Here is a 54,068-nt window from a genome sequence, read left to right as displayed (position 1 = left end):
GGACCATGGTCCAGAGCGGAAGCGCCGCGGCAAAGACCGTCTCGTCGACCTCCTCGCGCCCCATCCGCGCCGCGACATGGCACAGCAGATGCATGTGGCAGGCCTCGCCCGCGGCGCAGGTCTCCTCGGATTTCTCCTGCAATTCCGCGAACATCAGCCGGAAGACCGCCGGTTCGCAGACGGCGAAGTCGATATAGGCGAGGCCGATCCGCAGCACCGCCTCGACCGAGCCCAGCTCCAGCCCCTCGGCCACCAGGCGGAACCGCTCCGCCATCCGCGCCAGCCCGTCCCCGGCCACCGCGTCGAGCATCTCCTCGCGGTCGCGGAAATGCCGGTAGGGCGCGGCCGAGGACACGCCTGCCTGCCGCGCTGCCTGGGCGACCGAGAAATGCGCCGCGCCCTTCTCCTCCACCAGCGCGCGGGCCGCGTCGACCAGCGCCCGGCGGAGATCGCCGTGGTGATAGGGTTTGCGTGCGCCCGTCTCTGCCGCCATGCTGCCTGCCTTTTTTTGCCCGGCCTCTAACTAAACTGTTCCGTTCAGCTTAAAGTTAGAGTATCTAACATCCATGTGAGAGGCTCTAACATGGAATCGCGGACCGGTAAAGCGCCGGGCGCGGCAGCCGGAGACCGAGACCATGACCCCGACCCCCGACCGTTCCGCCCCTCTGGGCGGCCGCATTCTGCGCCGGGCGCGCATCCTGGGCGGCACCGCCCTGGCCGCCGCTTTCTCGCTGGGCGCGGTGATCCTCGCCTCGAACGTGATCGCCGCGGGAACGGTGCGGATCGAGGCCGGGGCGGCGGAGGCGACGCTGCCGGTGCGCACGGTCGCGGTCGCGCTGCAGCAGAGCTATGAGGTGCCGCAGGATTTCATCGGCCGGGTGGAGCCGCGCCAGGACAGCGTTCTGGGCTTCGAGATCGGCGGCACGGTGGTGGAATTGCTGGCCGACGAGGGCGACGAGGTGGCCGAGGGCCAGGTGCTTGCCCAGCTCGACACCCGCGCCATTGCCGCCCAGATCGCCGAGGCGAAGGCCGCCCGCGACGCGCTGGCCGCGCAGCTGGAACTCGCGCGGCTGACCTACGAGCGCCAGAAGGCGCTGGCCGACCGCAGTTTCGCCAGCCAGCAGAATGCCGACGAGGCGCGGCTGGCCGTCACCGAGCTCGAGGCGCGGATCGCCCAGACGGAGGCCTCGGTGGAGCTGGCCGAGGTCCAGCGCGACAAGAGCACCCTGCGCGCGCCCTTCGCCGGGCGCGTCGCGCTGCGCCATGTCGACGAGGGCAGCCAGGTCGCCGCCACCGCGCCGGTGCTGGAATTGCAGGAGGACGGGCGGCCGCGGGTGCGGGTCGGGCTCCTGCCCGCGCTGGCCGCGGCGCTCTCCCCGGGCGACAGCTTCGACGTGACGATCGAAGGCCGACCGCTGCGCGCGGTCTTCGCCAGCCGCCGCGCCGGCATCGACCCGGTGACCCGCACCCTGCCCGTGCTCTTCGACCTCGAGGACGCGGCCGGGACCCTGCCCTATGGCGCCGTCGTGCGGCTGACCGTGATGCGCGACGTGGCCGAAACCGGCGCCTGGCTGCCGCTCAGCGCGCTGTCCGAAGGACCGCGCGGGCTCTGGACGCTGCTTGTCGTCGACGACACGGACGGGACCGCGCGGCTGTCGCGCGAGGCGGTGGAGGTGATCCATGCCGATGGCGCCCGCGCCTTCGTCCGCGGCGCGCTCGAGGACGGCATGCTGGTCGTCGCCGACGGCACCCACCGGGTCGCCCCCGGCCAGCCCGTCGCCCTGGCGGGGCGCTGAGCGATGGAGACGGCGACGTTCCGCAACCCCCGCCTCGTCGCGCTGATCCTGCTGGTGGTGATCTCCGCCGGGCTCTCGGCGCTGTTGTCGCTCGGGCGCCAGGAAGACCCGACGATCACCAATATCAACGCGGTGGTGACCACGCTCTATCCCGGTGCCGATCCGGCGCGGGTGGAATCGCTCGTCACCCAGAAGATCGAGGACGAGCTGCGCGAGATCGCCGAGATCGACACCGTCACCTCGACCTCCTCGACCGGCGTCTCGGTGATCCAGATCGAGCTGATCGAGACCGTCGACCCTGCGAAGATCGAGTCGGTCTGGACCGATGTGCGCGACGCGATCGACGATGCCGCCACCGGCTTCCCGGCCGGCGCGGGCCAGCCGGTCTTCGACGACACCTACGGCGCCTTCGCCGCGATTGCCGCGCTGGTGCCCGTCCGCGACGGCGTCACCCCGGCGATCCAGGGCCGCTATGCCGAGGAACTGGCCGACCTGATGCGCGCCGTGCCCGGCACCAAGAATGTCGAGACCTTCGGCCAGCCCGAGGAAGAGGTGCTGGTCCGGCTCGATCCGGCGATGACCGCCGCGCTGGGACTGACCGCGGAGGAGATCTCGGCCGCGGTCCGGGGCGCCGATGCCAAGGTGCAGTCCGGGCGGCTGCAATCGCCCGGCTCGGATCTGCTGCTGGAGATCGGCGGCGAGATCCGCGCGCTCGACCGGCTGCGCCAGGTGGTGGTGGCCGAGGACGGCGCGGGCCATGTCACCCGGCTGGGCGAGATCGCCGAGATCACCCGCGGCCCGAAGGCGCCCGCATCGGATTACGCGCTGTCCGACGGCAGGCCCGCCGTGCTGGCCGCCGCGCGGCTGGAGGACGGGCTGCAGGTCGATGTCTGGATGGGCCGGCTGAAGGAGGACCTCGCCGCCTTCAACGCCGCCCTGCCCCGCTCGCTTTCCGCGGAGCTGATCTTCGACCAGTCGGGCTATACTGCCGAGCGGCTGGCAGAGGTAGCGAAGAACATGGGGATCGGCGTGGCGCTGGTGGTGCTGGTGCTGCTGGTCACGCTGGGGCTGCGCGCGGCGCTGATCGTCGGGCTGGTGCTGCCGCTGGTCAGCCTGGCGACGCTGGCCTCGATGAACATGATCGGCCTGCCGCTGCACCAGATGTCCGTCACCGGGCTGATCGTGGCGCTGGGGCTGCTGGTCGACGCCGCCATCGTGATGACCGACGAGGTGCGCCAGCGGCTCGCCCATGGCATGGGGCGCGAGCGCGCGGTCGGCGACGCGGTGCGCCGCCTGGCCATGCCGCTCCTGGCCTCGACCGTGACCACCGCGCTGAGCTTCGCGCCGATGATCCTGCTGCCCGGACCGGCCGGGGATTTCGTCGGCGCCATCGCCATCTCGGTCGTCTTCATGCTGGGCTGGTCGCTGATCATCGCGCTGACCGTGACGCCTGCCATCGCCGGCTGGGTCCTGCCCGAGGGCGACAGCGGCCACGGCCTGCCCGGCGGCTGGGTCGGGCGGCGCTTCCGCGACACGATCCTGTGGAGCGTGCGGAACCCGGTGCGCTCGGTGATGCTGGCGCTGATCCTGCCCGTCACCGGCTTCGTCTCGCTCGGCGGGCTGACGGCGCAGTTCTTCCCCGGCACCGACCGCGACCAGTTCCATATCGAGGTCGAGCTGCCCAAGGGCACCGCCATCCCCAGGACCCGCGCGCTGGCCGCCGAGATGGACGCGCTTCTGCGCAGCCGCGACGGCATCCGCCATGTCGCCTGGACCATCGGCGAAAGCGCCCCGGCCTTCTACTACAACGTCGTCGGCTTCCGCGAGAACGCCCCGGCCTTCGCCCAGGCTCTGGTCACCACCGACTCGCCCGGGGCCACCGCCGCCATGCTGGTGCCCCTGCAGGAGGAGCTGAACCGCGCCTTCCCCGAGGCCCGCATCCTGGTGCGCGGCCTGGTCCAGGGCCCGCCCGTCTCCGCCCCGGTGGAGCTGCGCCTGACCGGCCCCGATCTCGCCACACTGCGCGCGCTCGGCGAGGAGGTGCGCGCCACGCTTCTGGGCATCGACGCGGTGACCATCGTGCGCAGCTCGCTCGAGGGCGGGGCGCCGAAGGTCGCCATCGACATCGACGAGGCCGCCGCCAACATGGCCGGGCTGACGCTGGGCAGCGTCGCCGCGCAGCTCCAGGCCGGGCTCGAGGGCGTCACCGGCGGCTCGCTGATCGAGGGCTCCGAAGAGCTGCCGGTCCGCGTCCGGCTGGGCGACGACATCCGCGGCGATCTCGACCGCATCGCCAACCTGCCGATCCTGCCGCCCTCCGCCCGGTCGCTCGCCGCCGCGGGCAGCTTCCCCGGCCTGCCGCTCTCGGCCATCGCCGATATCCGCCTCGAGCCCGCAAAGCCCGAGATCACCCGCCGCAACGGTGTCCGCGCCAACACCATCCAGGCCTTCGTCCAGCCGCAGGCCCTGCCCGAGGAAGTCCTGGCCGAGGCGCTGGCCCGGCTCGACCTGGCGCTGCCCGCGGGCTACCGGCTGGAGGTCGGCGGCGACTCGGATGCCAGGAACGACGTCGTGACCAACCTGATGGCGCCGCTGGGGCTGATCGTGACGCTGTCGATCGCCACCGTGGTGCTGACCTTCGGCTCCTTCCGGCTGACCGCGGTGACCTTCGTGGTGGCGATCCTCTCGGCCGGGCTCAGCTTCCTGTCGCTGGCGGTCTTCAACTACCCGTTCGGCATCACCGCGATCATCGGCGTGATCGGCTCGATCGGCGTGTCGATCAATGCCGCGCTGATCATCATGTCCGGGCTCCAGGCCCATCCGGTCGCCCGCACCGGCGACCCCGAGGCGATGGCCGGCGTGGTGATGGACAGCTCGCGCCATATCCTGTCGACCACCGTCACCACCTTCGGCGGCTTCCTGCCGCTGATCCTCGGCGGCGGCGGCTTCTGGCCCCCCTTCGCCATGTCGATCGCCGGCGGCGTGCTGCTCTCGACCGTGGTCAGCTTCTACTTCACCCCGCAGATGTTCGCCCTGGTCTACCCGCCCCGCGGACGGCGCGAGAGCCGCCGCGAGGCCGCCACCCGACCGCAGGCCCCCGCCCCCGGGATGCGCCTCGCCGCGGAATGAGGTTCTTCTCCGCTTCGCTTCGCGGTATGGCGGGGAGAAACGCGCGGGAGACGAGATGAAGACCTTTCCGATGTTCCTCCAGGTGGCGGGGCGGACCGTCCTGATCCTCGGCGGCGGCGAGCAGGCGGCGCAGAAATGCCGGCTGCTCCTGAAGACCGAGGCCCGGATCACCGTGCAGGCGGCCGAACTCGACCCCGAACTGTCCGAGCTCGCCGCCCGCGGCCGGATCCGCCACGACCCCTCGGCGCCGACCGCCGGGGCCTGCGCGGAGGCGGCCATCGTCTTCATCGCCACTGGCGAGGAGGCGCGCGACCGCGAGCTGCATGCGCTGGCGAAATCCGTCCGCGCGCTCGTCAATGTCGTCGACCAGCCCGCGCTCTGCGATGCCTACACCCCCTCGATCGTCGACCGCGACCCGCTGGTGGTGGCGATCGGCTCGGAGGGCAACGCGCCGATCCTGGCGCGGCAGGTCAAGACCCGGGTGGAGGAGATGCTGGAGCCGCGGCTGGGCGACCTGGTGGCGCTGGCCGGGCGGCTGCGCGGCGCCGTGGCCGAGGGCGTCCCGCCGGAGCGGCGCCGCGACTTCTGGCGCTGGGTCTTCACCGGCGCGCCGCGCCAGCGCCATGCCGCCGGGGCCGAGCGCGAGGCGGCCCGGCTCGTCAAGGAGGCGATCGCCGCGGGCGGCGCGCCCGGGACGCAGGGCGCCGGGCTCCTCAGCCTCGTGCCGACCACCGCCGACCGCAACCACCTGACGCTGCAGGCAGTGCAGCGGCTGCAGGAGGCCGACCTCATCCTCTATTCCGCCGAGATCGGCACCGCGCCCCTGGAACTCGCGCGCCGCGACGCCGCGCGGATGGCGCTCGACGGTCCCCTCGCCCCGGCCGACCCGGCGGCGCAGGTCGCCGGTGCGCTGGCCGAAGGCGCGCGGGTCGCGGTGCTCGTCACCCCGCGCAGCGACATCGCCCGGCTCCTCGCCGCCGCGGGCGAGGCCCAGATCGAGCACCTGGCCGGGGTCGCCGCCTGAGCCCGGCCCCTCCGCCCAGTCCCGCCGCCCTGTCCCGCCGCGGGCGAAGACCCGCGGCCTCCCGGCCGGTTCCCCTTGCCACTTCCGCGGCGATGCGCCAAACCCGCGGAGACCGACGACGGGAGACCAGCATGACACGGATCGACGACACCTTTGCGCGCCTCAAGACCGAAGGGAAGAAAGCCTTCGTCGGCTATGTCATGGCCGGAGACCCGGATTTCGACACCTCGCTGGAGCTGGTCAAGGGCCTGCCCGGCGCGGGCGTGGACATCATCGAGCTGGGCCTGCCCTTCACCGATCCGATGGCCGACGGCCCGACCATCCAGCTGGCCGGCCAGCGCGCGCTCGACGGCGGCATGACGCTCCTCAAGACGCTGGAGCTGGCGCGCCGCTTCCGCGAGACCGACGCCACCACGCCGATCGTGCTGATGGGCTACTACAACCCGATCTATTCCCGCGGCGTGCCGCGCTTCCTCGAAGATGCCAAGGCCGCCGGGATCGACGGGCTGATCGTCGTCGACCTGCCCCCCGAGGAAGATGCCGAGCTCTGCATTCCCGCCCAGGCGGCCGGGCTGAACTTCATCCGTCTCGCCACGCCGACGACCGATGACGCGCGCCTGCCGAAAGTCCTGCAGAACACCTCGGGCTTCGTCTACTACGTCTCCGTCACCGGCATCACCGGCGCCGCCGCCGCCGTTGCGGGCGAGGTCGCGCCGGAAGTCGCGCGGATCAAGGCCGGGACCGACCTGCCGGTGATCGTCGGCTTCGGCATCCGCACGCCCGAAACCGCCCGCGACATCGCCTCGGTCGCCGACGGCGCCGTGGTCGGCTCGGCCATCGTCAAGCAATGCGAGGAGAAGCGCCCCGTCGCCGAGATCCTCTCCTTCGTCAAATCCCTTTCCGACGGCGCCCACAGCGCCTGAGCCGCGGCGCGAGGCCGGACAACGCGCCTGACCCGGACGGCGGCGGCACCGCTGCCCCCGGGACAGGGCCCCTCCGGCCGCCGGGCGCGCCCGGCATCCCTCCCGCTCCGCCGCGCCGGCCATCCTGGCGCCGCCGCCGGACCGGCCCCCCGCCGCCAAGCGCAGCGCTGCCGACCGCTGCCGCGCGCCACAAGCTGCCGCTGAACCGCCGCGCACGACCTTCCGGTCCATCCGCCCCGCAAAAGCGCCGCCAGGCGGTGGCCACGCCGCATGACCCGCCGAAAACCGGGCCATGGCGCCTCCGGCAGCAGCCGGACGCCGGTCCGGGACAGCATCGCTCGTCGCATCGGGATCAGGGACGTCAGGCGGCGCACGGCCCGCAATGAGCCGGCTCCCCTCTGCCGAATATTCATGCCCCGTTGCGCAGAGACCGATCGGAGCACCGGCCTCCGCCCCGCCGGGCGCGACCGTCCCGTCATGCGCGCATCGCCGCCGCTGCCGCCAATCCCTCGCCACCGGCTCAGCTCCTGTCCGCGCTGCCACGACGGCCCGCGCGACCGTCCGGCAGAATGCACGGCACTGCCTCCTCGAGGAGCTTCAGACGCGGAAACGCCGCCATCCCGCGAGGTAACGGCGCCAGACACCGCCTCGGCCGGGGCAGCCGCCCACCGGCTCAGCCCCTGTCCGCGCTGCCACGACGGCCCGCGCGACCGTCCGGCAGAATACACGGCACTGCCTTCTCGGGGAGCTGCAGACGCGGAAACGCCGCCATCCCGCAGGGGATGGCGGCCCGCACAGGGAAGGGCGGACCCGGCCTCAGCCGAGGCAGCCGGCCATCCGTTCCGAGATCTCCTTCAGCAGCGCCGGATAGAAGCCCGGGCCGGTCGGCAGGTCGCTGCCCAGCGGGTCGAGCACCGCCGCCTTGGCGCCGCTGCCCTCGGTCACGGTCTCGAGCAGCCGCGGGTTGAACTGCGGCTCGGCGAATACGCAGGCCGTGTCCATGCTGCGGATCAGGTCGCGCACTTCGGCCACCCGCGCCGGCCCCGGCTCGACGGCGTCGCCCAGCGACAGCGCCCCGGCGGCCTCGACGCCGAAATGATGCTCGAAATAGTGGTAGGCGTCGTGGAAGACGATGAAGGGCCGGCCCGCCAGCGGGGTCACCAGCGCCGCGGCCTCGGCCTCGGCAGCGTCGATTTCCGCACGTCCCGCGGCGGCATTGGCGGCATAGGCCCCGGCATTCTCCGGATCGAGCTCGGACAGCTCGGCCGCGATCGCGTCGAGCCAGAGCGCCGCATTGCCCGGGTCGAGCCAGGCATGCGGGTCGGCGCCGTGATGGTCGTGGCCATGCGCGTCGCCATGCGCCCCGGCCTCTTCATGCTCCTCCTCATGCCCGTGCTCGTGGTCGTGATCCTCATCCCCGGCATGCTCGTGGTCGTGATCTTCGTCCCCGGCATGCCCGTCCCCGTCATGGGCCTCGCCGTCGCCGTGGCTATGCGGCGCGAAGGTTGCGCCTTCGCGGAACTGCAGCGTCTCGGTGCCCGGCACCGCCAGCAGCTCCAGCACGTCGGCCCCGCTTGCCAGGCTGCCGATCGGCCGCTCCAGCCAGGGGGTCAGCGCCTCGCCGACCCAGACCACCAGATCGGCCCGCTCCAGCGACGCCGCCTCGGAGGGGCGCAGCGCATAGCCATGCGGCGAGGCGCCCGGCGGCACCACCAGATCGGGCGTGCCCAGCCCCTGCATCACCCGTGCCACCAGCCCGTGGACCGGCGGAATGTCCGTCGCCACATGGGGCACCTCGGCTGCCGCCATGCCTGCCCCGCCCAGGAGAAAACCGGCCGCGATCGTCGCTTGTATCGTCCGCATGATGTTACCTTATAACAGATCGGAGCCCTTGCTAAAGCGTATCGTATAACATATCAACCCCCAAACGCGCCCGGGAGACCCCTATGCCCGAAACCAGCTTCACCCCCCATGATCACGGCGCCTGCATCTCGCAGGGCGTCGAGGCGGCCGTGCGCCAGTGCCGCGAGGCCGGGCTGAAGCTGACGCCGGTGCGCAAGCGGGTGCTGGAGATCCTGCTTTCCGAGCACCGGGCGATGGGCGCCTACGAGATCCTCGACCGGCTGCGCGACGAGGGGCTGGGCTCGCAGCCGCCGGTGGCCTACCGCGCGCTCGACTTCCTCACCGCCAACGGCTTCGCCCACCGGATCGAGCGGCTGAACGCCTTCATCGCCTGCACCCATGCCGGCGACAGCCACACGCCGGCCTTCCTGATCTGCCGCGCCTGCAGCCGCGTCGCCGAGACCGACAGCACCCTGCCGCGCCAGGCGCTGGCACGCGCGGCGGAACCGATGGGCTTCACCGTCGAGCGCGCCGCGATGGAGGCCGAGGGGCTCTGCCCCGACTGCCGCAAGGCCGGCGCATGAGCCTGGTCGAGATCACCGGGCTCGATGTCCGCCTCGACGGCCGCCCGGTGCTGGACAGCGTCGATTTCTCGATATCGCGCGGCGAGATCGTCACCCTGGTCGGGCCGAACGGCTCGGGCAAGACGACGCTGATGCGCGCGGTGATCGGTGCCGTGACCCCCGCCGCCGGACAGATCCGGCGCAAGCCGGGGCTGCGGCTGGGCTATGTCCCGCAGAAGCTGCATATCGACCCGACCCTGCCGCTGACCGTGGGCCGCTTCCTGTCCCTGCCGGTGCGCTTCAGCCGGTTCGAGACCCGCGCCGCGCTGGAGCAGGCAGGCGCCGAGGCGCTGACCGACCGGCAGATGTCCGAGCTGTCCGGCGGGCAGTTCCAGCGGGTGCTGCTCGCGCGCGCACTCCTGTCGAAGCCCGAGCTGCTGATCCTCGACGAGGCGACCCAGGGGCTCGACCAGCCCGGCTCCGCCGCCTTCTACCGCCAGATCGAGACGATCCGCGACGAGACCGGCTGCGCCGTGCTGATGGTCAGCCACGAGCTGCACGTGGTGATGGCCGCCTCCGACCGGGTGGTGTGCCTGAACGGCCATGTCTGCTGCCACGGCACGCCCGAGCATGTCTCTTCGGCGCCGGAATACCGCGCGCTCTTCGGCACCGGCACCGGGGGCGCGCTGGCGCTCTACCGCCATGACCACGACCACAGCCACGAGCACGGGCCCGACTGCGCCCATGACAGCCACGAGACCGCCGCCGAATGAGCTTCCTTGACAGTTTCCTGATCCGCGCCGCCCTTGCCGGGCTCGGCGTCGCGCTGGCGGCCGGGCCGCTCGGCTGCTTCGTCGTCTGGCGGCGGATGGCCTATTTCGGCGATGCCACCGCCCATGCCGCGATCCTCGGCGTGGCGCTGTCGCTGGCCTTCGAGGTGCCGATCCTGGGGGGAGTGCTGCTCTGCTGCCTGGCGATGGCGGCCGCGGTCACGGCGCTGACCGGGCGCGGCCATAGCAGCGACACGATCCTAGGGGTTGCGGCGCATTCGGCGCTGGCCTTCGGGCTGGTCGCGGTGTCGATGATCCCGGGCGCGCGGGTCGACCTCTCGGCCTATCTCTTCGGCGACATCCTGGCGGTCGGACGCGGCGACCTGGCGGTGATCTGGGGCGGCGGCGCGCTGGTGCTCGCGCTCCTCTGGTGGCGCTGGTCGGCGCTGCTGACGACGACGCTGAATGCCGACCTGGCGCGCGCCAGCGGCATGGATCCCGAGCGCGAGCAGCGCTACCTGACCTTCGCCCTGGCGCTGGTCGTGGCCGTGGCCATCAAGGTCGTGGGGGTCCTGCTGATCGCGGCGCTGCTCCTGATCCCGGCCGCTGCCGCCCGTCCCTTCGCCCGCACGCCGGAGCGCATGGCGCTCCTTGCCGCCGCGGTCGGCGGGCTGGCGAGCCTCGGCGGACTGCGCCTCTCCTTCCTGGCCGACACGCCCGCGGGCCCGACCATCGTCGCCACGGCGGCGGCGATCTTCGCCCTTGCGGCATCGCTGTCGGGTTTCCGCCGGAAGGTGGCCCGATAGGCCATTGCGGCCCCTGCTCTGGGGCATTGACGGTGCAGGCGGCCGCCCGATAGCCTGCACCGGGCGGAGCGCCGACGGCCTCCGCCAAAGCCATTCAGAATGCCCATTGACGCAAGGACACCTGGAACACCGTGGCAAAGATCCATTTTTTCAATGCTCTGCTCCTTCTCCCGCTCCTGGGCGCCTGCGAAGCTCCGGAGGCGCCGCTGGACCCCTACAGGGCGGTCAATGCCTGTGTCCGCGAAGGCGCCTATCCCGAAGCCGAAACCCCGCCTGCCGGCTACTATTATTCGCCGGAAATGACGGTGGACGACGCGATCGGCACCCTGTCCGCAGGCTACGTGTTCGACGATGCGGACCGGCAAGACATCCGCAAATGCGCCGACGCCAAGCTGGCGGCCGACGCGGCAAGCCGCCCGGCGCCCTAGGCCAGCTTCCGGGCACGCGCGAGGGGCACTCACCGGCCTGCCCGGCTGCGCTGCGCCGCCGGAGCCGGGCGTTCCGCCGGGCCGCCGCCCCCGGCGGACATGCCCTCCGGCCTCAGCGCACCGACTGGATCGAGTCGAAGATCTCCAGTTCCGGCGGCCCCATGTAGATATCCGCCGAGGAGCGCGCCCCGGCATGCGCCTTGCGGAAGGCCTCGGACTTGGTCCAGCCGAGGAAGGCCTCCTCGCTCTCCCACATCGTGTGCGAGGCATAGAGCCGGTAGCCCGCCTCCTCGTTCTGCGGCCCCTTCATCAGGTGGAACTCCATGAAGCCCGGCACCTCCTTGAGATGGCTGTCGCGGCTCTTCCACACGGTCTCGAACGCCTCCTCCGAGCCGAGCTTCACCTTGAAGCGGTTCATCGTCAGGTACATTGCCTGTCTCCTTCTGGTCTTCCGCCCCAGATCAGGGCATTAAGTCGCCGAAGGTCAAGCAGGAGCAATGCCATGCGTCTCTTCGTCGGTCTCGGCAATCCCGGCGCGAAATACGCGGGAAACCGCCACAATATCGGATTCATGGTGCTCGACCGGATCGCCGCCGATCATGGCGCGGCGCCCTGGCGGTCGAAATTCCAGGCCGAAGTGACCGAGGCCGTCCTGGGCGGCGAGAAGACCGTGCTGCTGAAGCCCCAGACCTTCATGAACCTCTCCGGCCAGTCGGTCGGCGAGGCGGCCCGCTTCTACAAGATCGCCCCCGAAGACGTCGTGGTCTTCCATGACGAGCTCGACCTGGCGCCCGGCAAGGCGCGGGTCAAGCAGGGCGGCGGCCATGCCGGGCATAACGGGCTGCGCTCGATCCACCAGCATATCGGCTCCGAATACGGCCGGGTGCGGCTCGGCATCGGCCATCCCGGGCACAAGGACCGGGTCTCGGGCTATGTCCTGTCGGATTTCGCCAAGGCCGAGGAGGCCTGGCTCGACGACCTGATCCGCGGCTGCTCGGACGGCGCGCCGGCGCTGGCGAAGGGCGACGGGGCGAAATTCATGAATGCCGTGGCGCTGCGCACTGCGCCGCCGCGCTCCTCGGGCGGGGAGAAGCCCGGGAAGAAGGCGCCGAAGACCGAAGCCCCCGCGAAGCCGGAGGCAGAAGCGGCGCCGGAAGACGCCCGCTCCCCGCTGCAGCGCCTGGCCGACAAGTTCCGCTAGCGGGGCGGAGGGCATCGGCACGGCGGAAGATCGCTGCGCGTCGTCCGGACCGCGCGCCCGCGCGCATCAGGGCGGCACGCTCCCCGGAGGCAGCGGGGGCCTCCGCCGCGCTGCCTGAAGACCGGGCCCGCGCCCCCTTCCGGCAATCCGCCCGGCGCTCAGGCGCCGTAGGGCAGCCAGACCGTCTTCACCTCGGTCGCGGCCTCGAGGAACTCCGCGGCATTGCTGCGGCCCCAGTCCATGCCCCGCGGGCACCAGCTGCGCTTCAGGTTGCCGGCCGCGCCCGCCTCGATCGCCTCTGACAGATCCTGCCCGGCAAAACTCCAGACCGCGTCCAGATCGGCATGCTGCGCCAGCACCGGCATCAGCTGGGCGGGATCGCCGGAGACCATGTTCACGGTGCCGCCCGGCACGTCGGACGTGTCGAGGATCTGGCAGAACTCCGCGGCGATCAGCGGATAGGCCGCCGAGGCCGCCGCGACGACGGCATTGCCCGTGGCCAGCGCGGGCGCGATGCAGGAGACTAGCCCCAGCAGCGCCGGCGCATCGGGCAGTGCCATGCCGATCACCCCCGCGGGCTGGCGCAGCGCCACAGCCAACGCCTTGCCCGGCACCGGCTTGACCGCGCCATCCTGCTTGTCGGCCCAGGCCGCCCAGGTGAAGAGCCGCTCGAGCGAGGCCTCGACCTCGGCCGCCGCCGCCGCGATCTCCGCGCCGGTCTGCTCCGCCAGCCTCACGGCGAATTCCGGACCGCGCGCCGAAAGGTTCTCGGCCAGGAAATACAGCACCTGTGCCCGCAGCGCCCCGCCGGCCGCCGCCCAGCCGGGCTGCGCCGCCCGCGCCGCCTCGACCGCGTTGCGCAGATCCTTGCGCCCGGCGATCCCGGCATGGCCGAGCAGCCGGCCATCCGTCGCCCAGACCGCGCGGCTCTGCCCGCCATCGGGCCGCGCCTGCTTGCCGCCAATGTAGAATTTCGCCGTGCGGTCCAGCTCCGGCGGGCGCGGCGCTCCGGGCCGGGCGACCGGCGCCCCGGCCGTCAGAGCCGGGGCCTCTTCCGTCGCCCTGGTATAGGCGCGGAGCCCCTCCCAGCCGCCTTCCCGGCCGAAGCCGCTCTCCTTCATCCCGCCGAAGCCCGCGGCCGCGTCGAACATGTTGGCGCCATTGACCCAGACCACCCCGGCCGCGAGCTTCGCCGCCATGTCGAGCGCGACATTGACATTCTCCGTCCAGACCGAGGCCGCCAGCCCGTAGCGCGTGGCATTGGCGATCTGCACCGCCTCGCCGGGCGTGCGGTAGGTGGTGGAGACAAGCACCGGCCCGAAGATCTCCTCCTGCATCAGCGGATCGGCCGGTTCCAGCCCGCTGACCAGCACCGGCGCCATGAAGGCATCCCCTTCGGGCAGCGCGCAGGGCGCGGTGAAGACCTCGCCGCCGGTCCCGGCCACCATCGCCGCCACCCGCGCGCGATGCGCCGGATCGGCCATGGCGCCCAGATCGACGCATTTGTCGAGCGGATCGCCGACGCGCAGCGTCTTCATCCGCGTCCGCAGCCGGGCGTGGACATCTTCGGCGATGCCCTCCTGCACGATCAGGCGGGAGCCCGCGCAGCAGACCTGCCCGCCATTGAACCAGATGGAGTCCACCAGCCCCTCGACCGCGCTGTCGAGATCGGCATCCTCGGCGACGATGAAGGGCGACTTGCCGCCGAGCTCCAGCGTCAGCGCCTTGCCCTGCCCGGCCGTCGCCTTGCGGATCGCGCGCCCGACCTCGGTGGAGCCGGTGAAGGCGATCTTGTCGACCCCCGGATGCGCCGCCAGCGCCGCCCCCGTGCTGCCGTCGCCGGTGACGATCGAGAGCACGCCCTCGGGCAGCCCGGCCTCGGCGGCGATCTCGGCGAAGTAGAGCGCGGTCAGCGGCGTCCATTCGGCGGGCTTCAGCACGACCGCATTGCCCATGGCCAGGGCCGGCGCCACCTTCCAGGCCAGCATCAGGAGCGGGAAGTTCCACGGGATGATCTGCCCGCAGACGCCCAGCGGCGCGCGGCCGGGCAGCTCCTCGGCCATCAGCTGCGCCATCCCGGCATGGTAGTAGAAATGCCGCGCCGCCAGCGGGATGTCGGCATCGCGGGACTCGCGGACGGGCTTGCCGGTGTCTAGCGTCTCCAGCACCGCCAGCGTGCGGGCATGCTTCTGGATCAGCCGCGCCATGGCGTAGAGGATCCGCGCCCGGCGGTGGCCCGGCATTGCCGCCCAGCCCGGAAAGGCCGCGCGCGCCGCCGCGACGGCGGCATCGACATCCGCCGCGCTGCCCTGCGCCACTTCGGCCAGACGCGCCCCGGTGGCCGGGTTGCGCGTCTCGAAGGTCTCCGCCCCGGCGGCGGCGAAGCGGCGGCCATGGCCGTCGAGCCAGGCCAGGGCCTCGGCGGCGCTCTCTGGGGCGGGGCCGTAGTCCATGGTCTCGAAAATCTCCCTGACGGTCATGTTCCTACCCCATCGCATGGCGCCAGGACGCCGAATAGGCGCCGGTGACGTGGTGTTCCAGTTGCCGCTCGATATCGCCCAGAAGCGAGGAGGCGCCGAAGCGGAAGAGCTCCGGGCGCAGCCACTCGTCGCCCAGCTCCTCCTTCATCAGCGCCATGTAGCTCAGCGCGTCCTTCGCCTTCGAGATGCCGCCGGCGGGCTTGTAGCCGACCTTGTGGCCGGTCGCCCCGCGATAGGCGCGGATCGCGCGGGTCATCACCAGGCTGACCGGCAGCGTGGCATTGACCCCCTCCTTGCCGGTCGAGGTCTTGATGAAATCCGCCCCCGCCATCATCGCCACCAGCGAGGCGCGGGCGACATTCTGCAGCGTGCCCAGCTCGCCCGTCGCCAGGATCGCCTTCATATGGGCGGGCCCGCAGGCCTCGCGCATCGCGCGGGTCTCGTCATAGAGCGCCTGCCAGTTGCCAGTCAGCACATGGCGGCGCGAGATGACGATGTCGATCTCCGCCGCGCCTGCCGCGACCGAGGCCTCGATCTCCTTGAGCCGCAGCGCGAAGGGCGAGAGCCCGGCGGGAAAGCCGGTCGAGACCGCGGCGACCGGGATGCCCGAGCCCGCCAGCGCCTCGACCGCGGGGGCGATCATCTCGTGATAGACGCAGACCGCGCCGGTGGTGATCGCGGGCAGGCCCAGCGCCTCCAGCAGATCGGCGCGCACCGGCTGGCGCGCCTTGGCGCAGAGGCGGCGGACCCGGCCGGGCGTGTCGTCCCCGGACAGCGTCGTCAGGTCGATCAGCGTCGCCGCGCGGGCCAGCCAGGCCGCCTGCCAGTCGCCCTTGAGCGAGCGGCGCGCGGGGATCTGCGCGGCGCGGCGCGCGATGGCGGAGCTGTTGGCGCGGGCCGAGGCGACCCAGTCGAGATCGAGCGCCATGCCGGGATTGCGGGCATGGGCCAGTTGCGGCAGCGCGGCCGTCCCGGCGGGGTCGGCCGCGGCCGGGACGGTCCCGGCGGGCTTGGCATGGCTGGTCATCTTCGGTCTCCGGATCTCTGGGTCCCGCGGCGAACCTCGCATGCGGCAGAGGCCACGGCAAGATGGCCGCGGCGTCCGGCGGGGCTTCCCGATGGCGGCGGAGCGGCTATCATTCCGCCAGCAAGGAGCGACGAAGATGAACATGTACCCGTCCGAGAACGTGCTGGGCGGCAGGCTGGAACCCTGCTCCGCCGATCCGGTCACCGGCTTCTACCGCAACGGCTGCTGCGATACCGGCCCGCAGGATCACGGCTCGCACACGGTCTGCGCCGTGATGACCGAGGAATTCCTCGCCTATTCCAAGTATTTCGGCAACGATCTCTCGACCCCGCGGCCGGAGTTCGGCTTTGCCGGTCTCAAGCCCGGCGACCGCTGGTGCCTCTGCGCGGCGCGCTTCGTGCAGGCCCATGAGGAAGGCGTCGCCCCGAAGATCCGGCTCGAGGCCACCCATCGCCGCGCGCTGGAGGTGGTGCCGCTGGAGATCCTGGAGCAATACGCAATTCCCGGATGATCCCGCCGGGATGGAGTCGTCTACCCAGGATTGATCGACCTATCCGATATACCCCCTTGACCCGTCGCGAAAATCGCCAATTCTAGAGGCACGGGCCCCGCCGCGGCAGCATGCCGCGACGGGAGAACACCGCAAAATACGCTGACGACGACATGCGAAAGAGGGGCTGCCCTGAGGCGGCCAAGGGAGGAAAAATTGTCGGACAAAATGAACCGCAGGAAATTCCTGCGCACCACTGCGCTTGCCGGTGGTGCGGGAACGCTGGCCGCGCCGGCCGTTCTGGCCCAGGCGCCGCTGGTGATGAAGATGCAGACCTCGTGGTCGGCCTCGAACATCTGGCAGGAATTCGCCCAGGACTATGCCGACCGGGTCGAGGCCATGTCGGGGGGACGGATCAAGATCGACCTCCTGCCCGCGGGCGCGGTGGTCGCCGCCTTCCAGGTGCTCGACGCGGTCAATGACGGGCTGCTCGACGCCGCGCATTCGGTGCCGGTGTACTGGTACGGCAAGAACAAGGCGGCCTCGCTCTTCGGCACCGGCCCGGTCTTCGGCGGCTCGGCCACGACGATGCTCAGCTGGTTCTACGAGGGCGGCGGCAAGGCCTATTACGACGAGCTGACCCAGGACATCATGGGGCTCGATGTCGACGGCTATCTCGGCTTCCCGATGTTCGCCCAGCCCTTCGGCTGGTTCAAGGGCGAGGTGAACACCGCCGCCGACCTGGAGGGCTTCAAGTACCGCACCGTCGGCCTGGCCGCCGACCTGATGCAGGAAATGGGCATGTCGGTGGCGCAGCTGCCGGGCGGCGAGATCGTCCCGGCGATGGAGCGCGGCGTGATCGACGCCTTCGAGTTCAACAACCCCAGCTCGGACAAGGATTTCGGCGCGCAGGACGTCGCCAAGAACTACTATCTCAGCTCCTACCACCAGGCCTCGGAAAGCTTCGAGTTCCTGTTCTCGCGGATGTTCATGGAGGATCTGGACGACGATCTGCGCGCCATCGTGCGCCATGCGGTCGAGGCCGCCTCCACTGCCAATACCGCCAAGGCGATGCGGCGCTACTCTGCCGATCTGAGATGGCTGCAGGATCAGGCCGGGGTCACGGTGCACCGCACCTCGAAGGAGATCCTCGACGCCCAGCTTGCCGCCTGGGACAAGCTGATCCCGCAGCTGGAGGAGGATCCCTTCATGAAGAAGGTCCTCGACAGCCAGCGCGAATGGGTCGAGCAGGTCGCCTATTACGAGCTGATGAACGCGCCCGACTACGCGCTGGCCTACGAGCACTACTTCCCGGGCAAGCTCAAGCTCGGCTGAGCCCAGGACGGCGTCCGCACCGGCCCTCCCGGGCGGGCGCCCTTTCTCTGCGGGAAACACAATGATCGGCTATATCCGTTTCGCCGACGCGCTCTCCGCGTGGTTCGGCAAGGCCTTCGCCTGGCTCATCCTGATGATGGCGCTCGGCACCGGCTACGAGGTCTTCGTGCGCTACGTGCTCAACAGCCCCACCGCCTGGGCGCTGGATGTCTCCTTCATCATGTACGGCGCGCTCTTCATGATGGCGGGCGCCTATACCCTGTCGCGCGGCGGCCATGTCCGCGGCGACTTCCTCTACCGGCTCTGGAGCCCGCGCTGGCAGGCGCGCATCGACCTGACGCTCTACATCGTCTTCTTCTTCCCCGGCGTGCTGGCGCTGATCTTCGCGGGCTGGAAATACGCCGCGCGCAGCTGGCAGTACGGCGAGGTCTCGGTGAACTCCCCCGCGGGCGTGCCGATCTACCAGTTCAAGACGGTGATCGTCGCCGCCGGGCTGCTGCTCTTCATCCAGGGCATCGCCCAGGTCTTCCGCTGCATCATCGCCATCCGCACCAATGAATGGCCGGTGGCCGAGGAAGACGTCCAGGAAACCGAGGACATCCTCATGGCACGGGCCGCCGAGTCCGAGAAGGACGCCCATCCATGACCGATCCCATGGTCGCGCTCAGCATGCTGGGCCTCTTCATCCTGATGGTCTTCCTCGGCTTCCCGATCGCCTTCACGCTGATGGCGATGGGGCTGGGCTTCGGCTACTACGCCTATTTCGACGAGCGCCGGATGTGGCGCGAGCATCTGCGCCTGCCCGAGGACGCCTCCTGGTGGGACCAGGCCTCGACCTGGATCGACGGCTGGCTGAACAACCGCGTCTTCGACCTCTTCATCAACCAGAGCTTCACGGTGATGTCGAACGAGGTGCTGACCGCGGTGCCGCTGTTCCTGTTCATGGGCTACATCGTCGAGCGGGCCAATATCGTCGACCGGCTGTTCTCGACCCTCAATATCGCGTCGCGGCGGGTGCCCGGTTCGATGGGCGTGGCCGCGCTGATCACCTGCGCGCTCTTCGCCACGGCGACCGGCATCGTCGGCGCGGTGGTGACGCTGATGGGGCTGCTGGCGCTGCCCGCGATGCTGAAGGCGCGCTATGACAGCTCGTTTGCGGCCGGCATCATCTGCGCAGGCGGCACGCTGGGCATCCTGATCCCGCCCTCGATCATGCTGATCGTCTATGCGGCGGCCTCCAATGTCTCGATCGTGCGGCTCTATTCGGGCGCGCTCCTGCCGGGGCTGGTGCTGGTCGGGCTCTACCTCGCCTATGTCACCGGCCGGGCGATCCTGCAGCCCTCGGTGGCGCCCCGCCCGCGCGACGAGGACATTCCCGACGTGCCGGGGCTGGAACTGCTGCGGATGATCGCCACCAGCTTCCTGCCGCTCGCGCTGCTGATCCTGGCGGTGCTGGGCTCGATCCTCTTCGGCCTGGCGACGCCCACCGAGGCCGCCTCGATCGGCGCGCTCGGCGGCATCCTGCTGGCCTTCCTCTACCGCTCGATGAGCTGGGGCCGCCTGCGCGAGAGCGTCTACCTGACGGCGCGGACCACGGCGATGGTGTGCTGGCTCTTCATCGGCAGCTACATCTTCTCCTCGGTCTTCTCCTATCTCGGCGGCGAACAGGTGATCTCGGAATTCGTCAAGGGGCTCGACCTGTCGCCGGTGATGTTCCTGATCATGGCGCAGCTGATCATCTTTCTTCTCGGCTGGCCGCTGGAATGGTCGGAGATCATCATCATCTTCGTGCCGATCTTCCTGCCGCTGCTGCCGCATTTCGGCATCGACCCGCTGTTCTTCGGCGTGCTGGTGGCGCTGAACCTGCAGACCTCGTTCCTGACGCCGCCGATGGCGATGTCGGCCTACTATCTCAAGGGGATCGCGCCGCCCGAGGTGCGGCTCACGCAGATCTTCGCGGGCTGCATGCCCTTCCTGTTCTGCGTGATCCTGGCGATGGTGCTGATGTACCTGGCGCCGGGCATCGTCTTCTACCTGCCGGAGATGATCTATGGCAGCTGACCAGGGAGAGACCGCATGAACAGGATCATGGCGCTGATCGCCTTCGCCACGCTGGCCGGGTTCCTCGGCATCCTGGTGTGGCACGTGCCGCACTGGGACCTGATCGCCGTCACCGCCATCGTCATCCTGCTGGCGGCACGGGACTTCATCGCTAGCGCCCGGGACGGGTCCTGACCGGCGGCGGCGCGGGCGCGACCGGCCGGGCCAGCAGCCGCGCCGCCTTGTCGTCGGGCGTCTCGCCCGAGGGCTCCATCCCCGGGGCATAGACCGCCACCTGCGAGCGCCCGGCCCGCTTGGCGGCATAGAGCGCGGCATCGGCATCGACCAGGATCTGGCGCGGCTCCCAGCGGTCGAACTGGGTGCTGGCGCAGAGGCCGATGCTGGCCGAGACCTGGCAGGCGCCGTCGGGCAGCGCGATCGGCGCCTCCAGCGCGGCGATCATCTCCTCGGCCCGGGGCAGAAGCGCCGCGGCATCGGTCTCGTCCTTGAGGATCACCATGAACTCGTCGCCGCCGGTGCGCACCAGCGTGTCGCCCTCGCCGGTGCGCGCCAGCATCAGCCGGGCGACATGCTGCAGCACCTGGTCGCCGGCTGCATGGCCCATCGTGTCATTCACCCGCTTGAAGTAGTCGAGATCGATCCCCATCAGCGTGAAGCCCGTTCCCTGCCGCCGGTAGCGGCCGAGCACCAGGTCGAGCGCGCGGCGGTTCTTCAGCCCGGTCAGCGTGTCGGTGAAGGCCTGCTCCTCTGCCGCGATCCGCGCCGCCTGCAGCCGCAGCGTCAGGTCGTTGGAGGCATCCATTGCCGCCGATTTCGCCTCCACCAGGTAGAGCATCTCCATCGTCGGGTCGGTGGTGGCGAAATCGCAGGCATTCAGCGCGTAATGGCCGATCGCCTCGAAGACGTAGAGGCCGAAGGACAGGTTCAGCAGCAGCCCGCCATCGAGGCAGGCCGTGGCCTCGCCGCGCAGCTGGGTCTGCGGATCGTCGCGGAACCAGAGCCGCAGCGGCGTGCCCGCCGCGGCGCGCAGCGCCTCTGGTCCGGCCACCTCGCGGGGGCGCTTGAAGCGGAACAGGCGGAACAGGTCCTCGCCGAGGAAATAGCCCTCCGGCCGGGTCTTCGCCAGGGTCGGGCCGACATGCAGGATGCGCCCCTCGGGACCCGCCAGCAGGTTCATCGGCATGAGCGCGTCGAGCGCGGACGGGTCCAGCCGCAGCGCCATCCCGCGCTAGCTTCCCGCGGCCAGCTCGAAGCTGCGCCCGCTGGCGAAGCCGTTGTCGATCAGCCGGATGGAGACATGGGCGAGCGCCTCGTCGGGCGGCAGGCACTCCATGATGACGAGCGCGCCGTAATCGTCGGCCATGGTGCGCATCAGCCCGACCAGCACATGCTCGAATCCCGGCAGCCGCCTTTCGCAGTCGAGCCGGAAGGTCGCCTCGTCGATCTGCACCAGCTCCAGCCGCGGCAGGTCAAGCTCTGGCACCGCCAGCCGCGCACGGTCCGGCAGTTCGTCGAGCGAATGCAGGAAATCGGCGAATCTCGCCCCGCCGAAGCGCAGCAGCCGCCGCACCGGTTCCAGATTGGGATGCGAGACCAGGTAGGTCCCCAGATCCTCCAGCAGGCAGTCGCGCGGCTTCGCCAGAAGCTCGGCCGCCACCTCCAGCACCTGCCCGGCCAGGGCGTCGTCATAGAGGAGCATCGCCTCGAACCCCGCCGGGTCGAGATCGGCCCGCTGCGCCACGCGTGCCCACAGCCCTGCGCCGTATGTGTCGCGCAGGAAGCATTGGATCGACTTGTTGATGAGCCCGTGCACCCCGGCTGTCCTGTCCCGCTTCTCTCGCGGGAATCCTAGGATCGCTCAGTTAACACGCCGCTAAATGCCGGGGGGCCGGACGCGCCGCGTTCCGGCCAGGCCCCGAAATTTTTAGGGAAATCTTCCCTGTCCCGGCCCGTCAGGCCGCGTTGTGGCGGGCATCTTCCATGCGGTCGAGCCACCCCGGCAGCGCCGAGATGTCAGGCAGCACGGCGCTGGCCAGGGGGGCCAGCTGCTGCCGCGTCGAAGGGCCGGTCAGCACCCCCACCCGGTGGCAGCCCGCCGCCCGCGCGGCCATCATGTCATGCGGGGCGTCGCCGACCATGACGGTCTCCGACGGATCCGCCCCGGTCTTCTCCAGATAGGCCAGGATCTGCCCCGGCCCCGGCTTCTGGCCGAAGCCGCAGTCGCTGCCGATCACCCCGTCGAAGAGGCCCGCGATCCCGGCCGCGCGCAGATGCGCCATCGCCGGAGCCCGGGCATCATTCGTGATCACCCCCAGGGACAGGCCGCGATCGCGCAGCCCGGCCAGCAGCGGCAAGAGCGGCGCTGCTTCGCATTGCGGCGCCGAGGCCGCCATCATGTTCATCCGCGACACCAGTCCGGCAGCCGATACCCCCGGCACATACGGCAGAAGCTGCCGGACGATGTCGCCCGGCGTCCCGCCGATGAGAACGCTGTCTTCCTCGAAGCTGCGGTCCCGAAGATCGAAGCCCACGGACTCGGCCATCTGCGCGGCCTTTGCCTGGTCGTCCGAACTCAGTTCCAGAAGAAACGAAGCGGCCCAGCCGCCCCAAGTAGCCCGAAAGTCAAACAGCGTCCCGTCCTTGTCGAAAAGGACTGTCTTGATCATTAGCGCTCCTCCCAGTGACGCCAGTATGCCATGGAACCGGGCCGCCGTACAAGAAAGCCGGTCCCGCCCGGCGCTGCGGCGGATCTCACGTCCAATGCGGCAGGTTCCCGCCCGGCAGCGCCTGCCGCGCGCGGGCGAAATCATGCGGGTCCCGCCCGGCCTGCGCGGCCGCCGCCAGCACCCAGGCATCGTCCATCAGCAGGAAGTCGAGCACCGCCGCCAGCACATGCGGGTCCTCGAGCCCGGTGCGCAGCCCCTCGGCGGGCATGCCCGACGCGTTAAGGAAGACCGGCAGCATGTCCTCCTCGGACGCGATCCAGGCAACCGCCGCCAGCGCGACGGCAGAAGCGTTATCAAGGTCCATGGCAGCAGCCTCCGGTCTGGACGTTGGTATTTCGGCTAAAATGGTCAAGGCTTCCTTAACTTCTTCCGTGGGAATGTGAAGCTCGAGAGCATTCAATTCTGGAGATTGCCGGAATGCCGGGCCAGATCCTCGTCATCGACCCCGTGGCCGCGAACCGCATCGTGCTGCGCAGCCGGGTGACGGCCTCCTGCCACTCCGCAGTCCAGGCCGACGGCCCCGGCGAGGCGCTCGCCCGCGCGGCCGAGAACCGGCCCGACCTGATCCTGCTCGGCCCCGGACTCGCCGGGGAGGATGCCTGCGACATGGCGCGCCGCCTCGCCGCCGCCCCTGCCAGCCGCGGCATTCCGGTGCTGATTCTCACCCGCTCCTTCTCGCCGGACACCGTCCGCGACGCGCTCCTCGCCGGGGCGGAGGACGCGCTCGACCCCGGCGCGCAGGAGGGATTCCTGCAGGCGCGCATCCGCTGCCTGCTGCGCCATCGCGGGGCGCTCGACGAATTCGCCGCGCGCAGCCTGACCGAGCAGCAGCTCGGCCTCGGCGAGGACCGCGCGGCCTTCCACCGGCCCGCCACCATCGCGCTGGTCACCCAGCAGGCGGTCAAGGGACGGGCCTGGCGCGCGGCGCTGACGCCGCTGCTGCCCCACCGGCTCGACTGGCACGCGCCGCAGGCCGTCCTGACCGGCAGCGCAGAGGACGGGCCCGGGCCCGAGCTCTACGTCGTCGAGGACAGCCCGGAGGCGCCCGATGACAGCCTGCGCTTCCTGGCGGAGCTGCGCAGCCGCGGCGCCACCCGCACCGCCGCCGCGATCCTGGTCGGCGGTCCCGGCCCGGGCGGCAGCGAGAGCGTCGCGCGGCGGATGGCCATGGCGCTCGATATCGGCGCCAGCGACGTGATGCGCCACGGCTTCGCGGTCGAGGAGCTGGCGCTGCGCTGCACGCTCCAGCTGGCGCGCAAGCGCGACGGCGACCGGCTGCGCAACCGCGTGCAGGACGGCCTGCGCGAGGCGATGCGCGATCCGCTGACCGGGCTCTACAACCGGCGCTACGCCATGCCCCATCTCGACCGGATCGCCGCGCGCGCGGTGCAGACGGGACGGCGCTTCGCGCTGATGATGGTCGATCTCGACCGGTTCAAGCTGGTCAACGACACCTATGGCCACGCGACGGGCGACCAGGTGCTGGTCGAGACCGCGGCGCGGCTGGCGGAGAATGTCCGCGAGCAGGACCTGCTGGCGCGGATCGGCGGCGAGGAGTTCCTGATCGCGATGCCCGAGACCGATCTCGACAATGTCCGCCGGGCGGCGGCGCGGCTGCGGCGGGTGATGGCCGACCGGCCGGTGGCCGCCGGGCCCGAGCGCCTGGCGGTGACGGTCAGCATCGGCATTGCCATGGCCGACATCCCCGCCTTCCGCGCCCCCGGCGCCCTGCAGGCGCCCGGCCTGGCGATGCGGGCGCTGATGGAACAAGCCGACCGCGCGCTCTACCGCGCCAAGGCGCAGGGCCGGAACACCGTGAAAATCGGCCGCTCCGCAGCGTAGCGCGGCCGAGCCCCGCGGCGCGCCAGCTGGCAACCGCCTCTGGAACAGCCATGCGGCCTGACCCGGGCAGCCCGCCGCGATGCCCATGCCGCTTCCGGGCCAAGGCCAAGGACTGATGGCGGCTGGCCCGTCTGCCCGGGAAAGGTCGCGCCGCCCTACCGTGCGGTGCCGCGGACCCGGCCGGGCCACGCCGGTCAGCCACGGGATGGGCACATTGCCGTCGAACCGCTCTCCTTCCTAGATGGACGGCCTCCGACGAACCGGCGATGCCCCCTCGGTCCGTGCGCTGCGGCGGCGGCGCCTGGATTTTCGCCGAGCGCGATGGGTTTGAGCCATGCCTGCCGCGCGCCGCCGCCACGCGATGCCGGCTGGCTGTGCTACGCTCATGCAGCCATGGCCGCGCCCGGTCACTTGCCGGATGCGCCTCCGGCGCCAGCGCCCCGGCCCCGACAAGCCCGTTGCGGCAAGGAGGATGGCCGACGTGCAGACAGGCGGGCACCGGTCTCGGCGGACCGCGCGCCGTCCGTCCGGGAGACCGCGCGAACACAGTCGATCCGGAACCGGTGCCTCCCCCCCTCTCTTGCCATGCGGGACCGCCAGCTTGCGGCAACGCCCGGACGGAATGCAGGCGCCCGTGTCCTGCGCCTTCAACGGGCGCAGCCGCACTATCCCGAGCCCGGCCTGAATGGCCCTTTCCCGTTGACCTCAGGCGATGGTTTCGCTCCTGCGCATACAGACGGCCAAGCTGCGGTTCGTGACGACGCGGCGGGCGCCACGGCCCCCGAGCGCCCCTGCGAACAATGCGGATGCCGACAAGCTGTCTTTCGGGATCACGCCATGGATTCTTCTCGCCGAAGGCGTCGAGGCGGTTCCTCCGGGTTGCGATGCGACTTCGGGTGTGCCGGCCCGGTCGAACCAGCCAGAGGGACCTGCCCGGACGCGTGGCCGCGCGCCGCGTCTCGTTGCGGCTGATGGCTGCCGGGCTTCCTGGCGCGGCCCCTCCGGCGAGTGGCCGTGATCGGGAATGGCCGCATCAGAGCGACACGTGTCATGCGCTCCGTCGATTTTCAACGTGGCGATCGTTCCGCGCGGCGGGATCCGCGGGAGGATCTGGTCGGCTCCGTCCCGCCTGGCCGGGAACTCCGCCAGCCCCGCGCGCGGGGCGACATGCACCCTTCCCCAATGTCGGCCGCCACCATGCAGTCGCGGCCCGCCTCGCGGAGCTGGCGGCGGACTCCGTCGCCGCATGGCTCGGCCTCCTGGCGGAAATGCTGCCTGCCCGGGCCAGCGCCGGGCGTTTCGACCAGGTCCCGCAGACCCGAGGCCGGCCCCAGAACCGTGCCCCGGCGCATCGCCCTGTCCCTCTCTGCCGCTGCCATCCGGAGTTCCAGCCGGTTGGCCATGCGCGCCCGCTTCCGCTCGCGCCCCCATTTCCGGGGCTCGGCACCGGCCCAGCCGGTCCCCCGTCGAAGGGCAATGGCGAGGGAGAAGCCGTCGGCCCAGCCTGCTTGCTCCGCGGCGGGTCCGCGCAAGCGGAATGGAGGGGCCTCATGAGCAGCTTGGCCCTTCGGGCGCCTCTTCCGTCCTGGTAGCCGTCATCTGCGCCACCGGCCGGCCGGAAATCGCGCACGCGCTGCCTTCAAAGCCGGGTCCGACGGTTCCCGCCCCGATGGAACAGGCACGGCCGGGCGCGACATGGACGGCCTGCTGAAGTTGGATGACACGCGCGCCCGGAACGGACTGCATTCCGGGGGCCGGGAACCTCGCCCCTGGAGCGAGGAAATCCGGGCGACGCGCGGACAGGCGTCCTGTCGGCTCTTGAAAGTCCCGTGTCGCGCAGAGCGGCCCGCTGGACCTGACCGGCGGCATGTCCGATGCCGCGCCGGACATCTCGCGTGGCGCCTCCCGGAGCGCCGCGCCGAGTGCCGGGCGCCATCCGCCAGCGCTCAGTCGCGCTCCGGCGGGTGCCCCCGGCCGCCGTGCCAGTCGCGGTCGCCGTCATGCGGCTTGCCGTCCCGGTAGGTGCCGAAGCGCTTCAGCCGGTCGACATAGCCGGCCCGCTCCTGCGGCGACATCTGCGCCAGCCGCGCGGCGATCACCCGGTGCGACGCCTCGGTGAAGCCGGTGAAGCGGTCATTGGCGCTGTCGAGCAGCGCCTCCAGCGCCGCGGGGTCGAAGGGCTCCGCCTCCAGAAGCGCGATCACGTCCGCGCGGATCTCGGACTGGGCGGCCCGGGTCACCCCCGCCTCGCGGCCGATCCCGTGCAGCTCGGAGATCACCGCGCGCCGGTCCGCAGGCGGCAGCACGCCGATCATCGGTGCGACGAAGCCCGGGCGCATCGGCGGCGGCCGGTCGCCGTCGAAGGAATGCCGCGACAGGACCAGGCCCGCCACCGCGGCGATCACCAGCACGTTGAGCGCCAGCGACAGCCCGGTGAGGATGCGCCAGGCCAGCCTCCGGCGCGGCGATGCGGTTGCGCTCATGCTCATCCCTCCGGCAAGAGCCCGGCCAGGGCCGGAAATTCGTAGATCATCTGCAGCCCGAAGGCGCTGTCATAGACCGAGGCGCCGGTGAACCCGGCCCCGGTCCCGGCCGAGAGCCCGATCCAGAGCCCGGCCAGCCCGGCCGCCACCAGCCCGGTGGGCAGCGCCAGGCGCGCCGCCAGCGCGCCGATCCCGTCCAGCCAGCCGCGGCCGCGCGGAGCGGCAGCCGCCCGGCGCTCGTCCTGGATCCGCGCCGCATCCGCCTCGATCCGCGCCAGCAGGGCCGCCGAGGGCAGCTCGGGCGCGTGCCGCATCTCCGCCAGGAGACGGTCGAGAGCGGCATCGTCCAGTCCGGTATCATGCTCATGTGCCATCGATCAGTCCCAATGCCTCCCTTTGCTCCGCGAGCGCCTTCGCCAGCGCCCGCTTGCCCCGTGCCGTCAGGCTCTCCACCGCTTCCACCGAGATGCCGAGGATCCCGGCGATCTCGGGATTGGCCCGGCCCTCGAGATGGCGCAGCACCACCGCCAGGCGCTGCCGCTCGGGCAGCGTCCCGAGCGCGGCCTGGAGCGCGCGGCGCCGGGTCTCGGCCTGCATCCGCTCCTCGGTGCCCGGGCGCTCGTCCTCGGGCTCCATCTCGGGCTCCAGCGGCGTCTGGCGGCGGCGCCGCCTCAGCCTGTCGGTACACAAGTTCGCCGCCACCCGGTAGGTCCAGGTGGCCGGCGCCGCGCCCATGTCGCGCCACTCCGGCGCGATCTTCCACAGCCGCAGCATCGCTTCCTGGGCGACATCCTCGGCCTCGGCCCGGTCGCCCAGCATCCGCATCGCCAGCGCATGCAGCCGCGGGACGAGCCGCAGCATCAGCATGCGGGCCGCCTGCGGATCGCCCGCGGCATAGGCCGCGAGCAGGGCCGCATCCTCCGAAGAGGCGCTGGTTGCGGAATCAGCCGTCATCGCCGTCCGGGCTATGGGGCCGTGATGCACCGGTCAAGCGTCAGTCGCGCGCCGGACCCTGGCCGTCGCCATGATGCCCGTCCGGGCCCATGCCTTTGCCGTGGCCCATGCCCTTGCCGTGGCCCTCCATGCCCGGTCCCGGCCGGCCGTGCTTCATCATCGGGCGCTGCGCCATTTCCTCTTCGCTCAGCGCGCCGTTGCCGTCGCGGTCCATGGCCTGGAACATGTGCTCCATGCCCGCCGCCATGCCGGGGCCGGACAGCTCGGACATCGACAGCGTGCCGTTGCCGTCCTGGTCGCGGAAGGCCACCATCGTCGCGGTCCGCGCGGCAATGCGTGCCTCGATCCGCGCCAGCGCGGCGGCGGTCAGCTCGTCGGCGCTCAGCTCGCCGTCGCCATCGGTGTCGGCATTGGCGAAGCGCGCCTCGCCCTGGGCCTTGAACTCCTCGGGGGTGACGCTGCCGTCGCCATCGGCATCGAGCTCGGCAAAGGAGGGGCGCATCGGGCCGAGCCCGGCCGGGCCCATGCCGTGCGCGCCGTCATGGCCACGCTCGGCCAGGGCCGGCAGGGCCAGTCCGGCAGCGATGGCAGCACTCAGGGCGATCATCTTGTAGGTCATCGGTCATGCCTTTCATGTTGGCTTCGAACGGGCGATGCTCCTTGCCGCGTTCATCCCTTCAACGGCAGGGCCGCGGGCTTCCGTCGCCGGAGTCCATTTTTTTCCCCGGGCTTGCTATAACCGCCGCCAGGCATGACTCGTCCCGCCGCGGGACGGGTGCCGCGACGGAGGAGAGGAGCCGCCATGACAGAGCCGGAGATTCCGCAGGAGCGGCCGCTGCAGCAGGCGCTGTGGCGCGGCTGGAGGCAGCGCTGCCCGGCCTGCGGCGAGGGGCGGATCCTGCACAGCTACCTGAAGGTGCGGGACGCCTGCCCCGCCTGCGGCGAGGAGATGCGCCACCACCGCGCCGATGACGGTCCCGCCTATCTGGCGATCCTGGTGGTCGGCCATGTGCTCGCCCCGGTGATGCTGCTGGTCTGGGAGTTGTGGCGCCCCGCGCCGCTGGTGATGGCCAGCACGCTCTCGGTGCTGACCGTGGGGCTGGCGCTGTGGCTGCTGCCACGGCTGAAGGGCGCGCTGGTCGGCATCCAGTGGTCGCGGCGGATGCACGGCTTCGGCGAGGCGCCCGAGCCGGAGACGGCCGATGCCTGAGCCCGCGATCCGCGACGCCGCCACCGTCATCCTGCTGCGCGACCGCGGCGGCCCCGAGGTGCTGATGGGCCAGCGCGGCGCCAGGGCGGTCTTCATGCCGTCGAAATTCGTCTTCCCCGGCGGCGCGGTCGATCCCGGCGATGCCGCGGTGCCGCTGGCCGGGCTGCCCGATCCGGTCTGCATGGAGCGGCTGGGCGAAGGCGTCGATCCGGCCCTGCCCGCGAGCCTGGTCGCCGCCGCCGTCCGCGAGACCTGGGAGGAGACCGGGCTGGTGCTCGGCCGTCCGGGGCTCTGGCCCGATCCGCCCGCCGACTGGCAGGGCTTCGCCGCCACCGGCCATGTGCCTTCGGGGGCGGGGCTGCGCTTCTTCTTCCGGGCGATCACCCCGCCGGGGCGGCCGCGCCGCTTCGACGCGCGGTTCTTCCTGGCCGATGCCGACGCGCTCCTGCACGAGGCCGATGATTTCTCGCGCGCCTCCGACGAGCTTTCGGCGCTGCAGTGGATCCCGCTTTCCGAGGCGCGCCGCTTCGACCTGCCCTTCATCACCGAGGTGGTGCTGGCCGAGCTGGCGGCGATGCTGCGCCGGGGCGTGCAGCCCGGACCGGTGCCGTTCTTCTACAACGATGCCGAGGCATCGCTCTTCCGCCGTCTGGGCGGCCGCGCGCTGCTCTGAGCGGCCGGGCCGCTCAGTCCTCCTTCCAGCGCCAGGGCGTGGTGAAGCAGCCCATCAGCTGCTCGAGCGCGGGCATGTCGACATCGCCATGCGCCTCGAGCACCGCGGTCAGCCCGTTGCGGCGGTCGTCCTCGACCCCGGCGACGGAGACCGCGAAGCCCGCCTCGGCCAGCGCGGCATCGAAGACCCGGGTGATCGCCATCTTGCGCAGCGCGGGCTTGAACACCTTGCCGACGGCGGTCTTGGGCAGCTCGGGCAGGATCTCGACATGCTTCGGCACTGCCGCGCGCTCGTGGATGCGCGAGCGGCCGTAGTCCAGCAGGTCGGCCGGCAGGACGCGGGCGCCCGCGACCAGCTCGACATAGGCGCAGGGCAGCTCGCCGGAATGGCGGTCCGGCTGGCCGATCGCGCCGACTGTCGCCACTGCCGGATGGCCCGACAGCGCCTCCTCGATCTCGGCGGGGTCGATATTGTGGCCACCGCGGATGATCATGTCCTTCTTGCGGCCGGTGATCCACAGGTAGCCGTCGGCATCGATCCGCCCCAGATCGCCGGTGCGCAGGTAGCGGCGGTCGGCGAAAAGCCCGAGATTCTTGCCCGGCTCGGTATAGGTCGAGCCCTCGAAGACGCCGGGATTGGCGACGCAGATCTCGCCGATCTCGTCGGTGGCGCATTCGCGGATGACGGTGCCGTCCTCGCCGCAATGCAGGATGCGCACATCGGTATAGGGCATCGGCACGCCGACGGAGCCGACCTTCTTGGTGCCGTCGATCGGGTTCACCGAGACAAGGCAGGTCGCCTCGGTCAGCCCGTAGCCCTCGGCCACCTGCACCCCGGTCGCCTCCTCGAAGCGGCGGTAGAGCTCCAGCGGCAGGGGCGCCGAGCCCGAGATCGCGATCTTCAGGCTGGAGACATCGGCATCGACCTTGCGCTGCATCAGCGCGGCCAGCGCGGTCGGAACGGTGATCAGGAAGGTGACGCGGTAGCGCTCGATCAGCTTCCAGAAATTGTCGAAGACGCCCTCGCCGCGATAGCCCGCCGGGGTCGGGAAGACGACATGTGCGCCGGACTGGATCGCCGACATCAGCACCGGATAGCAGGCGAAGCAGTGGAAGAGCGGCAGCGGGCAGATCAGCACGTCGGTCTCGTCGAACAGCAGCTCCTGCCCGAGCCAGCCATTGTAGATCATGCCCGAGAACTTGTGCTGCGCCACTTTCGGCGTGCCGGTGGTGCCGCCGGTATGGAAATAGGCCGCGACCCGGTCGCCGCCGCTCTCCGCGAAGGCGAGCGCATCGCCCGGCTCGGCCTCCATCGCGGCGCGGAAATCCATCACCCTTGCATGGTGGCGCTGCGGCACCTTCGGCCGCAGGAGCGGCACCAGCCAGGATTTCGGCGGGCTCAGATAGCGCTTCAGGTCGACTTCCAGCACCGTGCGGACCGTCGGCGCGAAGGCGACCGCGGCGGCGGCCTTCTGCGCGACATCGGTCTTCGGCATGGATTTCAGCGTGACCAGCGCCTTGGCGCCGGCGTCGTTGAGGATGCCGGCGATCTGCTCGGTATCGAGAAGCGGGTTGATCGGCAGCACCCGCCCGGCGGTCATGCCGCCCAGAAGCGCGAAGATCGTCTCGTTGCAGTTCGGCAGCAGGTAGGCGACGACATCCTCCTCGCCGATGCCGAGGCCGCGGAACAGGTTCGCCGTCTGCGTCGTGCGCATCAGCAGTTCGGACCAGTCCAGCGTCTCGGCGGATGCCTGCGGGTCCGAGAACATCTGGAAGGTCACGGCCGGGCGCCCGCCATGCCGCGCCGCCACGTCCCGCAGCGCCTGGTAGACGCTTGCCGGCACCCCGCGCGCGGACCACGGGCTTTCGGCCTCGATCAGCCGCGCGGATGACAGATCGGTGAACATGTGCATTCCAGTCTCCTCCCCAGGATGGCCGCCGGTCTGCCTTCTCATATGGGGGGTCGGACGGCCTGGCGCGAGGATGGACCTGCGGCCGGGCCGAGCGCAAGCGTAACGCTGCGACCCGGCCCCGCGCCGCGGCCCGGCGTCACTCGGCGGCGACGGCCTCGGTGAACTGCAGCCGCGCGAGCCGGGCATAGAGCCCGCCCTCGGCCACCAGGCTGTCATGCGTGCCCTGGGCGACGATCCGGCCCTTCTCGAAGACCAGGATGCGGTCGGCCTTCTTCACCGTGGCCAGGCGGTGCGCGACGACCAGCGTGGTGCGGTCGCGGGACATCTCGTCCACCGCCGCCTGCACCGCCGCCTCGCTTTCCGCATCGAGCGCCGAGGTCGCCTCGTCCAGGAGCAGCACCGGCGCCGCGCGCAGGATCGCGCGGGCGATGGCGATGCGCTGCTTCTGCCCGCCCGAGAGCATCACGCCGCGCTCGCCCAGATAGGTGTCGTAGCCCTGCGGCAGCTCGGAGACGAAGCCATGCGCGGCCGCGGCCTGCGCGGCGGCCTCGACCTCGGCATCGGTGGCGCCGGGGCGGCCGAAGCGGATATTCGCGCGGGCGGTGTCGGCGAAGATCACCGGCTCCTGCGGGACCAGCGCCATGTGCTGGCGGAAGGCCTCGCGCGCCATCGCCGGCAGCGGCACGCCGTCGAGCAGCACCTCGCCCGATTGTGGATCGTAGAAGCGCAGGAGCAGCTGCAGCACCGTCGACTTGCCCGCCCCCGAGGGACCGACCAGCGCCACGGTCTCGCCCGGGGTCACGCGGAAGGACAGGCCCTCCAGCGCGGCATCCTCGGGCCGGGTCGGATAGTGGAAGCGCACGTCGCGGAACTCGATCTCGCCCTTGGCGGGCTCGGCCGGGGCGCGCGGCATCTCGGGATCGGCGACCGTGTCCTCGGCATGGAGCAGCTCGACCAGCCGCTCGGTGGCGCCGGCCGCGCGCTGCAGCTCGCCCCAGATCTCGGACAGCGCGGCGACGGAGCCCGCCATGATCGCGGCATAGATGACGAACTGCACCAGCTCGCCGATGGTCATGGTGCTGCCGCGCACGTCGGTGACGCCGACCCAGAGCACGCCGATGATGCCGCCGAAGACGATGAAGATGACGATCGCGGTCAGCGCGGCGCGCACGACCATGCGGCGCTTGGCCGAGTCGAAGGACTTCTCGGTGACCTCCGCGAACATCGCCCGGCTCTGCGCCTCATGGGTGAAGGCCTGCACCGCCTGGGCCGACAGCAGCGCCTCGGAGGCCTTGCCGGAGCCCTGGGCGATCCAGTCCTGGTTGTCGCGCGCCAGCCCGCGCAGGCGGCGGCCGAGCCCCAGGATCGGGATCAGCACGACCGGCACCAGCAGCAGCACCAGCCCGGTCAGCTTGGCCGAGGTCAGCAGCATCATCACGAGGCCGCCGCCGAAGAGCAGCAGGTTGCGCAGGAACCACGACACCGAGGAGCCGACCACCGACAGGATCAGCGTCGTGTCGGTGGTGATCCGCGACAGCACCTCGCCGGTCATGATCTTCTCGTAGAAGGCCGGGCTCATCGCGATCATGCGGTCGAAGACGGATGTGCGGATATCCGCGACCACCCGCTCGCCCAGCCGGGTCACGAGGTAGTAGCGCAGCGCCGTGCCGAGCGCGAGCAGCCCGGCAATGCCGAGCGCGGCGATGAAGTACTTGTCGAGGAGCGCGGTCTCGCCGGTCAGGAACCCGTCGACCACCCGCCGCACGGCGACCGGCAGCACGAGCGAGACGGTCGCGGTGAAGACCAGGGCCGCGAAGGACGCGGCCAGAAGCGGGCGGTACGGCCTGAGGAAGGGATAGAGGCCGCGCAGGGCGCCTATCTTCTTCGACTTCTCGCGTTCCTCGCTGGGGCTGTTCGGACGGCGGGCCATGGCTGCTCCTCGCTGGAAATGCCAGTGTCCTTAGGCCATGGCGCCGGTCGCAACAAGGCCTGCCCCCTCATCACATGGTCTCAATTCCGCTCTACCGGGACCAGATCCCGTCAGTCCCGGGTCACGTCATGGCGGTAGAGCCAGTCGAATTGCGACAGCGCCAGCCCCGGCTTCAGCCGCTCGCCGAGGCCCAGGCCCAGATGCGCCAGCCGCCGGACGCCCGGCACCGAGAGGTGGTAGGCCAGCGCGTTGCGGTCGGCGGCGGCGACGGTGCGGCGGCAGCGCGCCTTGCGCCGCGCCTCGTAGAGCGCGAGCCCCGCCTCCACCCCGTCCGAGCCCGCCAGGCTCTCGCCCAGCACCCAGGCATCCTCCAGCGCCATCACCGCGCCCTGCGCCATGAAGGGAAGCGTGGCATGGGCCGCGTCGCCCAGAAGCGCGGCGCGGCCGCGGGTCCAGCGCTGCGCCACGGGGCGGCGGAAGAGCCCCCAGAGATGCGCGGTCTCGGCGCGCTCCAGCTCGGCCGTGATCTCCGGCGGGAAGCCCGAGAAGGCGGCGCGCAGCTCGGCCGGATCGTCCTCGTGGCTCCAGCCGTCCTCGGCCCAAGCGTCGCGCTCTTCGACGGCGACGATATTGACGAGCATCCCGCCGCGCAGCGGATAGCGCACCAGATGGCGCCCCGGTCCCAGCACCAGCTGCACCTCGGCGGCGGCGCCGGGCGAGCCCGGCACCAGCACGCGCCAGGCGACCTGGCGGCGGAAGCCGGGCTCGGGCGCCGGGTCGATCACCGGGCGGATGCGCGAACGCACCCCGTCGGCGGCGATCACCACGCCCGCGCGCAGCACGCGCCCGTCCTCCAGCTCCACCCCGGCGCGGCCATCCTCGATCAGCCCCGCGACGCGGGCGCCGGTCTCGATCCGCACGCCGGACGATTCGGCCGCCTCCTGCAGCACGGCGATCAGGTCGGCGCGATGCGCCAGCAGCCAGGGATGGCGGTACTTCGCCCCGGCCACGTCCATGCGCAGCACGTCGCCCGCGCGGGCGAAGTCGCGCATCCGCAGGAGCGACAGCGGCATCCCGATTTTCGGAAGTAGGGGGCCGAGCCCCAGCGCCTCGAGCACCGCCGTGCCGTTGGGGCTGATCTGCAGCCCCGCCCCGACCTCGGCGATCTCTCCGGCCTGTTCGAGAACGGTGACAGAGGCGCCGCGCTGCGCCAGGGCGAGCGCGGCCGCAAGACCGCCGATCCCGGCGCCGACGACAATCGCCTGGCGTCCGATCAGCATGTGGTCACGGCCGTTGCCGGCCCTCTGCCAGTTCCCATTTCCAGTGCGTCAGTCGTCCCGATGCACCTTCTCGCGGCGCTCGTGCCGCTCCTGCGCCTCGAGGCTGAGCGTCGCGATCGGACGCGCATCGAGCCGCTTCAGCGAGATCGGTTCCCCGGTGGCCTCGCAATAGCCGTATTCGCCGTTCTCGATCCGGCGCAGCGCCGCATCGATTTTCGAGACCAGTTTGCGCTGGCGGTCGCGGGTGCGCAGTTCCAGAGCCCGGTCGGTCTCTTCCGACGCGCGGTCGGCGATATCCGGGATGTTGCGCGTGCTTTCCTGGAGCCCCTCGATCGTGTCGCGGCTGTCGGCCAGAAGCTCGTGCTTCCAGGCGTTGAGCTTGCGACGGAAATATTCCAGCTGGCGCTCATTCATGAACGGCTCGTCCTCGGCCGGACGGTAGTCGTCAGGAAGAAATGTTTCGGCCTTCATCACTGCTCCCAATTCATGGCCGGCTGCCGTTGGGTTTTTTTGATCCGACATCCGATGCCCTCCCGCGCGCGGCTGTACCTTAATAACCTGCGATTGTCACGTTGAAAGAGCCGGTGCTTGAACCTGTCGCAGGGGATGCTAGGCTCTCGCCGCAGGGCAGCATGGTCCGCTTTACCGGGAGTTAGACGACATGAAGTTCGAGGGTACCGACAGCTACGTGGCCACCGAGGACCTGATGGTCGCGGTCAATGCCGCCGTCGCCCTGGAGCGGCCGCTCCTGGTCAAGGGGGAGCCCGGGACCGGCAAGACGGAGCTCGCGCGGCAGGTCGCCGAAGGGCTCGGACTGCCGATGATCGAATGGAACATCAAGTCGACCACCCGCGCCCAGCAGGGCTTGTACGAATACGACGCCGTCAGCCGCCTGCGCGACAGCCAGCTGGGCGATCCGCGGGTCGAGGAGGTCGGCAACTACATCCGCCGCGGCAAGCTCTGGGACGCCTTCACCGCCCCGGGAAAGGTCGTTCTGCTGATCGACGAGATCGACAAGGCCGACATCGAATTCCCCAACGACCTCCTGCAGGAGCTCGACCGGATGGAGTTCCATGTCTACGAGACCGGCGAGACCGTGCGCGCGGTCAACCGCCCCGTCGTCATCATCACCTCGAACAACGAGAAGGAGCTGCCCGACGCCTTCCTGCGCCGCTGCTTCTTCCACTATATCCGCTTCCCCGATCCCGACACGCTGAAGAAGATCGTCGAGGTCCACCATCCCGGCATCAAGGGCGCGCTGCTGACCGCGGCGCTGACCCAGTTCTACGAGATCCGCGAGACACCGGGGCTGAAGAAGAAGCCCTCGACCTCCGAGGTGCTCGACTGGCTGAAGCTGCTCCTGGCCGAGGATCTGGACCCGGCCGACTTGAAGCGCGACGGCGCCTCCGCCCTGCCGAAGCTGCATGGCGCGCTCCTGAAGAACGAGCAGGACGTGCATCTCTTCGAGCGGCTGGCCTTCATGGCGCGGCGCGGCGGGCGCTGAGCCCCGCCCGAGGGGGCTATGCCGGCGGGATTTCCTGACCTAGGGTAAGACGGCTTTGCCCTTCGCCGCAGGAGACCGCCATGAGCTTCCGTCCGGACGAGACCATCACCAGCCATGCGCGGCTGCGCGAGATCATCCCCGACCAGACATCGGTCCGCGTCACTGGCAAGGACCGCGACCGGCTGACCGGGCTGGCGCGGGAGTTCATCGCGCTGTCGCCATTCCTGATTCTCGCCACGTCCGGGCGCACCGGACAGGTCGCCGTCTCGCCGCGCGGCGACCGGCCCGGCTTCGCCGAGGTCTTCGACGACAGGACGCTCCTGATCCCCGACCGGCTGGGAAACCAGCGGCTCGACAGTTTCGAGAACGTGCTGAGCGATCCCCGCGTCGGGCTGATCTTCCTGGTGCCGGGCCATCCCGAGACGCTGCGCATCGCCGGCACCGCGGTGATCGCCCGCGACCGCGCCGCGCAGGAGCGGCTGGCGCATAACGGCCGCCGGCCCGACCTGATCCTCGCCGTGCGGGTGGAGCAGGTCTTCATGCACTGCGCCAAGGCCTTCACCCGCGCGCGCCTCTGGCAGTCCGGGACCTGGCCCGCCCGCCGCAGCGCGCCGAGCCTGGCGCAATGGGTGGCCGAGGCGGTGCCCTCGGAGCTGACCGTCGCCGAGATCCAGGAGATCCATGACGAGGATGCCGAGACCCGGCTCTACTGACCGCCCGCGCCCCGAAGCGCTGTCATCATAATGTCATCCCCGCGGGCGGAACCGGCGGCGGGTCCCTGCCGTTCCGGCTGCATGGCACAGGATGGAGAACAGACCGGCCCCGGCGCCCTGCCCGACCTCGTCGCGCGGATCGGCGATCTGGCCGAGGGACGCGAGGAGATCCCGCTGGCGCGGCTGGTCGAGGAAATCGGCGCGCGCGGGCATGCGCCGCTCCTGATGATCGTGGCGGTGCTGATGGTGCTGCCCCTCGGCATGATCCCCGGCATCGGCGGCGCGCTCGGGGCGCTGGCGGCGCTGATCGGACTGCAGATGCTGCGCGGACGGCGCGGGCTCTGGCTGCCGGATTTCCTCGGCCGCCGCACCCTGCCCGCGGCGCAGCTGGCGCGCATGGCCGAACGGATGCAGCCGGCCGCCGCCTGGCTCGGGCGGCACCTGCATGTCCGGCTGCAGGTGCTCTCGGCCGGGCGGCTGTCGCTGTCGCTGATCGCGCTGGTGCTGATCCTGGCGGGCAGCTCGCTCCTGGTGCTCGGCGCGATTCCGGTGGCGACGCCGCTTCTCGGGGTGCCGGTCGCGATCTTCGCCATCGGCATCCTGTCGCGCGACGGCGCGGTGGTGGCCGCGGGCTGGGCGGTGCTGGCGCTGGCGGTCTCGACGCTGGGCACGGTGCCCGGCGAGCTCGCCGGATGAGCAGCCGCTGTGCATCCGCGCCACCCGGGGCCGCGAAAAGCCCGCGATCCGGCAAAGCCTGTTTCTTTCGCGCCCCGGCTCGCCTATGGGTTGGGTGAGCAGCAAGATACAAGAATGTTCATGACCCTGACCGTTCGCCCTCTCGCCGCCGGAGACCGCCCTCACTGGGACCGGCTCTGGAGCGCCTATCTCGAGTTCTACGGCACGTCGCGACCGCCGGAGCTGCTTGACGCGACCTTCGCGCGGCTCCTCGGCGATGCGCCGCAGCACTGCCTGATCGCCGAGGCCGAGGGCCGGCCGGCCGGGCTGGCACACTATATATTCCACGCCCATAACTGGCATCTCGCGCCGGTCTGCTACCTGCAGGACCTCTATGCCGATCCCGAGGCCCGCGGCCGCGGGCTGGGCCGCGCGCTGATCGAGGCGGTCTATGCCGCCGCCGATGCCGCGGGCGCCGCCGACACCTACTGGCTGACGCAGGAGGACAACGCCACCGCCCGGCAGCTCTACGACCGGGTCGGCCAGGTCACGCCCTTCGTCAAGTACAGCCGCGGACCGAAGACGTGAGGGTCCTGCCGCTTCTCGCGCTGCTCGCGCTGCTGGCCGGCTGCGCCGCCAATCCGCCCTCCCGTCCCGAAGCCGCGGACACGCCCCTGCCCCTGCCCAAGGTGATGAGCTTCGGCGCCACCGACGTGCAGCCGCCGCAGCGCGCCAATGCCGACATGGCGAAGGACTTCCTCGACCTCTCCTTCAATCTCGAAAGCGGCCAGGCCCTGCCGGTCTTCACCCGCTTCGAGGGACCGATCACCGTCGCCGTCACCGGCATCCCCAGCCCGGCGCTGGAAAAGGAGCTGCGGCGGCTGATGCACCGGCTGAAGAGCGAGGCCGGACTCGACATCCGCCGCACCGCCGATCCGGCCACCGCCTCGGTCACGATCCAGGGCATCACCAGCCGCGACATGCAGCGCACCGTGCCCGAGGCCGCCTGCTTCGTGCTGCCGACCCGGGTCACCTGGGACGGGTTCCGCCAGACGCCGCGCAGCCCCGACTATTCCTGGACCCGGCTGAAGACCCGCAAGGCGGTCTCGGCCTTCGTGCCGGTCGACACCTCCCAGCAGGAGATCCGCGACTGCCTGCACGAGGAGATCGCGCAGGGGCTCGGCCCGCTCAACGACCTGTTCCGGCTGGGCGACTCGGTCTTCAACGACGACAACCTCAACCCGATCCTGACCGGGTTCGACATGCTGATGCTGCGCGCCACCTACCATCCCTCGCTGCATTCGGGGATGACGAAGGAGCAGGTCGCGGCGCAGATCCCCGTCGTGCTGGCGGCGCTCAATCCCCGCGGCCAGTCGGTCCCGGCCCGCGGCGTCATCCCCTCGAGCGACACCTGGATGCGCGACATCACCCGCGCGCTGAGCCCGGGCAGCACCTCGGCGCGGCGCGCCGCCGCCAAGCGGGCGGTGGTGGAATCGGCCCCCTGGGAGGATGTGCGCACCGGCTTCAGCCTGTTCACGCTCGGACGGCTCAGCCTGCCGCGCGACGGCGAGGCGGCGCTGCAGGCCTTCCTCGCCTCGAAGGACATCTTCGAGAGCATGCCCGAGACCCGCATCCATGCCGCCCAGTCCGGCTTCCACCTGGCCGCCTTCGCGCTGAGCGCGGGGCAGTGGGACATGGCGATCGGCCTCTGCGACCTCTACATGCCCGCCGCCAGGCGGCACGAGGATGCCGCGCTCCTGTCGGATCTGCAGATCGCCAAGGCGGCCGCGCTCTCGGCGACCGGCCATCCCGACCCGGCGCTCCGGCAGGAGGCGCTGGCCTGGGGCGTCTATGCCTATGGCAGCCCGGACCGCGCCGAGGATCGCGCGGTCGAGATCGAGGCCCTGGCGATGCGCCACGGCGTGTGAGGAGACCCCCATGATCGTCATCGTCACGACCCTCCTGGGGGGCGGCTACGGCGCCTTCCTGGCCCGCCGCCGCGGCGGCAACCGCTATGACATCGCCCAGTATGCCGCCGTCTTCGCCATCATCGGCGGGCTGATCGGGCTGATTGCCGCAATCTGGCTGCAGCGGGCGGGCTGAGCGCGGGCGGGAGTGGCAAAGCCCCGGCGGCGGCGCTATTCTCCCCCCATGTTCCTGCCGTTCTTCGAAAACCTGCGGAAGGCCGGGGTTCCGGTCAGCCTGCGCGAATATCTCAGCTTCCTCGAAGCGATGAGAACCGGCCTCGTCACCTATGACGTGGACGGGTTCTACTATCTCGCCCGCACCGTCATGGTGAAGGACGAGCGCAATCTCGACCGCTTCGACCGCGCCTTCGCAGGCACGTTCGAGGGGCTCGAATCGATCAGCTTCGAGGAGATGATCGAGGCCGTCGACATCCCCGAGGAATGGCTGCGCAAGATGGCCGAGAAGCATCTCTCGGAGCAGGAGAAGGCCGAGATCGAGGCGCTTGGCGGCTTCGACAAGCTGATGGAGACGCTCAAGCAGCGGCTCGAGGAGCAGAAGGAGCGCCACCAGGGCGGCAGCAAGTGGATCGGCACCGGCGGCACCTCGCCCTTCGGCGCCTACGGCTACAATCCCGAGGGCATCCGCATCGGCCAGAAGGAGAGCCGCCACCGCAAGGCGGTGAAGGTCTGGGACAAGCGCGAGTTCCGCAATCTCGACGACAGCGTCGAGCTTGGCACCCGCAACATCAAGGTGGCGCTGAAGCGGCTGCGCCAATGGGCCCGCGACGGCGCGGCGGACGAGCTGGACCTCGACGGCACGATCCGCGCCACGGCCGAGCATGGATACCTGGACGTCAAGACCCGGCCCGAGCGGCGCAACGCGGTCAAGGTGCTGCTGTTCTTCGATATCGGCGGCTCGATGGACGACCATGTCAAGGTGGTCGAAGAGCTGTTCTCGGCCGCCCGGGCCGAGTTCAAGCACCTGGAGCACTACTACTTCCACAACTGCCTGTACGAAGGCGTCTGGCGCGACAATTCCCGGCGCTGGAGCGAGCAGGTGCCGACCTGGGACGTGCTGCATACCTACGGGCCCGACTACAAGTGCATCTTCGTCGGCGACGCCTCGATGTCGCCCTACGAGGTGCTCTATCCGGGCGGCGCCAACGAGCACTGGAACGAGGAGGCCGGCGAGGTCTGGCTGCGCCGCGCGATGGACCAGTGGCGCGACTGCCTCTGGCTGAACCCGGTCCCCGAACGCCACTGGCCCTATACCCAGTCGATCGGCCTGATCCGCGAGATCTTCGGCGAGCGCATGGTGCCGATGACGCTGGAAGGCATCGACCGCGGCATGCGGCTGCTGGGGCGCTGAGCGCAGAACGTAGCGGAAAGCCGCGCATGCCTCCATTGGGCCGCGAAAATCCTTGACAGAATCACTCTGCCGACTGGCCGGCCATGCGGACAGGTGTCCGGACCAGTTTCCATTTCCCGCCGATGACTTGGTAGACCTGCCTAAAAGCGCGGCAGACAGGCGGGCCGATGACGCCAAGTTATTGCGGGTACGGGAAAACCTGACCGATTCCCCCGGGAATTTGTTTAAACAAAAGTGGACCAATTCATTTCGTTGATAATGATGGCCTTTTCAGGAGCCGTGCCCTTCGTACGGCGAACCCGCGGTTCCGCAACCCCCGTCCGGCCCGTTCCGCGCCGCTGATCGGGACCTCCGGGCGGGTTGACGAGCCCCGTGATCACCGTACCGTGATAACCATGCACCGACAGACCTTGAACAGTTTGGCAGAAATGATCGAAGCGGCCGCACGCAGCCTCCGGGCAGATTGCATCGCCCTCGCGCTGCCCTCCCCGCTTCCCGGCTGCCTGCTGGTTCTCGCCCGCGGACAGGATCTTCCCGAACCGCCGGAGCTGGTCCCGGTCCCGGCCGGCAACTGCTTCTGCGATGCCGTGCTGCAGACCGGACAGGAGCTGCAGGCCCATCACGGCGCGGGCAGCGTCTGGCGGGACGGGCGCTGCGGCCTGATGGTCGCGGAAGAACTGACATCCTTCCTCGGCGTGCCGGTGCATTCGGCCGGCGGCGACCGGGTGATGGCCAGCCTCAGCGCCAACAGCCGCATGTCGCGGATCTGGTCGCGCGGCGACCGGGAGCTCCTGCGCGGTATCGCGCGCGAGATCGGCAGCCGCGACCTGCTGGAGCATGTCGTCGCCAACCGGCAGCGCACGGGCAGCACCGTCGGCTGAACCGGCGCCATGCGGCCTTGCCGGGCGCGGCGCGGATCGCCATATCTTGATCCATGCTGAAACTCGCGCCCATCCTCGCCGCCCTGCTCTACGGCATCGCCTACTACCTGTTCTCTGCCTGGCGCACGCGCCAGCAGCTGGACCAGCGCTCCAGCGAGCTCGCCGATGGCCGGCTGGCGCAGGTGCTGAAGCCGATGGCGGAGGCGCTCGATGTGCCGCGCATCCCGGTCTATCTCTACGAAATCGAGCCGGTGAACGGCCTGGCCGCGCCCGACGGGCGGATCTTCCTGACCCGCGGCTTCTACAACCGATTCCGCCAGGGCGATGTCTCGGCCGAGGAGCTGGCCTCGGTCATCGCGCACGAGCTGGGCCATGTCGCGCTCGGCCATTCGCGGCGGCGGATGATCGATTTCTCGGGGCAGAACGCGATCCGCGTCGCCTCGGCGATGATCCTGTCGCGGATCATCCCCGGGGTCGGCCCGGCGATCGCCAGCCTGCTGACCGGCATGCTCGCCGCGCGGCTCTCGCGCCAGGACGAGTACGAGGCCGACGCCTATGCCGCGGCACTGCTGACGCAGGCGGGGATCGGCACCGGCCCGCAGAAGGACCTGTTCCGCAAGCTCGAGGCACTGACCCAGGGCGGCAGCCCCGCCCCGGCCTGGTTCCTCAGCCACCCGAAGACGGCCGAGCGGATCGCGGCGATCGAAACGCTCGAGCGCCGCTGGCAGCCTCAGGCCAGGTAGGGCCGGAACTCGTCCACCACCTGCTCGTAGACCGCGCGCTTGAAGGGCACGATCCGCTCCACCACCTCGTCGAGCGGCACCCAGTGCCATTCACTGAATTCGGGATGCTCGGTGGCGATGTCGATCTGGTCGTCGCTGCCGTGGAAGCGCAGAAGGAACCATTTCTGCTCCTGCCCGCGGAACTTGCCGCCCCAGAGCCTCGGCAGCAGGTCGACCGGCAAGTCATAGGCGATCCAGCCCGCGGTCTCGGCCTCGACGGTGACGAGCGCAGGCGACACGCCGGTCTCCTCCTCCAGCTCGCGCAGCGCGGCCGTGCGCGGATCCTCGCCCTTGTCGATCCCGCCCTGCGGCATCTGCAGCGCGGGGCCCGGATTGTCGATCCGCTGGGCGACGAAGACGCGGTTCTGGGCATTGACCAGCATCACCCCGACATTCTGCCGGTAGGGCAGCCGGGCGATCTCCTCGGCGGTCATCGTCCTGCTCATGCCGCGCCCTCCTCGGAGAGCCAGGCCAGCCGGGCCTTCATCTCGTCGAAAAGCGCCGGGCTCTGCGCGGTCAGCAGCACGCCCGCGGGAACGGCGCCCGGGCGGTAGGGCGTGCCGTCGAGCATCCCGGCCCGTCCGCCGGCCTCGGTCACGGCCAGCACCCCGGCGGCATGGTCCCAGGGCTTCGGCTTGACGCCGAGCGCGTAGCGGGCGTTGCCCTGCGCCAGCATGCGGTATTCGTGGCAGGCGCAGCCCAGCGAATAGGTGCGGCTGCCGGCCATCAGCTCGGCGGCGAGCTTCGGCTGCTGGTCGAGCGGGAAGAGCCGCAGCGGCACGAAGCCCCCCGTGGCCGCCGACGGCTGGGCGGGCATGGCGAGGCGGCGCGGCTCTGCATCGGGCCGGCAGAACCAGGTGCCGCCGCCCTTGCGCGCCAGGATCCAGTCGTCCAGCACCGGGTCGTAGAGCAGCGAGAACACCGTCTCGCCCTCTTCGGTCACCGCCACGATCACGCCGAAATTGGCCAGGCCATGGGCGAAGTTCCAGGTGCCGTCCACGGGATCGACGATCACCGCGCGGGCCGCGCCGGGGATGCGCGCGGGCAGGTCCGGGTCTTCCTCGACCGCCTCCTCGCCGACCACCAGCACCTCGCCCAGGGCCCCGCCCGCAAGCGCGGCGGCGATGTGCTTCTCCGCCTGCTGGTCGGCGATGGTGACCAGGTCGTCATCCGCGGTCTTGGAGCTGATCGCGTCCTCTGGCAGGGCGCGGAAGCGCGGCAGGATGTGCTGCCGGGCCGCTTCGCGCACGATGTCGATCAGGAAACTTTCTTCGTCTCGGGTCAGGGGCACGTGGGGAGGGTCCTTGTCTGCCTGTCACTCCCCCCAGTCATGCCCTGCCCTGCGGCAACTGGCAATGAGGTCTCAGGCCGCGACCCGCCCGGCGCGCCAGCGCAGGAAGGCATCTGCCTGCGAGGTGGCCACTGCGCGCACCCCTGCCTCGCAAAGCGCCGCCCAGCCGGCCTCGCACGCGGCCCCGTCCTCCGGCCCGTTCCCGGGGGCGCCGGCCATGACCGGAATCCCGGCCGCGGCGAGCGGTCCGGCCAGCGCGGCGATCCGCGCCGCCGGGGCGCCTGGGACCTCCGCCATGGCCGGGCGCGCCGCCAGCAGCGCGGCAAGCACCGCGCCATCCGCCTCCGGAGGGCCGAGCCGCAGCCGCGGCATCGCGCCGAGCCCCGCCGCGGAGACCGCCGCGGCGAACGCCTGCACCCCGGCCGGATCGGCGAAGCCCGCCCGCAGCACCGCGCGCCCGGCCGCGCCGCAGGCGGCGAGCCGCGCCAGCACGGCAGGCAGCGCATCGAGCGCCGGCAGGGTGAAGACCAGAAGGCAGCGCCCGTCGGCCGCGGCCAGGAGTTCTGTGGCCAGCGGCAGGTAGGACCGGCTCAGCCCGGCCCCGCCGCCGCGTCCGCCGCGCAGCGGCAGCCGGGTCAGCGAGGCGGTCGCCATCCCCGCCACCGGCCCTCGCGCCGCCGTCATCCGGGACAGGTCGGGATCGCGGAAAGCCACCAGGTCGCCCTCGCGCGACAGACGCAGGTCGAACCCGGCCATCTCGCAGCCCGCCTCCATCGCCGCCTCGAGCGCGGGCACGCTGTTCTCCGGCGCGGCCTGCGACCAGAGCCCGCGCTCGGCGCAGGCCAGGGGCGCTTCGCGGCGCAAGAGCGCGTCCATTGTCAGGAGCCCGTCCATCATGCTGTCCCGCATCCGTTCCGGCCCTGCAGGGCCGCCGCCTGTCTAGCCCGGATCCGGCGCCGGATCCCGCACGGGATAGCGTCATGGTTTACAGGCATTTGACCGCCTGCGGGGGCAGCCGCGGCCAAACTGGTCGTTTTCCTTGGCGGCGTCTTGGGCTAAGTCTGCGGCAACCGTTCAAAGACCGAGGAGCCCGCCGCCATGGCACCGAAACCTGTCGTCCTCTGCATCCTCGACGGCTGGGGCAAGCGCGCCGACACCGCGTACAACGCCCCCGCCCTGGCCGAGACCCCGACCTTCGACCGCATCATGGCAACCTGCCCGAGTGCCGAGCTGACCACCCATGGCCCGGTCGTCGGCCTGCCGAAGGGGCAGATGGGCAATTCCGAGGTCGGCCATACCAATATCGGCGCGGGACGCACCGTGGCGATGGATCTGGGCCAGATCGACCTGGCGATCGAAGATGGCAGCTTCGCCGAAAACGAGACGCTGAAGGGCTTCATCGCCGCGATGAAGGAGACCGGCGGCACTGCGCATCTGATGGGCGTGGTCTCCGATGGCGGCGTGCATGGCCATATCCTGCACATCCTCGCCGCGGCGCGGGTGCTCTGCGATGCCGGCGTGCCGGTGGCGATCCATGCCGTGACCGACGGGCGCGACGTGGCGCCCTCCTCTGCCGCGGGCTTCATGACCGAGCTGGCCGAGGGGCTGCAGAACGACGCGAAGATCGTCACCGTCACCGGGCGCTACTGGTGCATGGACCGCGACAACCGCTGGGACCGGGTGGAGAGCGCCTACCGCGCCTGGACCGTTGCCGACGCGCGCCGCGCCGACGATGCCGGGACCGCCGTCGCCGAGGCCTATGCCGCCGGCGAGACTGACGAGTTCATCAAGCCGACGGTGATCGGCGAGTACCAGGGCATGCAGGAGGGCGACGGCTTCTTCTGCCTGAACTTCCGCGCCGACCGCGCCCGCGAGATCCTGGCCGCGCTCGGCGCGCCGGGCTTCGACGGGTTCGACCCCGCGCCGCGTCCGCATTTCGCCCAGATGCTGGGCATGGTCGAGTATTCCGACGCCCATAACGGCTTCATGAAGACGGTCTTCCCCAAGCGCGCCATCGCCAACACGCTGGGCGCCTGGGTCGCCAAGCAGGGGCTGACCCAGTTCCGCCTGGCCGAGACCGAGAAGTACCCGCATGTCACCTTCTTCCTCAATGGCGGCAAGGAGACCCCCGAGGAGGGCGAGGACCGGTTCATGCCGCAATCGCCCAAGGTCGCGACCTACGACCTGCAGCCCGAGATGTCCTCGGTAGAGGTGACCGACAAGTTCGTCGAGGCGATCGGGAAGGGCTACGACCTGATCGTGGTGAACTACGCCAATCCCGACATGGTCGGCCATACCGGCGACCTGGAGGCGGCGAAGAAGGCCTGCGAGGCGGTCGACCAGGGGCTGGCCCGGGTGCTGCCCGCGCTGGAGAAGGCCGGGGGCGCGATGATCGTCACCGCCGATCACGGCAATTGCGAGCAGATGTGGGATCCCGAGACCAATGGTCCGCATACCGCGCATACGCTGAACCCGGTGCCGGTCGCGCTGGTCGGCGGCCCCGAGGGCGCCACGCTGCATGACGGCATCCTCGCCGATCTCGCGCCGACCGTGCTGCAGCTCATGGAGCTGAACACGCCGCCCGAGATGACCGGAAAGTCGCTGATCAATTGAGCCCGCGCGCCCTTCTTCTCGCCGCCTGCGCGGCGGCCGTCCTCGGGGCAGCGCCGGCCGGTGCCGCGCCCGGCCCCTGGGAAGAGCGGGTGGCCGCCGCCGCCCGCGCCGCGGAGACCGCCACCGGCAGCTCCGCCCGGCTCAGCGCCCTGACCCAGCTCATCGCCGCCCAGGAGGAGGGCCAGGCGGCGCTGCGCACGCAGCTGTCGCTGCTGCAGGCGGAAGAGGCCAGGCTCTCGGCAGAGCTCTCGGGCGACGAGGACCGCAGCGCCCAGCTGCTGGCCGCGCTGGAGCGGCTGGGCGATGCCGATGCGCCGCTGCCCTTCCTGCATCCGCAGGGCGCGCTGGCAGCGGCGCGGACGGCGTCGATGGCCAATGACATGGTCGAGGCGCTGGCGGCGGGACGCGCCGGGCTGATCGCGCGGCTCGACCATGTGCAGGACCTGCGCCGGGCCGCGGCCAAGGCGTCCGGCGAGCTCGGGCAGCTGCGCGACGAGACCGCCGAGGCGCGCCAGACGCTGATCGATGCCTCGGCCTCACGCGGCGACCTGCCCCCCGCCTTCGACAGCGAGAGCGCCGCCGCCCAGGCCAGCGCGCTGGGGATCTCCGACCTGACCGGGCTCGGCGCCCGGCTCGGCCCGGAGACGCCGCATGGCGCCGCGCCCGCGGGCCTGCCGCTGCCGGTCGAGGCCGTGCCGGTTGCCGACGGGCCCGGCTGGCGGCTCAGGGCCGGGCCCGGCGCGCTGGTCAGCGCCCCCGCAGCGGGCCATGTGCTCTATGCCGGGCCGCTGCGCGGACACCGCCTGGTGCTGGTGATCGAGCTCGCTCCGGGGCGCACCCTGGCGCTGGCCGGGCTCGGCCGGTTGCTGGTGCGCTCGGGCGATCCGGTCGCTCCGGGCCTGCCGCTGGGCTTCCTTCCGGAGGCCGCGGGGACGGAGGGCGGATCGCAGGACGGCCACGGAATTGTGACGCCTGCTCCGTTTACATCTGGCGACCTGCCGGGAGACACGCTTTATATGGAAGCAAGAGATGCCAACAGGCCCGCGGACCCCGCGCAGTGGTTCGCGGCGGAAGAGGACAAGAAACCGAGATGAGATCCTTCGTGATGGCCGCCCTGGCCGGAACCGTCGCAGGCGCCGTGCTGACGACGCAGATCGCCCGCCCCGTTCTGGCCGAGGAAAAGCCGGACTCCATGTCGGTCTACGAGCAGCTCGACCTCTTCGGCGACATCTTCGAGCGGATCCGCGCGCAGTATGTCGAGCAAGTCGATGACGGCGACCTGATCGAGGCCGCCATCAACGGCATGCTCACCTCGCTCGACCCGCATTCGAACTACCTCTCGCCCGACGACGCCAACGACATGCGCGAGCAGACCCGCGGCGAATTCGGCGGGCTCGGCATCGAGGTCACGCAGGAGGACGGCTTCGTCAAGGTCGTCTCGCCGATGGACGGGACCCCTGCCGACGAGGCCGGGATCGAGTCCGGCGACTACATCACCCATGTCGACGGCGAGAGCATCCTCGGCCTGACGCTCGACGAGGCGGTGGAGCTGATGCGCGGCCCGGTCGGCTCGGACATCGTCATCACCGTCGTGCGCGAGGGCGAGGAAGAGCCCTTCGACGTCACCATCACCCGCGACACGATCAAGCTGACCGCCGCGCGCGTGCGCACCGAGGGCAATGTCGTGGTGATGCGCGTCACCACCTTCAACGACCAGACCTATCCGGACATGGAAAGCGGCCTGGCCAAGGCCGTCGAAGAGCTCGGCGGCGAGGACAAGGTCGGCGGCTACGTGCTCGACCTGCGCAACAACCCCGGCGGCCTGCTGACCCAGGCGATCAAGGTCTCGGACGCGTTCCTCGACAAGGGCGAGATCGTCTCGACCCGCGGCCGCAACCCGGCCGACGGCGACCGCTACAACGCCACCGAGGGCGACCTGGCCGAAGGCAAGCCGCTGGTCGTGCTGATCAATGGCGGCTCGGCCTCGGCCTCCGAGATCGTCGCGGGCGCGCTGCAGGATCACCGCCGCGCGGTCGTGGTCGGCACCAAGAGCTTCGGCAAGGGCTCGGTCCAGACCGTGATGCCGGTGCCCGGCGGCGGCGCGATGCGCCTGACCACCGCGCGCTACTACACGCCCTCGGGCCGCTCGATCCAGGCGCTCGGCGTCTCGCCCGACATCGTGGTGGAGCAGCAGCCGGTCGAGGAGATCACGGAAGAGGACGAGTCCAAGATCCGCACCCGGACCGAGGCCGACCTGCGCGGCAGCCTCGACAATGACAGCCTCTCCGAGGACGAGCAGCGCCAGATCCAGGAAGAGCAGGACGCCGCCCTGGCCGCCGCGCATCTGCGCAACCAGGACTTCCAGCTCTCCTACGCGATCGACCTGCTGAAGGGCCTCACCGCGCTGAACAAGCCCGAGTGATCCCGGGGCCCGCGGGCCCGCGCCGGACGGACCGCCGCCCCGGATGCCCCGCGCATCCGGGGCGGTTTCCGTTCGGGGCCCTGCTCAGCCGAGGCGGGCCCGGTCGCGCCAGTGCCGGTGAAGCTCCTCCACCTTGCCGCTGGTCAGCAAAGGCATCGCCGCGCGCAGCTGCTCCTCCGGCCAGTCCCACCACCGCATGTCCAGCAGGAGCGCGATTTTCCGGTCATCGAAGCGCTTGCGGATCACCTTTGCGGGATTTCCGCCGACGACCGCATAGGGCTCCACGTCGCGGGTCACCAGCGCGCGGGTGCCGATCACCGCGCCGTCCCCGACGCGGATGCCGGGCATGATGACCGCCTCGGAACCGATCCAGACATCGTTGCCGATGACCGTGTCCCCCGCCGGCTGGTAGCCGTTCTCCGCCCGCCGAACGCCGCCACCTCGGACATCCAGTAGAAGGGGAAGGTGCTGATCCAGTCGCTCCGGTGCCCCTGGTTTCCGGCCATGATGAAGGCCGCCCCGGAACCGATGGAGCAGAAGCTGCCGATCACGAGCCGGTCCGCCCCCACGTCGGGCGGCAGGTAGCGGGCGCAGTCCTCGAAGCTGTGGCCATGGTAGTAGCCGGAATAGTAGCCGTAGCGGCCGACGGTGATATTCGGGTTGCCGACCTGCCGGTCGAGCGTCACGCCCTTGAACGGGCTGTCGAAGAAGTTTTCCATTTGCAGTTTCCGGGATGAGTCATTTGCCTTGGTCACGCAGAAGCTGCGCGGCTGCCCCGGGGCAGCGCGCCCTGCCCCGGGCCGGATGCCGGGGCGGTCTTCAGGTGGTTCGGCGTGCGGACGTCATCTCTCATCCAACCTGCTGCAAGGGCCGGTCAGGGGCAAGAACAGGCGCCATGGCGCGCGCTGCCAAGCGGCCGCGTGGCCGCGCCTCAGGAGGCGGCGGCGGCCGCGACGGCGCTGATCGCGTAGAAGGGCAGCGACAGGGCGGTCGCCATCAGGAGCGCCCCCATCGACATGAAGAGCGCGTCCCGCGCCAGCATCGCCACCGCGAAGAGCAGCACCGACAGGCCGAGAATCGAGCTGGAGAAGGGCACGAGCTCCAGGAAGGGCATCGCCAGGCCGCAGACCAGGCAGGCGATCTCGCAGCCCTTGCGGATCGGCCGCCGCATCGCCCAGGACCCGTGGCCGGTCGCGTGCCGGTCGAGCCAGCGCGCCAGCCCGCCCAGACGGCCGATCGCCTCGCGCGCCTTGCGGCCGTGGATCCTGCGGCGGGTGACCGCCTCGGGCAGCCAGAGCCGCGTCCGGCCGATCACCATCTGCCCGGCGACGAAGGCAATCGTCAGGCCGCAGACCGTGGAGAAAAGCGGAATGCCCGACAGCGGCGAGACCACCAGCAGCGCCGGAACCATCAGCACGGGCAGGAAGGAGGTGTCGCCGATCGCATCGAGGATGTCGTCGAAGGAGACGGTCTCGCCAGAGGCCGCCTCGCCGAGCTTGCCGACAAGCTCCTCCATCGTTCCGCCCTGTCCGAACTCCATGAACTCGTCTGCTTCCATCGCCATGTCCCGCCACGCCCCGCACATCACATGTCTGTTGCGGAACCAACAAAGGCAAGGGGGACCGGTTCCCCTTTGTGCCGCCATCGGCGGGGCTCCGCCCGCGCGCAGGCCATGCAGCGCGCGAAGACCCGCGATGCGGTAGCTGCAGGCGCGCCGGACAGCGCCCGGAAAAGCAGCGGCTAGCCAGCGGGTTTTCCACAGGAATTTTCACAACGCCCGAAAATGCGTCAATATCTCGCTAACCGCACTCATTTTACGGGCGTAGACGGAACGGAGTCGCGCCGCTAGAGAGCCTTCGTCCGCTTCATATAGAGTTACCGACATGCATCCGAACCTGACCAAGTCCTGCCCCGCCCGCACCAACGAGCCGCAGCTGCGCATCAACATCGCGCAGGCGACGATCGTCCTGGGCACCTGGGCCGCCCTTTTTGCCGCAGGCTACGCGCTGCTGCCCTGAGCCGCCCGCCCGCGGCGGCGGCGCGTCCCGCCCGTCCCGCGCGACTTACTCCCCAGCGATCATCCGCAGCCCCTGGGTCACGTCGGTCCTGACCGCCAGCCTCAGCCCGGGCTCGTCGCCAGCCTTCAGCGCCTCGATGATCAGCCGGTGCCCATGCGGCACGCCGGTCCGGCGGAGCCGCCCGTAGAGCGCGCCCATCGTCGGCCCCAGCTGCAGCCAGACCGTTTCCAGCATTGCCAGCATCGCCGGCGCCTGCGCCCGCAGATAGAGCGTGCGGTGGAATTCCAGGTTGTGGCGGATATAGCCGACCGCATCGCCGCGGCCGACCGCGTCGGCGATCACCATGTTGATCGCCTCCAGCCGCTCGATCAGCGCGAAATGCACCTTCGGCAGCGCCCGCGAGCTCAGCTCGGGCTCGATCATGCCCCGGAGCGCGGCCAGCTCCTCGATCCGCTCGTTGCCGAGCGCCGGCGTCGCCACCCGCCCCGATCCCGACAGCGTCAGCGCGCCCTCGGCCACCAGCCGCCGCACGGATTCCCGCGCGGGCGTCATCGAAACGCCGAAATCCGCCGCCACGCCGCGGATCGTCAGCGCCTGTCCCGGCGGCAGCTCGCCGCACATGATGCGGTTGCGCAGCGTGCGGTAGATGCGGTCATGCGCTGCCGGGACCGAGCTTTCGGCCTGTCTCGCGCTGCTCATGTCCCCTTGTCCTCTCCTCCGAACCGGTAGCGGTGCAGCCAGGCGCCATTCTCGCGCAGCCAGCGACGGTCCCCGGCATAGCCCGGATGCAGCCGCGCCACTTCGGCCCAGAAGGCCGCGGAATGGTTCATCTCGGCCAGATGCGCCACCTCATGGGCTGCGACATAGTCGAGGATCTGCCTGGGCGCCATGATCAGCCGCCAGGAAAACATCAGCCGCCCGCCCGACGAGCACGAGCCCCAGCGCGAACGGGTGTCGCGCAGCGCCAGCTCGGAATAGCTGCGCCCCAGCCGACCGGCATAGAGATCGCAGCGCTCCGCCAGCCGGCCGCGCGCCAGCGCCGTCAGCCAGGCCCGCACCTGCGGCCCCGCGCGCTCGGCCCGCACCCTCAGCTCGCTGCCCTGCCGCTCGGCCTTGCGCACCCGCGCCGCCACGATCCGCAGCGCCTCGCCCTCGACAGGCAGCCGCGCGCCCGGCGCCACCAGCACCGGCGGCGGCGTGCTGCCCAGATGGTCGCGCACCCAGTCGCCGCGCTCCTGCAGGAAGGCGTCGAGCTCGGCGGCCGGCACATGCGGCGGCGCCGTGAGCGTCACCCGTCCGTCAAGCCGCGAGATGCGCAGCGACAGCCGCCGCGCCCGGGGCGAGCGCCGCAGTTCCACCTCGACCCGGGGCACCCCGGCCAGCTCGAGCCGCTCACCTGTCATTTCCAGTACTCCGCCTCACGGTTTTTCCTTTGACACCCCGTCCGGGCTGTGGCAATGGCCCACACTCAATCCGTCGAGAAAAGAGGAAAGACCAAATGCCCAAGGAAGAGTGGGGAACCAAGCGGGTCTGCCCAACTACGGGCAAGAGGTTCTACGATCTCGGCCGGTCGCCGATCGTCAGCCCGTATACCGGCCAGGTCGTTGATATCGACACCGGCAGCAAATCCCGCACGATGATCGCCGACAAGGCCGATCCGGATGCGAAGAAGACCTCGCGCGATGATGGCGATGACACGGTCCTCGACGATGACGACGATGTCGACATGGATCTGGGCGATGATCTCGATGATGACGTCCTCGACGAGGACGAGGAGGACAACGTCTCCCTCGACGACATCACCGACGTCTCGACCGACGACAACGGCGACGACTGAGACCGGCCGCAGGCCAGGCGAATTCAAGGGACGGCCCGGAGCGATCCGGCGCCGTCCTTTTCCTTTTTTCGGCGCACAACCCCTTGTTCTGCCGACGTTTTCAACTGATTCCCCCGGGAGATGAAGTTTTTTCCAGTTCGGCGATTTTTCCGCTTGCGCTCCCCAGCCAGACCCCTTAGACAGCCTCTCACCGACGCGGCAGACGCCGCGCCGGCCGGGGCCTTAGCTCAGTTGGGAGAGCGCTTGCATGGCATGCAAGAGGTCAGGGGTTCGACTCCCCTAGGCTCCACCAGATATCTCTTGAAGAGCACCAGATAGTTCTGCCTTTATCGTCAGAGGTTTTGCCTCTGCCGCGCAGACTGGTATTGTTTTCCCTACGAAAATCCATGCTGCTTTGATCCGCGCCCATAGCGTGTCGATCGCGTTGCAGCCCTTCCCCCTGTCAAACTCGAGGATGGCCCATGAGCGACCATTTCTTCGTCGTGACGGGCGGCCCGGGTGCGGGCAAGACCAGCCTCATCACCGAGCTTGCCCGACGCGGCTTTCACACGATCCCCGAATCCGGCCGCGCGGTCATTCGCGAGGAGATGCAGAGCGGCGGAGACGCCCCCCCCCTGGGCGGATCGCATGGCCTATGCCGAAAGGATGCTGGAGCAGGACCTACGCGCCTACAGCGCCGCTCAGGCGCTCTCAGGCCCGGTGATCTTCGACCGCGGCATCCCTGACATCTTGGGCTACCTGATCCTCTGCGGCTTCCCCGTGCCGCCCCACGTCGCCGCAGCAGCCAAGGCAGCCCGCTACAACCGTCGCGTCTTTCTGGCGCCGTTCTGGGATGAGATCTTCACGCAAGACACCGAACGCAAGCAGACTCGCGCCGAAGCGGAAGCGACCTGTGCCAGCATGCGCGAGACCTACACCGCCCTCGGATACAAAATCACGGAGCTACCGCGCGCCAACATTGTAACACGCGCCGACTTTGTCTGTACGCAATTAGCGATGTGACCGTGATCTCCAGCTAGGCCTTGTTGCACAAATCGTGCGAGGGATTCACTGCATGAATCCAGCATGATAGCCGGTAGGCATGAGCAGTTGGGCCCCTACGAAGTACAAG

General features: G+C 70.5%; 56 protein-coding genes, 1 tRNA gene and 1 pseudogene (1 of these 58 running past the window's edge). 34 read left to right on the top strand and 24 right to left on the bottom strand.

What is annotated here, in order from left to right; all coding sequences use genetic code 11:
- Positions 1 to 493, bottom strand: the 5' portion of a protein-coding gene (locus FGX59_RS20230) for a TetR/AcrR family transcriptional regulator (RefSeq protein ID WP_138468937.1). It extends 107 nt beyond the left edge of the window; 493 of the gene's 600 nt are visible here — the first part of the coding sequence; its start codon is at positions 491 to 493; its stop codon lies beyond the left edge, outside the window.
- Between the two features lie 142 nt (positions 494 to 635).
- Between FGX59_RS20230 and FGX59_RS20225 the strand changes: the two genes are divergently transcribed.
- The 4 genes from FGX59_RS20225 to trpA all read left to right on the top strand — a co-directional run bounded on the left by FGX59_RS20225 (position 636) and on the right by trpA (position 6,872).
- Entirely contained in the window at positions 636 to 1,796 is a 1,161-nt protein-coding gene (locus FGX59_RS20225) for an efflux RND transporter periplasmic adaptor subunit (protein ID WP_138468936.1), read from the top strand.
- A gap of 3 nt (positions 1,797 to 1,799) precedes the next feature.
- Positions 1,800 to 4,925: an efflux RND transporter permease subunit gene (locus FGX59_RS20220; protein WP_138468935.1), complete on the top strand. Its 3,126-nt coding sequence runs from the start codon at positions 1,800 to 1,802 to the stop codon at positions 4,923 to 4,925.
- Between the two features lie 55 nt (positions 4,926 to 4,980).
- Positions 4,981 to 5,949 (top strand): bifunctional precorrin-2 dehydrogenase/sirohydrochlorin ferrochelatase, encoded by a 969-nt coding sequence (locus FGX59_RS20215; RefSeq protein ID WP_138468934.1) that lies wholly within the window; start codon positions 4,981 to 4,983, stop codon positions 5,947 to 5,949.
- Positions 5,950 to 6,080: 131 nt separating this feature from the next.
- Positions 6,081 to 6,872, top strand: a complete 792-nt coding sequence (gene trpA, locus FGX59_RS20210) for a tryptophan synthase subunit alpha (protein ID WP_138468933.1) — start codon at positions 6,081 to 6,083, stop codon at positions 6,870 to 6,872.
- 816 nt (positions 6,873 to 7,688) lie between these two features.
- Here the strand turns inward: trpA and FGX59_RS20205 are convergent.
- Positions 7,689 to 8,735 (bottom strand): zinc ABC transporter substrate-binding protein, encoded by a 1,047-nt coding sequence (locus FGX59_RS20205; protein WP_138468932.1) that lies wholly within the window; start codon positions 8,733 to 8,735, stop codon positions 7,689 to 7,691.
- Positions 8,736 to 8,818: 83 nt separating this feature from the next.
- On the opposite strand from FGX59_RS20205, the gene FGX59_RS20200 reads away from it, so the two are divergent.
- From FGX59_RS20200 to FGX59_RS20185, 4 genes are all read left to right on the top strand, one after another.
- Entirely contained in the window at positions 8,819 to 9,298 is a 480-nt protein-coding gene (locus tag FGX59_RS20200; protein ID WP_138468931.1) for a Fur family transcriptional regulator, read from the top strand.
- Positions 9,295 to 10,050, top strand: a complete 756-nt coding sequence (locus tag FGX59_RS20195) for a metal ABC transporter ATP-binding protein (protein ID WP_138468930.1) — start codon at positions 9,295 to 9,297, stop codon at positions 10,048 to 10,050. The genes FGX59_RS20200 and FGX59_RS20195 overlap by 4 nt, the downstream gene beginning before the upstream one ends.
- Positions 10,047 to 10,853 (top strand): metal ABC transporter permease, encoded by an 807-nt coding sequence (locus FGX59_RS20190; RefSeq protein ID WP_138468929.1) that lies wholly within the window; start codon positions 10,047 to 10,049, stop codon positions 10,851 to 10,853. The genes FGX59_RS20195 and FGX59_RS20190 overlap by 4 nt, the downstream gene beginning before the upstream one ends.
- A gap of 131 nt (positions 10,854 to 10,984) precedes the next feature.
- Complete coding sequence (locus FGX59_RS20185; RefSeq protein ID WP_138468928.1) at positions 10,985 to 11,281, top strand: hypothetical protein; 297 nt, start codon at positions 10,985 to 10,987, stop codon at positions 11,279 to 11,281.
- Positions 11,282 to 11,393: 112 nt separating this feature from the next.
- On the opposite strand, the gene FGX59_RS20180 is transcribed toward FGX59_RS20185, so the two are convergent.
- Positions 11,394 to 11,711, bottom strand: a complete 318-nt coding sequence (locus FGX59_RS20180) for an antibiotic biosynthesis monooxygenase (protein WP_138468927.1) — start codon at positions 11,709 to 11,711, stop codon at positions 11,394 to 11,396.
- Positions 11,712 to 11,783: 72 nt separating this feature from the next.
- On the opposite strand from FGX59_RS20180, the gene pth reads away from it, so the two are divergent.
- Positions 11,784 to 12,482, top strand: a complete 699-nt coding sequence (gene pth / locus FGX59_RS20175) for an aminoacyl-tRNA hydrolase (protein ID WP_138468926.1) — start codon at positions 11,784 to 11,786, stop codon at positions 12,480 to 12,482.
- A 158-nt stretch (positions 12,483 to 12,640) separates the two neighbouring features.
- On the opposite strand, the gene FGX59_RS20170 is transcribed toward pth, so the two are convergent.
- Complete coding sequence (locus tag FGX59_RS20170) at positions 12,641 to 14,962, bottom strand: aldehyde dehydrogenase family protein (protein WP_138468925.1); 2,322 nt, start codon at positions 14,960 to 14,962, stop codon at positions 12,641 to 12,643.
- Positions 14,963 to 14,966: 4 nt separating this feature from the next.
- Entirely contained in the window at positions 14,967 to 15,989 is a 1,023-nt protein-coding gene (gene deoC / locus FGX59_RS20165) for a deoxyribose-phosphate aldolase (protein ID WP_138468924.1), read from the bottom strand.
- A 136-nt stretch (positions 15,990 to 16,125) separates the two neighbouring features.
- Here deoC and FGX59_RS20160 point away from each other — a divergent pair, with 136 nt between their 5' ends.
- The 5 genes from FGX59_RS20160 to FGX59_RS37670 all read left to right on the top strand — a co-directional run bounded on the left by FGX59_RS20160 (position 16,126) and on the right by FGX59_RS37670 (position 20,049).
- On the top strand, positions 16,126 to 16,500 hold the full coding sequence (locus FGX59_RS20160; RefSeq protein ID WP_171060744.1) for a DUF2237 family protein: 375 nt from the start codon (positions 16,126 to 16,128) through the stop codon (positions 16,498 to 16,500).
- A 207-nt stretch (positions 16,501 to 16,707) separates the two neighbouring features.
- Positions 16,708 to 17,814, top strand: a complete 1,107-nt coding sequence (locus FGX59_RS20155; RefSeq protein ID WP_138468966.1) for a TRAP transporter substrate-binding protein — start codon at positions 16,708 to 16,710, stop codon at positions 17,812 to 17,814.
- Positions 17,815 to 17,875: 61 nt separating this feature from the next.
- Entirely contained in the window at positions 17,876 to 18,460 is a 585-nt protein-coding gene (locus tag FGX59_RS20150) for a TRAP transporter small permease subunit (protein ID WP_138468923.1), read from the top strand.
- Positions 18,457 to 19,875 (top strand): TRAP transporter large permease subunit, encoded by a 1,419-nt coding sequence (locus tag FGX59_RS20145; RefSeq protein WP_138468922.1) that lies wholly within the window; start codon positions 18,457 to 18,459, stop codon positions 19,873 to 19,875. Before FGX59_RS20150 ends, FGX59_RS20145 begins: the two co-directional genes overlap by 4 nt.
- A gap of 15 nt (positions 19,876 to 19,890) precedes the next feature.
- Positions 19,891 to 20,049 carry a hypothetical protein gene (locus FGX59_RS37670; RefSeq protein WP_171060743.1) on the top strand — a complete coding sequence of 53 codons (159 nt, stop codon included), beginning with the start codon at positions 19,891 to 19,893 and terminating at the stop codon, positions 20,047 to 20,049.
- On the opposite strand, the gene FGX59_RS20140 is transcribed toward FGX59_RS37670, so the two are convergent.
- From FGX59_RS20140 to FGX59_RS20125, 4 genes are all read right to left on the bottom strand, one after another.
- Positions 20,027 to 21,097 carry a GGDEF domain-containing protein gene (locus FGX59_RS20140; RefSeq protein WP_138468921.1) on the bottom strand — a complete coding sequence of 357 codons (1,071 nt, stop codon included), beginning with the start codon at positions 21,095 to 21,097 and terminating at the stop codon, positions 20,027 to 20,029. The genes FGX59_RS37670 and FGX59_RS20140 overlap by 23 nt on opposite strands.
- A gap of 6 nt (positions 21,098 to 21,103) precedes the next feature.
- Entirely contained in the window at positions 21,104 to 21,688 is a 585-nt protein-coding gene (locus FGX59_RS20135; protein ID WP_138468920.1) for a heme NO-binding domain-containing protein, read from the bottom strand.
- A 139-nt stretch (positions 21,689 to 21,827) separates the two neighbouring features.
- Positions 21,828 to 22,541, bottom strand: a complete 714-nt coding sequence (locus tag FGX59_RS20130; protein ID WP_138468919.1) for an HAD family hydrolase — start codon at positions 22,539 to 22,541, stop codon at positions 21,828 to 21,830.
- 85 nt (positions 22,542 to 22,626) lie between these two features.
- The gene (locus tag FGX59_RS20125) at positions 22,627 to 22,905 is read right to left on the bottom strand and encodes a DUF3572 family protein (protein WP_138468918.1); all 279 of its coding nucleotides are present in this window, start codon (positions 22,903 to 22,905) and stop codon (positions 22,627 to 22,629) included.
- A 113-nt stretch (positions 22,906 to 23,018) separates the two neighbouring features.
- On the opposite strand from FGX59_RS20125, the gene FGX59_RS20120 reads away from it, so the two are divergent.
- On the top strand, positions 23,019 to 24,443 hold the full coding sequence (locus FGX59_RS20120; protein ID WP_138468917.1) for a diguanylate cyclase: 1,425 nt from the start codon (positions 23,019 to 23,021) through the stop codon (positions 24,441 to 24,443).
- A 1,946-nt stretch (positions 24,444 to 26,389) separates the two neighbouring features.
- On the opposite strand, the gene FGX59_RS20115 is transcribed toward FGX59_RS20120, so the two are convergent.
- From FGX59_RS20115 to FGX59_RS20100, 4 genes are read right to left on the bottom strand one after another with little or no spacing between them, the layout of a single operon-like run.
- Positions 26,390 to 26,926 (bottom strand): periplasmic heavy metal sensor, encoded by a 537-nt coding sequence (locus FGX59_RS20115; protein WP_171060742.1) that lies wholly within the window; start codon positions 26,924 to 26,926, stop codon positions 26,390 to 26,392.
- A 2-nt stretch (positions 26,927 to 26,928) separates the two neighbouring features.
- Positions 26,929 to 27,300 carry a hypothetical protein gene (locus tag FGX59_RS20110; protein ID WP_138468915.1) on the bottom strand — a complete coding sequence of 124 codons (372 nt, stop codon included), beginning with the start codon at positions 27,298 to 27,300 and terminating at the stop codon, positions 26,929 to 26,931.
- On the bottom strand, positions 27,290 to 27,880 hold the full coding sequence (locus FGX59_RS20105; RefSeq protein WP_138468914.1) for a sigma-70 family RNA polymerase sigma factor: 591 nt from the start codon (positions 27,878 to 27,880) through the stop codon (positions 27,290 to 27,292). Before FGX59_RS20105 ends, FGX59_RS20110 begins: the two co-directional genes overlap by 11 nt.
- Positions 27,881 to 27,920: 40 nt before the next feature.
- A complete protein-coding gene (locus FGX59_RS20100) occupies positions 27,921 to 28,499 on the bottom strand; it encodes an EF-hand domain-containing protein (RefSeq protein ID WP_138468913.1) in 579 nt (192 codons plus the stop codon).
- A 183-nt stretch (positions 28,500 to 28,682) separates the two neighbouring features.
- On the opposite strand from FGX59_RS20100, the gene FGX59_RS20095 reads away from it, so the two are divergent.
- Together FGX59_RS20095 and FGX59_RS20090 are read left to right on the top strand one after the other, a co-directional pair.
- Complete coding sequence (locus FGX59_RS20095; RefSeq protein ID WP_138468912.1) at positions 28,683 to 29,090, top strand: DUF983 domain-containing protein; 408 nt, start codon at positions 28,683 to 28,685, stop codon at positions 29,088 to 29,090.
- Complete coding sequence (locus FGX59_RS20090; protein ID WP_138468911.1) at positions 29,083 to 29,763, top strand: NUDIX hydrolase; 681 nt, start codon at positions 29,083 to 29,085, stop codon at positions 29,761 to 29,763. Before FGX59_RS20095 ends, FGX59_RS20090 begins: the two co-directional genes overlap by 8 nt.
- Positions 29,764 to 29,776: 13 nt before the next feature.
- Here FGX59_RS20090 and FGX59_RS20085 read toward each other — a convergent pair whose 3' ends face one another.
- The 4 genes from FGX59_RS20085 to dksA all read right to left on the bottom strand — a co-directional run bounded on the left by FGX59_RS20085 (position 29,777) and on the right by dksA (position 35,356).
- Entirely contained in the window at positions 29,777 to 31,675 is a 1,899-nt protein-coding gene (locus tag FGX59_RS20085) for an acyl-CoA synthetase (RefSeq protein WP_138468910.1), read from the bottom strand.
- A gap of 136 nt (positions 31,676 to 31,811) precedes the next feature.
- On the bottom strand, positions 31,812 to 33,605 hold the full coding sequence (locus tag FGX59_RS20080) for an ABC transporter transmembrane domain-containing protein (RefSeq protein ID WP_138468909.1): 1,794 nt from the start codon (positions 33,603 to 33,605) through the stop codon (positions 31,812 to 31,814).
- Positions 33,606 to 33,715: 110 nt separating this feature from the next.
- Entirely contained in the window at positions 33,716 to 34,885 is a 1,170-nt protein-coding gene (locus FGX59_RS20075) for an FAD-dependent monooxygenase (protein ID WP_138468908.1), read from the bottom strand.
- A 48-nt stretch (positions 34,886 to 34,933) separates the two neighbouring features.
- Complete coding sequence (gene dksA, locus FGX59_RS20070) at positions 34,934 to 35,356, bottom strand: RNA polymerase-binding protein DksA (RefSeq protein ID WP_138468907.1); 423 nt, start codon at positions 35,354 to 35,356, stop codon at positions 34,934 to 34,936.
- 190 nt (positions 35,357 to 35,546) lie between these two features.
- On the opposite strand from dksA, the gene FGX59_RS20065 reads away from it, so the two are divergent.
- The 9 genes from FGX59_RS20065 to FGX59_RS20030 all read left to right on the top strand — a co-directional run bounded on the left by FGX59_RS20065 (position 35,547) and on the right by FGX59_RS20030 (position 42,737).
- Entirely contained in the window at positions 35,547 to 36,389 is an 843-nt protein-coding gene (locus tag FGX59_RS20065) for a MoxR family ATPase (protein WP_138468906.1), read from the top strand.
- 80 nt (positions 36,390 to 36,469) lie between these two features.
- Positions 36,470 to 37,102 carry an MSMEG_1061 family FMN-dependent PPOX-type flavoprotein gene (locus FGX59_RS20060; RefSeq protein ID WP_138468905.1) on the top strand — a complete coding sequence of 211 codons (633 nt, stop codon included), beginning with the start codon at positions 36,470 to 36,472 and terminating at the stop codon, positions 37,100 to 37,102.
- Positions 37,103 to 37,183: 81 nt separating this feature from the next.
- The gene (locus FGX59_RS20055; protein WP_138468904.1) at positions 37,184 to 37,798 is read left to right on the top strand and encodes an exopolysaccharide biosynthesis protein; all 615 of its coding nucleotides are present in this window, start codon (positions 37,184 to 37,186) and stop codon (positions 37,796 to 37,798) included.
- A 114-nt stretch (positions 37,799 to 37,912) separates the two neighbouring features.
- Positions 37,913 to 38,365 (top strand): GNAT family N-acetyltransferase, encoded by a 453-nt coding sequence (locus FGX59_RS20050; protein ID WP_138468903.1) that lies wholly within the window; start codon positions 37,913 to 37,915, stop codon positions 38,363 to 38,365.
- The gene (locus FGX59_RS20045; RefSeq protein ID WP_138468902.1) at positions 38,362 to 39,705 is read left to right on the top strand and encodes a DUF2927 domain-containing protein; all 1,344 of its coding nucleotides are present in this window, start codon (positions 38,362 to 38,364) and stop codon (positions 39,703 to 39,705) included. Before FGX59_RS20050 ends, FGX59_RS20045 begins: the two co-directional genes overlap by 4 nt.
- Before the next feature lie 10 nt (positions 39,706 to 39,715).
- Entirely contained in the window at positions 39,716 to 39,880 is a 165-nt protein-coding gene (locus FGX59_RS37665; protein WP_171060741.1) for a hypothetical protein, read from the top strand.
- Positions 39,881 to 39,928: 48 nt separating this feature from the next.
- Positions 39,929 to 41,113, top strand: coding sequence for a VWA domain-containing protein (locus FGX59_RS20040; protein ID WP_138468901.1), 1,185 nt, complete (start codon positions 39,929 to 39,931; stop codon positions 41,111 to 41,113).
- 428 nt (positions 41,114 to 41,541) lie between these two features.
- Positions 41,542 to 41,994 (top strand): GAF domain-containing protein, encoded by a 453-nt coding sequence (locus FGX59_RS20035; RefSeq protein ID WP_171060740.1) that lies wholly within the window; start codon positions 41,542 to 41,544, stop codon positions 41,992 to 41,994.
- Between the two features lie 53 nt (positions 41,995 to 42,047).
- The gene (locus FGX59_RS20030) at positions 42,048 to 42,737 is read left to right on the top strand and encodes a M48 family metalloprotease (RefSeq protein ID WP_138468899.1); all 690 of its coding nucleotides are present in this window, start codon (positions 42,048 to 42,050) and stop codon (positions 42,735 to 42,737) included.
- Here the strand turns inward: FGX59_RS20030 and FGX59_RS20025 are convergent.
- The 3 genes from FGX59_RS20025 to FGX59_RS20015 form a co-directional block, all read right to left on the bottom strand.
- Complete coding sequence (locus FGX59_RS20025) at positions 42,725 to 43,210, bottom strand: RNA pyrophosphohydrolase (protein ID WP_138468965.1); 486 nt, start codon at positions 43,208 to 43,210, stop codon at positions 42,725 to 42,727. The genes FGX59_RS20030 and FGX59_RS20025 overlap by 13 nt on opposite strands.
- An 8-nt stretch (positions 43,211 to 43,218) precedes the next feature.
- Positions 43,219 to 44,067, bottom strand: coding sequence for an inositol monophosphatase (locus FGX59_RS20020; protein WP_138468898.1), 849 nt, complete (start codon positions 44,065 to 44,067; stop codon positions 43,219 to 43,221).
- Between the two features lie 72 nt (positions 44,068 to 44,139).
- Positions 44,140 to 44,976 carry a glycerophosphodiester phosphodiesterase family protein gene (locus FGX59_RS20015; RefSeq protein WP_138468897.1) on the bottom strand — a complete coding sequence of 279 codons (837 nt, stop codon included), beginning with the start codon at positions 44,974 to 44,976 and terminating at the stop codon, positions 44,140 to 44,142.
- Positions 44,977 to 45,165: 189 nt separating this feature from the next.
- Between FGX59_RS20015 and gpmI the strand changes: the two genes are divergently transcribed.
- From gpmI to FGX59_RS20000, 3 genes are read left to right on the top strand one after another with little or no spacing between them, the layout of a single operon-like run.
- Entirely contained in the window at positions 45,166 to 46,680 is a 1,515-nt protein-coding gene (gene gpmI / locus FGX59_RS20010) for a 2,3-bisphosphoglycerate-independent phosphoglycerate mutase (protein WP_138468896.1), read from the top strand.
- Entirely contained in the window at positions 46,677 to 47,774 is a 1,098-nt protein-coding gene (locus tag FGX59_RS20005; RefSeq protein WP_138468895.1) for a murein hydrolase activator EnvC, read from the top strand. The genes gpmI and FGX59_RS20005 overlap by 4 nt, the downstream gene beginning before the upstream one ends.
- Positions 47,771 to 49,102 (top strand): S41 family peptidase, encoded by a 1,332-nt coding sequence (locus tag FGX59_RS20000; RefSeq protein WP_138468894.1) that lies wholly within the window; start codon positions 47,771 to 47,773, stop codon positions 49,100 to 49,102. The genes FGX59_RS20005 and FGX59_RS20000 overlap by 4 nt, the downstream gene beginning before the upstream one ends.
- Positions 49,103 to 49,186: 84 nt before the next feature.
- Here FGX59_RS20000 and catB read toward each other — a convergent pair.
- A pseudogene (catB, locus tag FGX59_RS19995) lies at positions 49,187 to 49,821 on the bottom strand (type B chloramphenicol O-acetyltransferase).
- Positions 49,822 to 50,033: 212 nt separating this feature from the next.
- Entirely contained in the window at positions 50,034 to 50,660 is a 627-nt protein-coding gene (locus tag FGX59_RS19990) for an exopolysaccharide biosynthesis protein (RefSeq protein WP_240722601.1), read from the bottom strand.
- A gap of 325 nt (positions 50,661 to 50,985) precedes the next feature.
- Here FGX59_RS19990 and FGX59_RS39340 point away from each other — a divergent pair, with 325 nt between their 5' ends.
- Complete coding sequence (locus FGX59_RS39340; RefSeq protein WP_255471612.1) at positions 50,986 to 51,120, top strand: hypothetical protein; 135 nt, start codon at positions 50,986 to 50,988, stop codon at positions 51,118 to 51,120.
- Positions 51,121 to 51,165: 45 nt separating this feature from the next.
- On the opposite strand, the gene FGX59_RS19985 is transcribed toward FGX59_RS39340, so the two are convergent.
- Entirely contained in the window at positions 51,166 to 51,819 is a 654-nt protein-coding gene (locus tag FGX59_RS19985; protein ID WP_138468893.1) for a GntR family transcriptional regulator, read from the bottom strand.
- Positions 51,816 to 52,523, bottom strand: coding sequence for a M48 family metallopeptidase (locus FGX59_RS19980; protein ID WP_138468892.1), 708 nt, complete (start codon positions 52,521 to 52,523; stop codon positions 51,816 to 51,818). Before FGX59_RS19980 ends, FGX59_RS19985 begins: the two co-directional genes overlap by 4 nt.
- A gap of 95 nt (positions 52,524 to 52,618) precedes the next feature.
- Here FGX59_RS19980 and FGX59_RS19975 point away from each other — a divergent pair, with 95 nt between their 5' ends.
- The 4 genes from FGX59_RS19975 (at position 52,619) to FGX59_RS19965 (ending at position 53,959) form a co-directional block, all read left to right on the top strand.
- Positions 52,619 to 52,957 (top strand): TIGR02300 family protein, encoded by a 339-nt coding sequence (locus FGX59_RS19975; RefSeq protein WP_138468891.1) that lies wholly within the window; start codon positions 52,619 to 52,621, stop codon positions 52,955 to 52,957.
- 216 nt (positions 52,958 to 53,173) lie between these two features.
- Positions 53,174 to 53,249, top strand: a tRNA-Ala gene (locus FGX59_RS19970).
- A gap of 169 nt (positions 53,250 to 53,418) precedes the next feature.
- The gene (locus FGX59_RS38805; RefSeq protein ID WP_240722599.1) at positions 53,419 to 53,682 is read left to right on the top strand and encodes an AAA family ATPase; all 264 of its coding nucleotides are present in this window, start codon (positions 53,419 to 53,421) and stop codon (positions 53,680 to 53,682) included.
- Entirely contained in the window at positions 53,585 to 53,959 is a 375-nt protein-coding gene (locus FGX59_RS19965; protein ID WP_240722597.1) for an AAA family ATPase, read from the top strand. Before FGX59_RS38805 ends, FGX59_RS19965 begins: the two co-directional genes overlap by 98 nt.
- Positions 53,960 to 54,068 lie beyond the last annotated feature (109 nt).

It is taken from the genome of Poseidonocella sp. HB161398 (genome assembly GCF_005870025.1).
In the GTDB taxonomy this organism is placed as follows: Bacteria; Pseudomonadota; Alphaproteobacteria; order Rhodobacterales; family Rhodobacteraceae; genus Mangrovicoccus.
This window is presented reverse-complemented; position numbering and strand designations above follow the sequence as displayed.

Excerpts from the sequence above, each read along its gene's own strand:
- FGX59_RS20075 (WP_138468908.1), bottom strand. The coding sequence starts at position 34,885 with ATGCTGATCGGACGCCAGGCGATTGTCGTCGGCGCCGGGATCGGCGGT.
- FGX59_RS20040 (WP_138468901.1), top strand. The coding sequence starts at position 39,929 with ATGTTCCTGCCGTTCTTCGAAAACCTGCGGAAGGCCGGGGTTCCGGTC.
- FGX59_RS20125 (WP_138468918.1), bottom strand. The coding sequence starts at position 22,905 with ATGGACCTTGATAACGCTTCTGCCGTCGCGCTGGCGGCGGTTGCCTGG.
- FGX59_RS20050 (WP_138468903.1), top strand. The coding sequence starts at position 37,913 with ATGTTCATGACCCTGACCGTTCGCCCTCTCGCCGCCGGAGACCGCCCT.
- FGX59_RS19985 (WP_138468893.1), bottom strand. The coding sequence starts at position 51,819 with ATGAGCAGCGCGAGACAGGCCGAAAGCTCGGTCCCGGCAGCGCATGAC.
- FGX59_RS20080 (WP_138468909.1), bottom strand. The coding sequence starts at position 33,605 with ATGGCCCGCCGTCCGAACAGCCCCAGCGAGGAACGCGAGAAGTCGAAG.
- FGX59_RS20015 (WP_138468897.1), bottom strand. The coding sequence starts at position 44,976 with ATGCGGGACAGCATGATGGACGGGCTCCTGACAATGGACGCGCTCTTG.
- FGX59_RS20130 (WP_138468919.1), bottom strand. The coding sequence starts at position 22,541 with ATGATCAAGACAGTCCTTTTCGACAAGGACGGGACGCTGTTTGACTTT.
- FGX59_RS20120 (WP_138468917.1), top strand. The coding sequence starts at position 23,019 with ATGCCGGGCCAGATCCTCGTCATCGACCCCGTGGCCGCGAACCGCATC.
- FGX59_RS39340 (WP_255471612.1), top strand. The coding sequence starts at position 50,986 with ATGCATCCGAACCTGACCAAGTCCTGCCCCGCCCGCACCAACGAGCCG.
- pth (WP_138468926.1), top strand. The coding sequence starts at position 11,784 with ATGCGTCTCTTCGTCGGTCTCGGCAATCCCGGCGCGAAATACGCGGGA.
- FGX59_RS19975 (WP_138468891.1), top strand. The coding sequence starts at position 52,619 with ATGCCCAAGGAAGAGTGGGGAACCAAGCGGGTCTGCCCAACTACGGGC.
- FGX59_RS20215 (WP_138468934.1), top strand. The coding sequence starts at position 4,981 with ATGAAGACCTTTCCGATGTTCCTCCAGGTGGCGGGGCGGACCGTCCTG.
- FGX59_RS20200 (WP_138468931.1), top strand. The coding sequence starts at position 8,819 with ATGCCCGAAACCAGCTTCACCCCCCATGATCACGGCGCCTGCATCTCG.
- FGX59_RS20000 (WP_138468894.1), top strand. The coding sequence starts at position 47,771 with ATGAGATCCTTCGTGATGGCCGCCCTGGCCGGAACCGTCGCAGGCGCC.
- FGX59_RS20110 (WP_138468915.1), bottom strand. The coding sequence starts at position 27,300 with ATGGCACATGAGCATGATACCGGACTGGACGATGCCGCTCTCGACCGT.
- FGX59_RS20055 (WP_138468904.1), top strand. The coding sequence starts at position 37,184 with ATGGCACAGGATGGAGAACAGACCGGCCCCGGCGCCCTGCCCGACCTC.
- FGX59_RS20105 (WP_138468914.1), bottom strand. The coding sequence starts at position 27,880 with ATGACGGCTGATTCCGCAACCAGCGCCTCTTCGGAGGATGCGGCCCTG.
- FGX59_RS37665 (WP_171060741.1), top strand. The coding sequence starts at position 39,716 with ATGATCGTCATCGTCACGACCCTCCTGGGGGGCGGCTACGGCGCCTTC.
- FGX59_RS20100 (WP_138468913.1), bottom strand. The coding sequence starts at position 28,499 with ATGACCTACAAGATGATCGCCCTGAGTGCTGCCATCGCTGCCGGACTG.
- FGX59_RS19990 (WP_240722601.1), bottom strand. The coding sequence starts at position 50,660 with ATGGAAGCAGACGAGTTCATGGAGTTCGGACAGGGCGGAACGATGGAG.
- FGX59_RS20170 (WP_138468925.1), bottom strand. The coding sequence starts at position 14,962 with ATGACCGTCAGGGAGATTTTCGAGACCATGGACTACGGCCCCGCCCCA.
- FGX59_RS20220 (WP_138468935.1), top strand. The coding sequence starts at position 1,800 with ATGGAGACGGCGACGTTCCGCAACCCCCGCCTCGTCGCGCTGATCCTG.
- FGX59_RS20205 (WP_138468932.1), bottom strand. The coding sequence starts at position 8,735 with ATGCGGACGATACAAGCGACGATCGCGGCCGGTTTTCTCCTGGGCGGG.
- trpA (WP_138468933.1), top strand. The coding sequence starts at position 6,081 with ATGACACGGATCGACGACACCTTTGCGCGCCTCAAGACCGAAGGGAAG.
- FGX59_RS37670 (WP_171060743.1), top strand. The coding sequence starts at position 19,891 with ATGAACAGGATCATGGCGCTGATCGCCTTCGCCACGCTGGCCGGGTTC.
- deoC (WP_138468924.1), bottom strand. The coding sequence starts at position 15,989 with ATGACCAGCCATGCCAAGCCCGCCGGGACCGTCCCGGCCGCGGCCGAC.
- gpmI (WP_138468896.1), top strand. The coding sequence starts at position 45,166 with ATGGCACCGAAACCTGTCGTCCTCTGCATCCTCGACGGCTGGGGCAAG.
- FGX59_RS20145 (WP_138468922.1), top strand. The coding sequence starts at position 18,457 with ATGACCGATCCCATGGTCGCGCTCAGCATGCTGGGCCTCTTCATCCTG.
- FGX59_RS20025 (WP_138468965.1), bottom strand. The coding sequence starts at position 43,210 with ATGACCGCCGAGGAGATCGCCCGGCTGCCCTACCGGCAGAATGTCGGG.
- FGX59_RS20180 (WP_138468927.1), bottom strand. The coding sequence starts at position 11,711 with ATGTACCTGACGATGAACCGCTTCAAGGTGAAGCTCGGCTCGGAGGAG.
- dksA (WP_138468907.1), bottom strand. The coding sequence starts at position 35,356 with ATGAAGGCCGAAACATTTCTTCCTGACGACTACCGTCCGGCCGAGGAC.
- FGX59_RS38805 (WP_240722599.1), top strand. The coding sequence starts at position 53,419 with ATGAGCGACCATTTCTTCGTCGTGACGGGCGGCCCGGGTGCGGGCAAG.
- FGX59_RS20155 (WP_138468966.1), top strand. The coding sequence starts at position 16,708 with ATGAACCGCAGGAAATTCCTGCGCACCACTGCGCTTGCCGGTGGTGCG.
- FGX59_RS20085 (WP_138468910.1), bottom strand. The coding sequence starts at position 31,675 with ATGCACATGTTCACCGATCTGTCATCCGCGCGGCTGATCGAGGCCGAA.
- FGX59_RS20095 (WP_138468912.1), top strand. The coding sequence starts at position 28,683 with ATGACAGAGCCGGAGATTCCGCAGGAGCGGCCGCTGCAGCAGGCGCTG.
- FGX59_RS20115 (WP_171060742.1), bottom strand. The coding sequence starts at position 26,926 with ATGAGCGCAACCGCATCGCCGCGCCGGAGGCTGGCCTGGCGCATCCTC.
- FGX59_RS19980 (WP_138468892.1), bottom strand. The coding sequence starts at position 52,523 with ATGACAGGTGAGCGGCTCGAGCTGGCCGGGGTGCCCCGGGTCGAGGTG.
- FGX59_RS20225 (WP_138468936.1), top strand. The coding sequence starts at position 636 with ATGACCCCGACCCCCGACCGTTCCGCCCCTCTGGGCGGCCGCATTCTG.
- FGX59_RS19965 (WP_240722597.1), top strand. The coding sequence starts at position 53,585 with ATGGCCTATGCCGAAAGGATGCTGGAGCAGGACCTACGCGCCTACAGC.
- FGX59_RS20065 (WP_138468906.1), top strand. The coding sequence starts at position 35,547 with ATGAAGTTCGAGGGTACCGACAGCTACGTGGCCACCGAGGACCTGATG.
- FGX59_RS20060 (WP_138468905.1), top strand. The coding sequence starts at position 36,470 with ATGAGCTTCCGTCCGGACGAGACCATCACCAGCCATGCGCGGCTGCGC.
- FGX59_RS20090 (WP_138468911.1), top strand. The coding sequence starts at position 29,083 with ATGCCTGAGCCCGCGATCCGCGACGCCGCCACCGTCATCCTGCTGCGC.
- FGX59_RS20035 (WP_171060740.1), top strand. The coding sequence starts at position 41,542 with ATGATCGAAGCGGCCGCACGCAGCCTCCGGGCAGATTGCATCGCCCTC.
- FGX59_RS20030 (WP_138468899.1), top strand. The coding sequence starts at position 42,048 with ATGCTGAAACTCGCGCCCATCCTCGCCGCCCTGCTCTACGGCATCGCC.
- FGX59_RS20140 (WP_138468921.1), bottom strand. The coding sequence starts at position 21,097 with ATGGCGCTGCGGCTGGACCCGTCCGCGCTCGACGCGCTCATGCCGATG.
- FGX59_RS20160 (WP_171060744.1), top strand. The coding sequence starts at position 16,126 with ATGAACATGTACCCGTCCGAGAACGTGCTGGGCGGCAGGCTGGAACCC.
- FGX59_RS20190 (WP_138468929.1), top strand. The coding sequence starts at position 10,047 with ATGAGCTTCCTTGACAGTTTCCTGATCCGCGCCGCCCTTGCCGGGCTC.
- FGX59_RS20150 (WP_138468923.1), top strand. The coding sequence starts at position 17,876 with ATGATCGGCTATATCCGTTTCGCCGACGCGCTCTCCGCGTGGTTCGGC.
- FGX59_RS20195 (WP_138468930.1), top strand. The coding sequence starts at position 9,295 with ATGAGCCTGGTCGAGATCACCGGGCTCGATGTCCGCCTCGACGGCCGC.